The sequence below is a fragment of the Flavobacterium agrisoli genome (genome assembly GCF_016522065.1).
Taxonomy (GTDB): Bacteria; Bacteroidota; Bacteroidia; order Flavobacteriales; family Flavobacteriaceae; genus Flavobacterium; species Flavobacterium agrisoli.
This window is the reverse complement of sequence record NZ_JAEHFV010000007.1, coordinates 56963-114633: the sequence shown is the minus strand read 5'-3', so window position 1 is coordinate 114633 and position 57671 is coordinate 56963. Positions and strand designations below refer to the sequence as shown.

The following is a 57671-nucleotide window of genomic DNA, read 5'->3' as shown; positions in this document are numbered from 1 at the left end:
TTCTGCCGACCGCGATGTCAATTCCTCCAAAATAGGATGTAATATTTCCTTCGTTAGTATCCATTAAACCAAAAAAGTCATCCGAAGCAAAAGAAGATTCTCCTGTTGTGGTACTATTTAAGGCATGATAAATAGGAACAATATTACTGTTGTTGCTGATTCTATTTTTATAATCAAAAGAAGCATCGCCAAATAAATTAACATATCGAATTCTTTTTTCGGACGAAGAGGCGTTTTCGTAAATGTATTTAATGCAGTTTCTAATGGCAGCAATGTCTTGTTTTCCTGAAGAAAATTCGGTGTAGATGTTTTCGGTAGTTAAAACTTTTACATTTAAATTAGAATGATTTCGATGAAAAGTAGCTAATTTTTCGGCTTGAGTCTTCAAAAAAGTAGGTGTGATGATGACATAATCAACGTCTTGAAAATTTCCGCTGGCATTTTTAAAAATAGTTCCTTTTATATCCTGATTTTGTATTCTTGAATTGCTTTCTTTTAAAGGAGTGTAATAATCGGCTGCATCAATTGCGATGTATTTTTTAGATTGACCCAAAGCCGCTTTAAAACTGAAATTATTTTGCTGGTTATTTTCTAATTGTGAAACATTATAAATATCGGTTATATCCCAAATCTGACTAATATTTTGGGCGTTGCTTAGGTTGTAATTGATGATTCCGGTACTGCTTTCGGCTAAATCGTATTGAAAAATAAATTGTTTTCCGTATCCGATTAGTTTTCGTTTGGCAACCAAATTTATTTGATCCAAGTATCCTTTAGATCCTGGTACGCCATTATTGTTATAGGTTAATTTAATAATAGTATTTTCTGCTCCAGTAAACGTACTGTTTAAAGGAAGTGTGCGGTTGTAAAATTTCGTTTCAGAATTGGCAGTAATTGCAGAAAAAGATAGCGGGGTAAATGTTTGGTTGTTAGCGGTTATGGTAAACGAAGAGCTGCTATAAGCTGCCGAAGCTACAATTACATTTATTTTGACTGGAAAATTCGTGTCTATATTCGGGAAACTAAACTTGAATTCTTGTTCAGGATTAATTTCAAATGCTTCTCCAAACCATTGTCGACCTACATGAGCAATGTTGGTAAGGTCTATTTCGTGAAATTGATGGTCATCAAAATTATCTACATTTAGCGTGGCACTTGCTGTTGGTTGTTGTAAAGGTTGAATTCTTTTTCCGTTTGTATTCGAAATGTTGATGTAATAATACGATTTAGTGTCGTATAAGTTTAGATTGGTTTGACTCTCAGTATTGTATTGATCAACTCCTTCTGCATAAAATAAAATATAATCTGACTCATCAAATCTGCCATCAGCCTCTCCTATAATCTGTATGGCGTTTTCGGTTAAATCATTTTGATAATTTACAGCATTTGATAAAGGAAGCATTTTTCCGCCGTTTCCAAATAAATGAATTCTCCTCGGATCGGTTTTGTTAATATCAACACCTAACTGTTGCAAAAATGATTTTGAGATTTTGTATACACCCGACTTTTCTACATAAAAACGATACCAACTTCCAGATGCTAATATAGAGTTCGATATGATATTGGTTTGTTGAATTTTTTGAGTAAGTAAAAGATTTTGTGGCTTGTTAATTATTTGGTAAGAAAAGGAAACTATTTTTTGATAGCTATTTCCTTGTTTTATAATGGGATTTAGGTGTAAAAAAGCATTTAGTGCAGTTCTATTTTTGCTAATTATGAGGGTGTCTTGAATGCTATTTGGAATATTTTCTGTGTTTAAATCGCCTAATTCGGAATCTGTAATAGGTGCAAACTGAATGTTTTGAAGTTGAATGAATGTGTTTTCGGTAAGACTAGTATTTGAAATTGGTAAAACAAAATGAATTTGCTTTGTTGCACTATTAAAATCAAACGCAGTACCTGTGAAATAAGGAAAAAGTAAGGTTGAGTTTCCAAAATCAATTTCTTTTTTTGCTTTCCAGTCGAATATATATGTATTACTATTCTGGCTAAAAATTATCAAAGGAATTATGATAAAAAATGTTAATATGGTTTTTTTCATTGCAATAGGAAACGCGTTTTTTTAAAATGAATTTTATCGAGTAAAAATATAGTATTTCATGTTATTGTAATAATAAAAACTATATTTTTGCGTTCGTTAATAAGTGATGTTGTTTTGGTAAAAAATCCAAATAATTAAAAAAATTATGATTGATGTTGCTAATTAATTGTTAATTATTATATTGCAGCACCTAAATTATTACCTACTAAAGAGTATGAAAGTAAACAAAATTATGGCCGTAAAATTAATGTTTTCTATGACATTGATTTTAGGATTGACTAGTTGTAGTAAAAAATCTAGTTCAAGTAATTCTTCGAGAGCTACCGGTTGGGATGTTAATGACATCAACGGTTCTGCACAAAATGTAGCCAATAAAAAACAACAGGCTGGACCAGGACTTATTTTTATTGAGGGAGGAACTTTTACAATGGGTAAAGTTCAAGATGATGTAATGCACGATTGGAATAATACCCCAACGCAGCAACACGTTCAGTCCTTTTATATGGATGAAACCGAAGTTACCAATATGATGTATTTAGAATACTTAGAATGGTTGAAAAAAGTATTCCCTCCAACAGAAGAAAATTACAAACATATTTATGCGGGTGCTTCTCCTGATACATTAGTGTGGAGAAATCGTTTGGGTTATAACGAAACCATGACAAACAATTACTTAAGACATCCAGCTTATGCAAATTACCCAGTAGTAGGTGTTAACTGGATTCAAGCGGTAGAGTTTAGTAAATGGAGAACAGATCGTGTTAACGAAGCGGTTTTAGAGAAAAATGGATTCTTGAAAAAAGATTCAAAAACTAGCGATGTTACTGCTGAAAATTCATTTAGTACCGAAAGTTATTTGATGTCTCCTTCAACTGCTCGAGGTGGTAATGAAGAAATTGTACTTAAAGGTGGTAAAGGAGCCAAAAAGCAACCAAAAGCGGATAAAGGCGGTGTGACTCCCGAAGCTAAAAATGTATACGCACAACGTTCTTCTGGAATTATTTTGCCAGAATACCGATTGCCAACCGAAGCTGAATGGGAATATGCTGCTGCTGCAGATGTAGGTCAAAGAGAATACAATATTTATAAAGGTCAAAAGAAATATCCTTGGTCTGGTGATTATACTCGTTCTTCAAAACGTAAAAACAGAGGAGATCAATTGGCTAACTTTAAGCAAGGAAACGGAGATTACGGTGGAATTGCAGGTTGGTCTGATGATGGAGCAGATATTACTAATGAAGTAAAAAAATACCCAGCAAACGATTTTGGTTTGTATGATATGGCTGGAAACGTAGCCGAATGGGTTGCCGATGTTTACCGCCCAATTATTGATAACGAAGCAAATGACTTTAACTACTTTAGAGGAAACCTTTATGCTAAAAATAAAATTGGTAAAGATGGTAAGTTAGAATTTGTAACGCCTTCAACTATTAAATACGATACGTTGAGCAACGGTAAAATTATGGCCCGTAATTTACCAGGTCAAATTGTAGAGGTGCCAGTTGATGAACAAGAAACGTATTTAAGACAAAACTTTACTAAAAGCAATAATATCAATTATAGAGATGGTGATAAACAATCTTCAAGATATTATGATTTTGGAAATTCGGAGGCGGTAGATGCAAAAAATAGCCAAGAAATGTACAACTCTCCAGAGCACAATGTGACTACGGATAGTTTAGGAAACATGGTTAGAAAATACGACAAATCAAGCAAAAGAACAACTTTGATTAATGATAATGTTAGAGTTTACAAAGGTGGTTCTTGGAGAGATAGAGCGTATTGGTTAGATCCAGCTCAAAGAAGATATTTCCCTCAAGATATGGCTACCGATTACATCGGATTTAGATGTGCCATGTCGAGAGTAGGTCCGAAAACCGAAAAAAGAAAATCACCAAGAAATTAATACTTTTTAAATTATAATAGAAAGCCCTTTTTAGGGCTTTTCTTTGTTTAGTATGGAAATAGAAGCATTACATAAATTGTTTTTAGAGTGTTCAGCACTATCTACCGACACCCGTAAAATAGAAAAGGGCTCTATGTTCGTGGCTATTAAAGGTGAAAAATTTAACGCCAATACTTTTGCCGCCGAAGCTTTGCAAAAAGGAGCTTCCTATGTCGTAATTGATGATGAAGCATATTATATTGACCAGCGTACTATTTTGGTAAAAGATGGTTTAAATGCGCTTCAAGAATTGGCTAAATACCACCGTCAGTTTTTAAATATTCCAATCATTTCTTTAACAGGTAGTAATGGTAAAACAACAACTAAGGAGCTCATTCATGTCGTGCTTTCTAAAAAGTTTAAAACCAAAGCAACGGTTGGTAATTTAAACAATCACATTGGAGTTCCTTTAACATTGTTATCTTTTACCCAAGAAACAGAAATTGGAATTGTAGAAATGGGTGCCAATCACCAAAAAGAGATTGCATTTTTATGCGAAATAGCGCAACCTGATTATGGTTATATCACCAATTTTGGGAAAGCACATTTAGAAGGTTTTGGTGGAGTAGAAGGGGTGATAAAAGGCAAAAGCGAAATGTACTCTTATTTAAAATCTACTGATAAAATCGCTTTTGTGAATCTCGATGATGTTATACAGGCCGAAAAAACGGCTGAGTTTAAACGCTTCACTTTTGCTAAAGAGACCACCGCAGTAGATGTTAAAATTGATGCAATAGAAGCCAATCCGTTTGTGACGGTTACGTATGAAGCTACTAGCATAAAATCTAATTTGATTGGCATTTATAATGCAAATAATTTAAATGCGGCATTGGCAATGGGCATTTATTTTAAAATTCCAATAGTCGAAATTCAAGAAGCGTTAGAAGGATATGTACCCGAAAACAATCGTTCGCAATTACTGACCAAAGGTTCAAATCAAATTATTTTGGATGCCTATAATGCAAATCCTAGTAGTATGGCCGCCGCAATTGATAATTTTTTACAATTGGATTTAACGAATAAATATTTGATTTTAGGGGATATGTTCGAATTAGGAGACGAAAGTGCGTTAGAACATAAAAAATTAGTTCAGAAGCTAGCATCGCAGTCTGAAGCTACTTGCTTTTTTGTTGGAAAAGCATTTTACGAAAATCAATTCTCTCAAGACAACATAAAGTTTTTTGAAACTTTCGATACGTTTGCTGCTTATTTTAAATCGCATTTGCCTTCTAATGCGTCGCTTTTAATTAAAGGATCTAGGGGAATGGCTTTAGAGCGGACTTTAGAATTATTATAAAAAAAAGGAGCGTTTTAAAAATGCTCCTTTTTTTTGGTATTAAAAATCATTTCTTCTTTCACCTCTTTCTCGTGGGCCTTGCGGAGGTCCATCGCCTCTTTCAAAATCACGGTTGCCTTTGGTTCCTGCAAAGTTCTTGATTTTATAAGTCAACGAAAACATGGCATAACGACGTAAAATAGTGTTTTCTTCATCTCGGATAGAAGTTTCGGTAATGGTTCGGGTTGTATTTTGATTTTGATTCAAAACATCGTACACTTTTACTTTTGCAACCAATTGGTCTTTAAAAAAAGCATATGACAAACTCGCATTCCACAAAAAGAAATCTTTTTTAAAGTCGGATGATAAATTGGAGTTGTAAGTGTATCCAAAATCATTTCCAAAAACCCAATTTTTAGGCCAGTAAGTAGTGGCTTGTAAGTTGGCTCTGTGAATAAAATTAGAGGTTTTGTCAATGGTATAGTTGTTATAATGCGTTACATTATATGTTAACCCATAAGAAGGAGCTATGGTGAAAAAATCGGTAAGTTCATAATTGGCATAAGCTCTTGGCGTAAAACCTAACGAATTAGCATCATACAAAACCGTATTAGTAAACCCTTTTGATTTTCGCAAACTGGCGTTCAAAGCCATTCCGTAGCGAAAAGATTGGTTTTCTTTTTTAATTTGTTTGCTCCAGTTTCCTCCTGCTGAAGTGTTGTAAGTTCCCGATACGTTTCGGTAAGTGGTAGTTCTTTTTCGGTCGGCATCATAAATAGTAGCCGAAATTACATCGTCATCAATAAATTCACCTCGCAAATAAATGCTGAATCCAGAGCGAGTTTTGAAATCAAAATTGCGATAATCCACGTTAACCGATTGTGATTTGGTCGGATTCAAATTGGCGTTTCCAATAACAGTATTTAAAGGATTTGACAGGTCAACAACAGGCAATAACTGATCTGCTGTTGGTAACACATTATTGAAACGATAGCGGGCTACGATAAATTTTGAACGTTCAAAACGATAGCGCATTTGAGCCGATACGTTGGGTAATAAGTATTTTTTATTTAAATCAGTTAAAATATTCAAATAATCCGAATGGTTATTGTATTGTGTAATAGATGTTTCTGAATTTAGGTTCATGCGCAATTTTTCACTGTTGTACGTAATTCCAGCTTTTGGGCGAATGGTATTTTGCGTAGAAGAGGTGTAGTTACTTTGGGCTTTGTTTAAAATGCTATACGAATTTGTTGCATCGTCAAAATCAAAGGTTTTTACGCCATCTACACTGCTTTTCCACTCGTATTCAGATCCAATTCGGAAACGAATTTTGTCTGTAATGGGTTCGGTATATTCAATTTCGGCATTATACGAATCGCTATTTTTGTCACTAATGAGTTGTTGGTTTCGGATATCATCAGGGTCGTTCGATTGGTAAAAATAGGTTTCCGATTGATTCCATTTGTTTCCGTTTGTGTTACTATTGTTGTTGTTTAAAACCAAACTCAAATTTCGTGACGGTCTTTTAAAGGTTTTATTGAAATTCAGACTATTTGAAAAACTTGTCGTTTCATTTTCTGTGTAAGAATTGGTATTCGATTCGTTTAACAAAGCTCCAGTTTCATCTTTTGAATTACTATCCGAATCAGATTTACTATTCGTGCGCGTATTGTTGAATTTTGGCGCTACAAAAACCCGAATATCCGATTTTGGTAAATATTCCAATTCTAAATTGGCCTTGTTGCTTGTCGATTCGTTTCGTGTTTTCGAATTAGACTCGCTCAAAAATCCGCCATCTGGGAGTAGGTTTTCTTGTTTGGTTCGGTTGTCGTTTTCGGTTACGGCATTGTTGAAATTATAATTTCCAGTTCCGTCTAATTTTTCAGCGAATTTATCCGTATAATTCAAACCAACCAAATTGGTTGTGGTAATCCCTCTGCCGCTGGAGCCAGTTTGGTTGTTGGACGTATTTCGGCCTCCTCCCATGTTGTCAAAAACTTCATCATTCGAAAGTCCGTTAGAGTTAATGTTATTTGAAGCACCTAATGCACTTATTTTTCGATCTCCTTCAAAATAATTCATTACAAAACTGGTTTCGTATCGGTCATCGGTTCCGTAACCACCCAAGAATTTCCCAAAAAAACCTTTGTTTTTCTTTTCGTCTATGGTAAGGTTGATGCTCGAATAATCAGAAGAAGATTCTTGTTTGGCATATTCTTCTTTTTTGGTTTTGTAATCAGAAACTTGTACTTTATTAATGATTTCTGCAGGTAAATTTTTAAGTAAAATAGCACCATCTCTATCAAAAAATGGCTTTCCATTTACTAAAAACTGGTTGACTTCTTTTCCGTTTACCAACATTTTTCCATCGGCATTGACTTCAAAACCAGGTAATTCTTTTAGCAAAGTTTCTACATTCGAATCGGGTCTTACTTTAAACGAAGCCGCATTAAATTCGACCGTGTCATTTTTAATTTTTACGCCGGCCACTTCATTTTGAATAACAACTTCTTTTAGTTTATTAGTGTTTTCTATTAATAAAACAGTGTCAAAATCTTTGTTATTAGAAATGTTTTTAAACTCTTCGATAGTAGCTTGAAATCCCAAATAGGATATTTTAACGAATACCGGAGTGTCATTTTTCTTAGCGGTTAATCTAAAAAAACCGTTTTTATCGGTAATGGTGTAATTGATTTTAGTCGAATCTTTGGAATAACCCAGAAAAACGCCTGCGCCTTCAAGTGGTTGCTGTGTGGTAAAGTTTAAAACTCGACCTTTAAATGAAAATTCTTCTTGCGCTTGTGCGGTTAGCACACAAACAAAAAGCAAAAAACATACGTATATTTTTGACATGGTTAGGTAGTTAAGTGTGTGTTAGACACACAAAAAAAACAAAGGTTTAATGCCAACGTGTTTTTTATTTAAAAAAAGAATTCAGAGGGGAAGGTTATCTAAAAAATACTGTAGTTCTGTTTCTTTTTGTGTTCCGATTAAATACCGTTTCCCGTTTTTGAGTTGAATAGACAAGCCCTTATTACCTTTTACGTTGTATACCATACCGTAACTACTCGAAATCCGGATGCCATATCCCACAAAACCGTATTTTACAATCGAGGCAGAAGCTACCTCATTCCAATGTAATGATTTTGAGATAAAAGGCATGAATCCAAAATGTATTGTTTTGCTATTTATTTGAGTGGTAAGAGCCGAAAAAATAAAAATGCTTATAACAGCAAATGTCCCCAAGCTATATAAAACAAGTCCAGAATTAGACATAGGTTTGTCCCCAAATGGTACACCCAAATAAATTTGTTTGTATAAACCATATAGAGGAATCAAGCCAACCGCTATTAAAATTAACCACAACCACCATTGTGTAAATTTTTGTTTTTCTGAGAAGACTGATTTCATAAGTGTTTGAAGATTAAACTTAATTAATAAAATTCAAATGGAAGGAAGATTTGTGAAGTTATTTATCATTATAATGACCTAGAGCAGAAATAATAATGACTACAACTTCATTATCGATAATTTCATATACTAATCGGTCTTTTTTATTGATTTGTCTAGACCAGACATCGGTATCTTTGTATTTAAGTTTTTCGGGTTTGCCAATTCCTGTGGTGGGATGTATTTCTAGTTCTAAAAATATTTTTTTGATTTTTGAAATATCAGTTTTCTTGCCAGACTTTTTTATTTTTGATAAATCTGCTAGTGCTTCTTTACTTAATTCTATTCTATATCTGCCCATATATTTTTTGCGTCTACTTTGGTGTAGTTTTGTTTTCTATAAGCAGGATTTTGAAAGTTTTTGTGGTGTTTGTCCAATCTTTTGATTAGTTCGGGATTTGTAATTTCATTTGTATTCTCAATTACTTCCACATCAAAAGCTTTCAATATCTTTTTGATAATTGAAATTTGAGAAATGTCTTTTATTTTTACGGTAAGTGTTGTCATTTTATAATTATTTGACTGAAATACAAAGATATGAAATATTTCAAGTTGTTTTGAAATGGACATAATAATCAAATTTCTAAACAAAAAACCCTCACATCTCTGCGAGGGTTCTATCTTAATACTTAGTACTAAAATCTTAATACTAATATCTGTAATATTCTGGTTTGAATGGACCTTGAACTTCAACACCGATATAAGCAGCTTGATCTTCACGTAAAACTTCTAATTCAACTCCTAATTTGGCCAAGTGTAAAGCAGCCACTTTTTCATCTAAATGTTTTGGTAACATGTACACGTCGTTTTTGTAAGCAGCGCTGTTGTTCCACAATTCAATTTGTGCCAAAGTTTGGTTGGTAAAAGAGTTACTCATTACAAAACTTGGGTGACCTGTAGCACAACCAAGATTTACCAAACGACCTTCAGCCAAGATGATGATGACATTTCCAGCGATAGTATATTTGTCAACTTGTGGTTTGATTTCGATTTTAGAAGCACCGTGGTTTTTATTCAACCAAGCCATGTCGATTTCGTTATCAAAGTGTCCGATGTTACAAACAACCGTTTTGTCTTTCATTTTTTCGAAATGTCTTCCAACCACGATATCTTTATTTCCTGTAGTCGTAATGATGATATCAGCATTTCCAACAACAGTATCTAATTTTTTCACTTCGTAACCGTCCATAGCCGCTTGTAAAGCACAAATTGGATCGATTTCAGTAACCGTTACAATAGAACCAGCACCTCTAAAAGAAGCTGCAGTTCCTTTTCCAACGTCACCGTATCCACAAACAATTACTCTTTTTCCAGCCAACATCAAGTCAGTTGCACGACGAATAGCATCAACAGCCGATTCTTTACATCCGTATTTATTATCAAATTTAGATTTAGTAACCGAGTCATTAATGTTGATGGCAGGCATTGGTAAAGTTCCAGCTTTTACTCTTTCGTACAATCTGTGAACACCAGTTGTAGTTTCTTCAGACAATCCTTTGATTCCAGGAACCAATTCTGGGAAACGATCGATAACCATATTCGTTAAATCTCCACCATCATCCAAAATCATGTTCAATGGTTTTCTGTCTTCACCAAAGAATAAAGTTTGCTCAATACACCAGTCAAATTCTTCTTCATTTAAACCTTTCCAAGCGTAAACCGAAATTCCGGCAGCAGCAATGGCAGCAGCAGCCTGATCTTGAGTTGAGAAAATGTTACAAGAAGACCAAGTCACTTCAGCACCAAGAGCAATTAAAGTTTCGATCAAAACAGCAGTTTGAATCGTCATGTGCAAACATCCTGCAATACGAGCGCCTTTCAAAGGTTGTTCGTCTTTGTATTCAGCACGAAGCGCCATCAAACCTGGCATTTCGGCTTCAGCCAATTCAATTTCTTTTCTTCCCCAAGCCGCTAGAGAAATGTCTTTTACTTTATAAGCCACATAAGGCGTAGTTGTAGTACTCATTTATAGTATATTTGTTGTTGTAAAATTTTTGCAAATTTACGTAATAACTTATGATTTAAAAAGCTTTCAAAGATATTTGTGATTTGTTTCACTTTGTAATCTTTTGAATTTTAACGAAATAATTTTAATTTGAAACGCGGTCTTGTTGAAGATTGTATATCCAATACTCCAAAATTAATTTTCAAACGAATGATTTAAAGTTGTAAATTTTATTTTTGAATGAAAACCTAAATTACAATTAGTCGTTTATCATAATAAAAACAAAGAGTTCAGGAACTTTTAACGCATAATTTTTAATTCCGATAATGCCATTATATCAAACCATACAGTGCAACGATCATACGCAACTTTTGATTTGGAAGATTACCGAATCATTAACCGATTTGGAGTCGCAAGTCGAAATGAAACCCAAAACCCAATTGCGGTTTGATAATATGAAATCGGAACTGCACAAACGGGCTTTTTTGAGTGTCCGTATGTTGCTCAAAGAAATCAATTTAACCGATTTTGATTTGCATTACGATAGTTCTGGAAAACCCTATTTAGATGGTGATAAGCATATTTCGATTACGCATTCGCATCAATTTGCGGCACTCATTATAAGTGATGATTTTATCGGAATTGACATTGAATTGCAACGCGACAAAATCCAACGAATTGCCGATAAGTTTGTAGATAAAGAATTTGCGTATTTAATTCCGAAAAAAACCGAAGAATACATCAAAAAGCTTACGGTGATTTGGGGGGCAAAAGAGGCCATTTTTAAAATTAGAAATGAAAAAGGAATTAGCTTCAAAGATCACATCGAAGTCAATTCCTTTCAATTGTCTGAAAATGTTACCACAGCTATTTTGCATTTTGATAACTTTTCTACACCTTATAAAGTACATTTTTCCGAAATTGAAAATTGCACATTGGTGTATGCTTTTGTGTTATAAATCTTAAGCTTTGTTCGAATTTCTATTCTGAAAAATATTCAAATACAACATGGTATTCATTTTTCGGGCTCTTCTTTTTAAGGTGTCGGCATTTTCACCTTCAAAAAGACGGTCGATAGTAGCAAACCAAATGTTAAGCCAAATTCCGAAAGTTTCGGGTGTAATCGAATGATCAAATTTTTCATCAACTTGATTGTGGGCTTCAATTGGATTTCCGGTATATTTTCGTCCTCCAAAAAGATTCATTTCCCAAAAATCAATTAGTTTTTCTAAATGCTCGGGCCAATTGGTAATGGTTTCGTTAAAATAAAAACCGATTTCCTCGTTTTGCCTAATAGCATCGTAAAACGTATGAACCAAAAGGGCAATGTCGTCTCGGTTTTCAATTTTTTTCTTCATTATATTTAAATAAAAAAATGGTTGGCTACTAAAAGCAAAATACTAATGATGATGCTAGAACCTATAAATTTAAAAATTAATTTGTGATTGAGCTGAGCTAAAATAGAAGTATTTGCTAAAATACAAGCCAAAACAACTACAGCCAATTGTATCATTTGTAATTTGGAAGTTCCATTAGCTAAAATAGTCATGGCAGCAGCGCCACCTAAACAACTTTGAACTAAAATGGATAAGGTGGCAGAACTAATAAAACTATGATTGAATTTTTCGAAAGCAGCGTTATAAAGTGTCATAATACTAAGGTTAAAAATTATTATAATACAAAATTAAAGGTTGTTTGCAGCTAAATCCATGATATTTATCAGGTTATAAATGGAATTTTTTTCCTAGATAAAAGAGAAGGTTTGTAAAAACTTGAAAACTTGAAAACCAAATAAAAAAGGGTTACTTTTACTTATTATGCACAAACAGATTACTAGTATTTATAAACAAATTACCCAGGCCAAGCAGCAAAACAAAAAACTTTTGGCTATTTTGATTGATCCCGACAAAATTAAATGGGAAAATGTAACGGAATTAATTGGCAAAATTCAACAATCGCCTGCCACTCATTTATTGGTCGGAGGAAGTTTGGTCGAAAATAAAATTTTAGATGATTTGATTTTAAAATTGAAGGCAACACTCACCATTCCAATTGTGTTGTTTCCAGGTGATCCGAGTCAAATTTCCGCTCATGCCGATGCTATTTTATTCTTATCGTTACTCTCGGGTCGAAATCCAGATTATTTGATAGAATACCAAGTACAGGCGGCTCCCATTTTGAAAAGAACGAAACTCGAAGTCATTTCTACCGGTTATATTTTGATAGAAAGTGGCAACGAAACCGCTGTGGCACGAGTAAGCAAAACCCAGCCAATTGATCGCAAAAAACTCGATTTGGTTTTGGCAACGGCACAAGCAGGCGAAATGTTAGGAAATAAACTCCTGTATCTTGAAGCCGGAAGTGGTGCCAAAAACGCCATTCCGTTGCCGATGATTCAATTAATAGCAAACAATATTGAAATTCCTATAATTGTTGGCGGCGGAATAGTAACTTTGCAACAAATTCAAGAAGCCTATCAAGCAGGAGCTGATGTAGTCGTTATAGGAACCGCATTTGAAAATAATCCTCATTTTTTTGATGAGATATCCCAATTATAATACCCCCATTCATGATTGATTTTTTTATCGAGGCGTATCAAAAAGTTCCGTATTGGCATATAATTTTAGAATTTATTGCCTTTGTATTTGGTGTTTTAAGTGTTTGGTTTGCCAAAAAACAAAATATTTTAGTTTATCCTGTTGGATTAATTTCAACGATTATTTCAACCTATTTGTTTTTTGTAGCGGGTTATTTGGGTGATATGCTGATTAATTTTTACTACTCGATTATGAGTATTTACGGTTGGTATTATTGGTCAAAAGGAACGGAATTAGAACTGAATTTGCCTATTTCTAGAACCAATAGTAACGAAAAATTAATCGGAATTGGTTTTTTCCTGCTGACAATTTTTGTAGTTTTCGGCATTTATAAGTATTTTGATTATCCTATTCATTTTGATAATTACATCGATATTTTCGCTTCTGGCTTATTTTTTACCGCCATGTGGTTTATGGCCAAAAAGAAAATCGAAAACTGGACATTATGGATCATAGGCGATATTATCGTCGTACCACTTTACGCATATAGAGGATTAGGAATGATTTCCGCACAATATATAATTTTGACAATTTTAGCCATTTCAGCTTATTTAGAATGGAAGAAAAACTTAAACAACAGCAAACTTCGATAATCAAAATAGCACTTTTTGGTCCCGAAAGTACCGGTAAAACTACGTTGTCGCAACAATTGGCAGCACATTATAAAACCGAGTGGGTGCCCGAATTTGCCCGCGATTATTTGCAACAAAAATGGGAAGAAAACGGACATATTTGTGTGGCCGATGATTTGTTGCCCATTGCTTACGGACAAATAGAGCTGGAAAATGAAAAGCTAAAATTGGCCCATGATTATTTGTTTTGCGATACAAATTTGATGGTTACCAAAGTATTTTCGGAATTGTATTATGGTTTTTGCGATCCGGTTTTAAACGAAGCGGCTCTCGAAAATGAATACGATTTGACGTTTTTAACCGATATCGATGTGCCTTGGGAAAAAGATGATATTCGAGATACTGCCGAGGGTCGCGAAACGGTTTTTTCTGTTTTTAAAGAAAGTTTAATTCAAAACAACAAACCCTTTATTACCATTTCGGGTGATAAGGAAACGCGATTAAAATTGGCTACGCAAATTATTGCCGATTTAACACGAGCAAAAGCTTTGGGGCTTTCGTCGAACGAATTTGTTCAGATTTACGAACACGGAATTCCGTTTGAAAATATCATTTTTCAATTGGAAACCTGTAAAAAAGGCATTGCTAAAATTAATTTGATAAAACCCGCTACTTTAGGCAACGGAATTATCGCCTTATCCGAAGCGAATCTTATAAAAAAAGCACAATATTTTGATGCAAAAAAAGAAAAACTGCAACTCATGAAGTTTGTACCCGCTTCGGGTGCAGCAACGAGAATGTTTAAGTTTTTGATTTCTTTTTTAAACGATTTCGATCCAAATCACGAAAGCATCAATGCTTATATTAATCGAACTCAAGATACACAATTGCCTGTTTTTATCATCGGCATGGATAAATTTCCGTTTTTCAAAGCCATCGACAAAAAACTTCGCAAGAAAATGCCTCAATTTGACACCTTTTCGAGCGATTTTAAAAATTACTATTTCATCAAAATGATGCTTACATCCAAAGATTTTGATTATGCCAACAAGCCCAAAGCGGTGTTGCCTTTTCATAAATATCCGGAGCATGTAGCCACTCCAATCGAAGAGCACTTATATGAATGTTTGGCCTATGCCAGTGCGCACCAACAATCCGATTTGCATTTTACGGTTTCTGAAAATCACCAATCGCTTTTTGAAGAAATTGTAAAAACGGTAAAGCCTGAAATTGAAAAGAAAGCCAATACGCAAATTAGGGTTTCCTATTCGTATCAAAATAAAAAAACGGATTCAATTGCGTTTAATTTGCAAAACGAACCCTTTAGAGATGAGGAAGGAAAATTGTGGTTTAGACCGGGTGGTCATGGCGCTTTAATAGAAAACATGAATGCCTTGGATGCGGATGTTGTATTTATAAAAAATATCGACAACGTCATTCAAAACCATATCGAAACCACGGCACTTTACAAAAAAGCGTTAGCTGGAATTTTAGTTAAATTACAAGAAACAGTGTTTGACTATTTGCGATTGCTCGAAACCGAAATTTCCCTTGAAAAAATCAATGAAATTGCGCTTTTTTTGAAAAACAACCTGAATGAATCTTTTGAAGTTGATTTTGAAGAAAAAGCAGAAGAGGATAAGAAAGCCATTTTGCATAAAAAATTAAATTGTCCTATTCGAGTTTGCGGAATGGTTAAAAACGAAGGCGAACCTGGAGGTGGTCCTTTTTGGGTTCAAGATGAAAATGGGAAAATTTCTTTGCAAATTGTCGAGAGTTCACAAATGGATTTGGAAGATGTCAATCAGTCTAAAATTGCACAACAAGCCAGCCATTTTAATCCAGTTGATTTGGTATGCGGAATCAAAAATTACAAAGGAGAAAAGTTTGATTTGACTCAATTTGTAGATAAAAATACTGGATTCATAGTAGAAAAAAGTGTAAAGGGAAAACCAAACAGAAGTTACGAATTACCCGGATTATGGAATGGCGCCATGGCTAAATGGTTAACCGTTTTTGTATCGGTGCCCTTGCTAACTTTTAATCCAGTAAAAACGGTAAATGATTTACTCAAACAACCGCATCAATTGTTGTAATGAATAAGGAGCAAATTTTAAACGAGTTGCAATTTAAAGCTGTAAGAAGCAGTGGTGCAGGAGGTCAGAATGTAAATAAAGTGGCTTCTAAAGTGGTGTTGTCTTTTGATGTAGAGGCTTCGGAGGCACTTACTTTAGAAGAAAAAGTGCTTTTAAAAGAAAAAATTTCCAATCGTTTAACCGCCGAAAATGTACTGATTTTAAACTGCGATGAAGCTCGAAGTCAGTTTAAAAACAAAGAATTGGTAATCAAACGATTTTTAGATCTAATTCAAAATGGACTGAAAGTGGCCAAAATCCGAAAAGCCACCAAAGTACCTAAATCGGTTATCAAAAAAAGAATCAAAGACAAAAGAATTCATTCGGATTTAAAAAGCAATCGAAAAAAGCCGAATTTAGATTAGAGAAAAGAAGTTAGAAAAATAGAATTCAATTAATTGATTATAAGTGTTTTTGTTTCTCAATTCCTGCTTCTTGTTTCTTTATAAATAAGGTTTTAGTCTTTCTGATTTTTTTTATTGTTTTTTGATTTTTTAGAAGTACTTTTGCAGCGTCTCAAAGGGGTGCTTAAATCTGAATTTATTTCAGATTCTGAAACAAGTTCAGAATGAAGCTGAGATTATACCCAACGAACCTGGGCAGGTAATGCTGCCAAGGGAAATAAATTTTAGGAAAAGTATTTTTCTCTAAAATAAAACCATCATTTTTAATTTAACCAAAGAATAATTCCCCCTTTTATTCGTAATCCTTTTTACGGATGAATACTATTTTTAAACTTGTAAAGTTGCACAATTGCACAATTGCAAAAACGCCAAAAAGAGCAAAAAATCAATTAATTTTATTTTCTCTTCTTTCCTTATTCTGTTCTCTTATTGCTATTGCTCAAGAAAAAAAGCAAGATACTTTAACCGTAAATCATTTAGATGATGTTTTGGTTTCGGCTGTTCGCGTTACTTCAAAAACGCCGGTTACGTTTAGTAATATGAGCAAAACCGAGATTGCGCATCGAAATTTAGGACAGGATATTCCCGTTTTAATGAACTATTTACCATCGGTAGTAACCACTTCGGATGCCGGAAATGGATTTGGTTATACCGGAATTCGCGTACGAGGTAGTGATGCCACTCGAGTGAATGTCACCATTAACGGAATTCCGTATAACGATGCCGAAAGTCAGGGAACATTTTGGGTAAATATGCCAGATTTTGCTTCGTCGGTACAAAGTTTGCAATTGCAACGCGGAGTAGGAACGTCGACCAATGGATCAGGAGCTTTTGGAGCAAGTTTGAATATGTTGACCGATAGTTATGCCTACAAGGCTTCGGGTGAAATCTCGAGTTCGTACGGCAGTTTTAATTCGAACAAAAATACCATGAAATTTAGTACTGGACTGCTGAATGACCATTTTGAATTAGCCGGTCGTTTGTCTACCTTAAAATCGGATGGTTATGTAGATAGAGCGAGTTCTGATTTGAAATCGTATTTTTTACAAGGAACCTACGTTGGAAAATCAACGTTAATCAAAGCTTTGGTTTTTGGAGGAACACAACAAACCTACCAATCCTGGAATGGAATAGATGCCGAAACTTTACAAGAAAATCGTCAATTTAATTCGGCCGGAATTTTTACAGATGAATTTGGAAATACGCGTTTCTACGACAATGAAACCGACAATTACAACCAAGATCACTATCAATTGCATTGGAACGAAAGTTGGTCGGATAAATGGAGTTCTAATTTTGCTTTGCATTATACCAAAGGGAAAGGTTATTTCGAAAATTACAAAGAAGATGCCGATATGGCCGATTATGGTTTGAATGCGGTGGATGCCATTACCACAACCGATTTAATTCGCCAAAAATGGTTAGATAATGATTTTTATGGTACTACTTTTTCGGCAAATTATAATGCAGAAAATATAAGTGTAATTTTAGGAGGAGGCTGGAACCGTTACGAAGGCGATCATTACGGAAAAGTAATTTGGGCGCGATACGCTTCTCAATCGGAATTAGGCGATCATTATTACGATGATTTTTCGACTAAAAATGACGGAAATTTATTTGCGAAAGTTAATTATCAATTGTCCAACCAAATTGGGTTTTATGGCGATTTGCAATATCGAAATGTAAGCTATCAGGCCAATAGTTGGGAAACGGGTTTGGTAAATGATACGTTTCATTTCTTCAATCCAAAAGCGGGTGTAACCTGGACAATAAACGCTTACAATAATTTGTATTTTTCGTATGCTCGTGCCAATCGTGAACCGAACAGAACGGATTACGAAGGCGGAAATCCAAAACCCGAAAAATTAAATGATTTTGAAATGGGTTGGCGATTAAATTCGGAGAAAGTACAAATTAATACCAACATTTATTATATGGGTTACCGTGATCAATTGATTTTAACGGGTACTCTAGACGATGTTGGAAATCCGTATCGCTCTAATAGCGAAAAAAGTTACCGTTTAGGTTTAGAAGTAGATGCTACTTGGGCTATTTTAGATAAATTTACCTTGCGTCCGAATTTTACTTTAAGTAGTAATAAAAATGTAGATTTAGCAGTTGACGGACAAAATTACGGTACAACCGATATTGCCTATTCACCCGAAGTAATTGTAGGCAATGTATTGGTTTTTAAACCGATTGAAAATTTATACCTATCGCTTTTGCAAAAATACGTAGGCGAACAGTACATGAATAACATCGAATTGCCAGCTGCTAAATTAGCCGATTATTTTGTAAACGATTTGAATGTTTCCTACGAAATTAAGCCAAAATCGGTTTTCAAATCGATTGTAATTACCGGAATGGTGAATAATTTTTTAGACAAACAATATATTTCTAACGGTTATATGTGGGATGTGTACCCGTACTATTATCCGCAAGCTGGAATTAATTTTTTAGTTGGTTTAACCCTGAAATTTTAATTTTTCTCCAACAAAAAAATCCCGAAAATATGTCTTTCGGGATTTTTTGTATAGCGGCTGTTTTCTAAATTTTCAAGATAGTTCTCTAATTATAAACGCGCAGTACAGTTCCATTTTGTTCTACGCGGTATTGTTTCAAAGGATACTGTTTGTTGCCTAAACCGGTAAAAAGGCTGTATTGCGTTTCATCACACGAACAAACGGCATTAATGCCCTCTATTTTCATGGCGGTACAGCTCGTAGGGGCTTGGTTAGGACAGGCGGCATCATAGGCAACATAACCGCTTCCGGTATTAAATACAATCACACCTTTTACGCCTTGACCATTATAAATAATACCGTTGCTTGGGTATAGTAAGGATGAATACAAAGGTAGGCTCATGTTAACATCAAAGGCAAAACTATAATTTGGTAAATAAGGGTTGTTATTGTTGATGTCGTTATCGCTACAAGACAACAGAAAAAAAACAGTAAAAAGAAATAATCCAATCTTTTTCATAGGTTTCAAAAGTATTTGTCGAGCAAAAATAAATTATTTGTTACGTATGGCTATATGATTAACATATAATTATGTACTCTAAAAAAATATAGTATATTTGTACTAAGAAATCCCGTCCCGATGGGATTTTTTGTATTTATATAAACGATGAAATTATGAGTAAAGTATCTTATTATACCGCTGAGGGATTAAAAAAATTGAAGGAAGAGTTGGAATACTTAAAAAGTGTCATGCGTCCAAAAGCATCTCAAGATATTGCCGATGCCAGAGATAAAGGAGATTTGTCTGAAAATGCCGAATACGATGCTGCCAAAGAAGCTCAAGGTTTGTTAGAAATGCGAATTTCGAAATTAGAAGAAGTTTACGCCAATGCCCGATTAATAGATGAATCACAATTAGATGTGTCAAAAGTTTTGGTGCTTTCAAAAGTGAAAATAAAAAACCAAACCAACGGAATGGAAATGGTGTATACACTTGTTGCCGAAAGTGAAGCCGATTTGAAAACCGGTAAAATTTCGGTAACATCTCCAATTGGTAAAGGATTGTTAGGAAAATCAGTGGGCGAGGTAGCTGAAATTACAGTTCCAAACGGGACTTTAAAATTTGAAATTTTAGAGATTACGAGAGAGTAATTTCATTCTAAAAACGCAAGAAAAAAATTAATTAATTTAAAAATCGCAATATGAGTTCCATCTTCACCAAAATCGTAAACGGCGAAATTCCGTGTTATAAAATTGCCGAAGACGACCAATTTTTAGCATTTTTAGATATCAATCCCAACACAAAAGGACACACACTTTGTATTCCTAAAAAAGAGTTAGATAAGATTTTTGATCTTGATGAAGAATTATATATCGGATTGATGTGTTTTTCTAGAAAAGTGGCCATTGCTCTTGAAAAAACAGTTCCGTGTAACCGAGTGGCTATTTCGGTTATCGGTATCGAAGTACCACATGCACACGTACATTTAATTCCGTTAAATAAAATGGAAGATATTCGTTTTGTTGCCAAAGAAAAAATAACAGCCGAAGAAATGCAACAAATAGCTCAAGATATTGCTTCGAATTTGTAGAGAATTCATACAGGTAAAACAGAAAAAAAACGTTTAGGGAATTTTAAGCTCTAAACGTTTTTTTGTTTTGCTAAGGTTCAATTAATAGAAATCGGTTGTTACACACTTGAATGATACCGCACTTGTATCGTCGTGCCTTTTCCTAATTCCGATTGTAAAACTTTAATATTGCCTTTGTGGTATTCTTCCACAATTCTTTTGGTAAGCGATAGCCCCAAACCCCAACCCCGTTTTTTGGTGGTAAAGCCGGGTTCAAAAATACGTTTAAATTGTTTTTTCGGAATTCCAGAACCGGTATCGCTAATGTTGATTTTGACCCATTCTGAATCTGATTCAATTGAAATCGACAATTTTCCTTTTCCTTTCATGGCATCAATGGCATTTTTAACCAAATTTTCAATGGTCCAACTGTGTAAAGTGGGATTGATTTTTACCTGGATTGGCTCGGCAGGCCCCTCAAACGAAAAATGGACTTGCGAAGAAAAACGCGATTTTAGATAATCATATGAAGCGGCTGTTTCGGCAACAATATCTTTCATTTCCAAAACCGGAACCGAACCAATTTTAGAAAAACGATCGGTAATGGTTTGTAAACGGTCAACATCTTTTTGTATTTCGGAAGTGATACTTTGATCAATGTTTTCTGTTTTTAGCAATTCGATCCAACCAATTAAAGACGATAAAGGCGTCCCAATTTGGTGTGCTGTTTCTTTTGCCATTCCGGCCCAAAGTTTGTTTTGAGTGGCCATTTTAGTACTTTGATAAAAATTGTAAATCAAGGCGGCACACAAAAAAATAATCAAAACCAAAGCTATTGGGTAGTATTTGAGTTTATTGAGCAACTCCGAATTGCCGTAATACAATTTTTGGAATTTTCCCGGAGCATATTCAATGATAATAGGCTCGTTTTCACTTTTTAAGTTTTTTAAATATGATTCGTATTTGGCTTTGTCTTGCGTAACGGCTTCGGGAACATTCACCGAGCTAATGATTTTGTCATACATGGTGAGAATAACCGGAACCGAGGTGTTGTTGCTAAAAATTTGTAGCGGCAGTTCAACATCGGTGTTTTCGTTTGCATTAATCAGTGTTTTTTGTGCACTTGCCCAAAGGTTCATTTTTAGGCGTTCTTCATTTTTGAATATTTGAAAAAAGGTGTACGTATTCCACAAAATCAGACTAATAATGATAAAAGATATGGAGATAAGTACCCATCTTGAAATATTGCGTTTTTCCGAAAGAAGCATAACTACTAATTGAGGTATAAATATAACGAAATAAACCTATTTTAAATTTTATGCAGGTTTTTTTGAAAGTGAAACTCTTTAAAATTGCGACACAACTCAAAGCATTTGGTTACATTTGCTTGGAACTTTTTCAAAATAAATCGGTATTTATGCTTACAATTGATCCAAAAGAAACAACCGTTCAACTCCTGCAAACGTATTTACAAAGTGCTGTAGGACCAAGGCCTATTGCTTTGGCGAGTACCGTAAACGCAAGTGGAACACCAAATTTGGCTCCGTTTAGTTTTTTTAATGTATTTAGTGCCAATCCTCCGGTTTTAATTTTTTCGCCAGCCAGACGCGTTCGCGATTCCACGCTAAAACATACCTTATTGAATTGCGAGGCCACTAAAGAAGTTGTGATTAATGTAGTAAATTACGAAATGGTTCAGCAAAGTTCGTTGGCTAGTTCCGAGTATGCCGAAGGAGTAAACGAATTTATAAAAGCGGGTTTTACAGCCATTCCTTCGCGAGTAGTTAAGCCTTTTCGGGTAAAAGAATCTCCGGTTCAATTTGAATGTAAGGTTACGCAAATCATTTCGTTAGGAAACGAAGGAGGTGCGGGTAATTTAATTTTGTGCGAGGTGCTAAAAATGTATATTGATGAAGCAATTTTAGATGCTAATCAAGCCATAGACCAGTATAAAATTGATTTGGTGGCGCGTTTAGGAAGCAATTGGTATACGCGATCAAATGCCGGACTTTTTGAAGTCGAAAAACCCATTACCAATTTAGGAATTGGGGTAGCTGTTATACCAGATTCAATTAAAAAAAGTCCCATTTTTGATGGAAATGATTTAGGGAAATTAGGAAATATTGAAGCCTTGCCTACCAAAGAAGAAGTTACTATATTTGTGAAAGAGAACTTTGCTATAAAAGCAGTTCTAAGTGCTGATGATTCAGTGAAAAAGCATTTAGAAGCAAAAAAATATCTGAATAAAGGAGATGTTTTTTCAGCGTGGAAAGTACTTTTGGCCGAAAAATAAAATAATAAATAAATATATCGAAGATGGAAGTTACAGGAAAAATTAAAGTGGTGAATCCAGAGCAACAAGTGAGTGCGTCATTTAAAAAAAGAGAACTTGTTGTTACTACTGAAGAACAATATCCCCAACATATTTTAATCGAATTTACTCAAGATAAATGCGATTTGTTGAGCAATTATAGCGTGGGTGAACCCGTAAAAGTTTCCATCAATTTGAGAGGACGTGAGTGGGTAAACCCTCAAGGCGAAACCAGATATTTTAACAGTATTCAAGGTTGGAGAATTGAAAAAGTTGGTGCACCAACACAACCAGGAGTTCCAACTCCTCCAGTTCCAGCGGCACAAGCTTTTCCACCCGCAACTAATTTAAACGAAGAAGAACCAGACGATTTACCGTTCTAAATTACAATTTCAATAATGAAAAGTTAGAAGTTTGAGTGTACTTGAATTTCTAACTTTTTTGTTTTAAAAAAACCTTGGTATGCAGTATTTAACCAAAGAATTGTTTTTTCCAAATGTGAACGAAGCCGATGAAGAAGGTATTGTAGCCATAGGTGGCGATTTGTCTCCTGAGCGTTTGTTGTTGGCTTATCAAAGCGGAATTTTTCCTTGGTTTAACGAAGGCGAACCTATACTTTGGTGGTCACCCGAATGGCGAATGGTACTTTTCTTAGATGATATAATCATTTCGAAAAGTATGCGAAACATTCTTAATCGAAATATTTTTAAGGTTACTTTTAATCAAAATTTCGAAGCCGTTATTGCTAATTGTCAAAAAATTAAGCGTGAGGGTCAAAACGGAACTTGGATTACCAACGAAATGATTGAAGCGTATTGTAAATTACATGAATTAGGAAAAGCAAAATCGGTTGAGGTTTGGCAAGACGAGGAATTAGTAGGCGGATTATATGGAGTTGATTTAGGTCATGTTTTTTGTGGAGAAAGTATGTTCTCTAAGGTTTCAAATGCCTCAAAAGTGGCTTTTATCGCCTTGGTCAATAAACTAAAAAACGAACATTACAGGTTGTTAGATTGTCAAGTTTATAATTCACATTTAGAGAGTTTGGGGTGTGTAGAAATTAATCGCGATGATTTTATTTATATTTTAAAAAGTGAATAAAATGAGTACAAAGTTTGAAGTCAAACAATTGTTTATTTATCCAATTAAAAGTTTAGCCGGAATAGAATGTAAGGAGTTAAATGCTCAGGAAATGGGGTTTGAAAATGACAGACGCTGGATGCTTATTGACGAAAATAATGAATTTGTTACCCAAAGAGTTCACCCCAAAATGAGTCAGTTTTATCCCAAAATTGTAGATGATAGAATTGAAATTCGATACCAAAATGCCTTACATGAATTTCAAATTGAGGAATATATTGGAGAACAAATCCATTCAAAAGTCTGGGATGATTCGTGTCAGGTTTTTGAAGTAAATCCCAATACTTCAAAATGGTTTACCGACCAATTGGGATTTGTGTGTAAATTGGTAAAAATAATCAATGCAGGCGACAGAAAACATAATAGCAGTAAACTCAATCAAAATCTAAACGTAAGTTTGGCCGATGGCTATCCGTATTTGTTGTTGGGGACAAAAAGTTTGGAATTTTTAAACGATAAATTGGAAGAAAAAATCACGATACATCGCTTTCGCCCGAATATTGTTATTGAAACTAATTTTCCTCATGAAGAAGACGATTTAACAGATTTTGCAATTGATCAAGTTGAATTTAAAAACGTTAAACCTTGTGGGCGTTGCGTAATGGTTAATACCAATCCGATAAATGCTGAGGTTAAAAAAGAACCTTTAAAAACGCTAAGCACTTATAGAAAAGTGGATAATTCTATTTTATTTGCTACCAATGTCATGTGTTTGAATTCAGGTAAAATTCAAGTGGGCGATTTTTTAATTAAAAATTGAGCTTTGTAAAAGTCATTTGCAAAGTAGAAAACAAAACCAATTCATTTTTCAAACTTGGTAAACCAATAATTATTTTTAAGGTTTCGTGTGCCATCATCGTACCAATCATTCCGGGTAAAGTTCCTAAAACGCCATTTAAACTGCAACTCGGAACATCTTTTGGATTGGGTGGTTCTGGAAATAAATCGCGCAGGTTTTTACTTCCATTATTATTGAAAACAGCCAGTTGTCCTTCAAAGCCTAAAATACTTCCGTAAACCAATGGTTTTTCAAGAGCTACACAAGTGTCATTCACCAAATAACGAGTGGTGAAATTATCGCAACCATCCACAATTACATCAAATTCCTGAATGATTTTAGAGGCGTTTTCAGTAGTGAGCTTTTCTTCAAAAGCTTGAATTTTAATCAATGGATTTAGTTTTTCAAGTGTACTTTTTGCAGTAATGGCTTTTGACAAACCGATTTGTTCTTCGGTATATAAAATCTGACGATGCAGATTATGAATTTCAATTGTATCAAAATCAACAATGCCAATAGTGCCCACTCCAGCCGTGGCAATGTATTGCAAAATCGGGCAGCCCAAGCCACCAGCACCTATAACCAGTACTTTGGCATTTTTGAGTTTTTCTTGACCTTCATCGCCAATTTCAGGTAAAATCGTTTGACGGTTGTAACGTAAATATTCTTGAATAACACTCATTTTATTAGTCTTAAAGTTGGAAAGTGAAAAGTCATAAAGTCTAACATTAAATGTCTATAGCGACTCTTTCAGACTTTCGACTTTTGACTTTCGACTAAATGTCCTGTCCCAATCTTTCCAAACGGGTTCATAACCTTTTTTGGTAATTATCGATGCAATTTCGGCAACAGAACGTTCGTCACTAATTTCAAATTGTTCTAATGATTGCGGATCAACGACATAACCACCGGGATTGGTTTTGGAACCTGCGCTCATACTGGTTGTACCAATTGGGATAATATTGTCGCGAAATTTCTCGTTTTCCCGTGTTGAAATCGAGATTTCTAAATCTTCATTCCACAAACGATACGCGCAAATTAGTTGGGTCAAATCTTTATCGTCCATAATGAAATTGGGTTCGATAATACCTTCGGCTGGACGTAATCTTGGAAAAGAAACTGAGTATTTGGTTTGCCAGTAGGTTTTTTGTAAATAATCCAAATGCAAAGCATTGAAAAAACTGTCGGTGCGCCAATCTTCCAAACCCAATAAAACGCCCAACCCAATTTTATGAATTCCTGCTTTTCCAATTCTATCAGGCGTATCTAAACGAAAATCAAAATTGGATTTTTTTCCTTTGGTATGGTATTTTTTATACACTTCCTGATGATAGGTTTCCTGATACACCAAAACCGAGTACACACCAGCATCGTGCAAACGTTCGTACTCTTCTTGAGAAAGCGGTTGCACTTCTACCGAAATAATTGAAAAATCATTTTTGATTAATTCGATGGCATTCAGAAAATAATTGATATTTACGCTGTAATTGGCTTCGCCTGTAACCAATAAAACATGGTCAAAACCAAGGTTTTTCAAGGCTTCAACTTCTTGTTTTATTTCAGAATCCAAAAGAGTTTTGCGTTTGGTTTTATTGTCTAAACTGAATCCGCAATAGGTACAAATGTTTTGGCATTCGTTACTCAAATACAAAGGCGCATACATCTGAATCGTTTTACCAAAACGGTTTTTAGTTAATGCGTGACTCATTTGCGCCATTTGTTCTAAATAAGGTTGGGCAGCAGGAGAAATCAAAGCTAGAAAATCATCTAGATTGCGTTTGTTTTTGGCTAAGGCCTGTTCTACCTCTCTGTGGGAAGTTTGATAAATTCGGGATTGGATAGCATCCCAATTGTATTGTTCAAAGATAGATTTGAAGGTATTCATTGTTTATTCGTATAAAAAAGCCGTCAACGGACTTGAAGCAACTGCTTGATTGAATTGCTGACCCAGTTTGGCTTCATAAGCTTTTCGACCTGAAATGACTGCTTCCTTAAAAGCCTCGGCCATCAATTTTGGATTTCCAGCAACCGCTATAGCCGTATTTACCAAAACAGCATCAGCACCCATTTCCATTGCTTTGGCAGCATCAGATGGAGCGCCAATTCCGGCATCAATGATAACTGGAACTTTGCTTTGCTCGATAATAATTTCTAAAAAATCAATAGTTTTTAACCCTTTATTACTTCCGATTGGCGAACCTAAAGGCATTACTGCCGATGTTCCTACATCTTCCAAACGTTTGCATAAAACTGGATCAGCGTGGATGTAAGGCAAAACGATGAATCCTAATTTTGCCAATTCTTCGGTAGCTTTTAAGGTTTCAATTGGATCCGGCATCAAATATTTTGGATCAGGATGAATTTCGAGTTTTAGCCAATTCGTTTCTAGTGCTTCACGTGCTAATTGTGCTGCAAAAATGGCTTCTTGGGCATTTCTGGCACCTGAAGTATTAGGCAGTAAATTGATTTTTGGATGTTGTAAATGTGATAGGATAGCATCAGTTTCGGTTTCTAAATCGATACGTTTTAATGCTACTGTAACCAATTCACTTTCCGAAGCCAAAATTGCCTCTTCCATTTGTTGATTCGAACCAAATTTCCCAGTCCCTAAAAACAGTCTGGATTCTAATGTTTTATCTCCTATTTTAAACAATGACGTTGCCATATAATTTTTCGTTTAATTGTGTAATTAATTTTGTTTTAGAAGGATTTTCGGTAATCAAGCCTGAAACCGCTATTCCGTGAATTCCGGTTTGCATTAAAGCTTCAACATCACTTAAATCAATGCCTCCAATAGCATAAATTGGGACTTCAAGATTTTGCTTTTTCATTTCAGCAATAATAGATTCGTAACTTTCTAAACCCAAAATCGGGCTTAATTTTTCCTTAGTTGTTGTGAATCGAAAAGGGCCTAATCCGATATAATCACAACCATTTTGTATGTGATTTTTAATATTTTCAAAAGTATTGGCAGTTCCTCCAATGATTTTGGTTTTACCCAAAATGTCGCGAGCATCTTTAATTTTCATATCCATCAATCCGAGATGTACACCATCTGCAGCAATTTTTTGAGCTAGAGCAACATTGTCATTGATGATAAAGTTTGCCAAATATTCTTCGCATAAAAATTTTGCCGCTTCGGCTAATTTGTAACAATCGGAATCGGTTTGGTTTTTAAACCGCATTTGAATCCAATCACAACCATTATCCAAAGCTTCATGAATATTATGCAGTTGTTCTTCGATCGTATTTCCCTGAGAAATATATTGTAATTTGTTATACATGATGAAATCCTAGTTTAGTTGAGTTAGATGATAAATAGTTTTCTGTGTATTTTTTTGCTTTTGCGCAAGCGGTTTCAAAATTATATCCTAATGCTACATTTGCGGTAATTGCAGATGATAGTACACAGCCAGAACCGTGTTTTTCATGACAAGTATTGGTTCTTGGTAATAATTTCTCGACACTATTTTTTGTATAGAGATAATCAATGCCAATCTCGTGCGGATTGTGTCCGCCTTTTAGAAAAACAACACAATGTTTCGAGAGTAAAGTTGCTGCTGTTGGGACATCAACGTCATTTGATAATTGCAAAATTTCGTTGTAATTAGGTGTGATTAAATCTATTTTTTTTAAAATTTCAATTAAAATTTCTTGATTTTGAATGTTTAAAAAATCAAACGCTGTACTCGATTTTAAAACCGTATCCCAAATAATTTTAGTAGTTGATGACAGTTTTTTAATAGTGAAAACAATTTCTTTTACATATTCTAATGATGGAACAATTCCAATTTTGACTGCTTTAATTTTATACTGACCAAAAAATATCCGTATCGATTTTAGAACAAAATCTAAGCTTGTCCATTGCATTTCAACAAATTCATTTTCAGTTTGAATAGTGTTCCCCGTATTAATGGCAAATCCATACACTTGATGTTGCTCAAATGTTTTAATATCAGCCAAAACACCCGCTCCAGCAGAGGGATCAAATCCTGCTATTGTTAAAACGATTTGACGATTTTTTGACATGATTTAAAGTTTTGAATTGGGTTGTTTGAACACCAAATAGTTCCTAGTAAGGCTACATTATCAAAGCCATTTTCTAATGCTTGGGCTGTGTTTTTAGGCTCTATTCCACCTAAAGCAATGAGTTTTGTATTGAAATTAGTTCTGTTTTTGATGGATTTCAATAAATCTGTTTTAGAGAAATAATTTTCTTTAGAAATTGATGGAAAAACTGGACTCAAAAAAGCATAATCATAATCAGTTGACAAACTATTAAATTCTTCTATCGAATGGGTAGAAGTGGACTTCGTTAACGGAATCGTAGAAGATTTTAAATACTTATTAGGAATTTCATTTTTTCTATCATTTTTTGTAAAATAAAAATGATTAATTCCGAACAATTCTGCTATTTGATGCTGGCTATGTAAAACCAATTTTTTTCGAAATTCTTTTTCTATTTGCTGAATGAACAGTGCCATTCTAACCTCTGAATATTCTGGTTTACGAATATGAAGCAATTCCAAACCCTCTTCAAAAAGAGCATGAATAATTTCAATTTCATTGAGAATTGAAGTTGGGTTTGTGATTACTATCATTTTTTTAGTATTAAGATTTGAGAATTAAGTATTAAGAAAAGTAGAAATCTGATTTTTAGGTCTTAATACTTAATACTTTTATCTTGATTCTCTGTTATACATAAATCTCTTTTCCTTGCTCGATAAACTCTTCCGATTTCTCTTGCATTCCTTTTTTTGCTTCTTCTACGTCACGAATTTCTTGTGATATTTTCATAGAGCAGAATTTTGGTCCACACATCGAGCAAAAATGAGCCACTTTGGCACCATCAGCAGGCAATGTCTCATCGTGGAATTCTCTTGCGGTATCTGGATCCAAAGCCAAATTGAATTGGTCTTCCCAACGGAATTCAAAACGAGCTTTACTCAAAGCGTTATCGCGATATTGTGCGCCTGGATGACCTTTGGCTAAATCGGCAGCGTGAGCGGAGATTTTATAAGTAATAACTCCGTCTTTTACGTCTTTTTTGTTGGGTAATCCAAGATGCTCTTTTGGAGTTACATAACACAACATCGCACAGCCGTACCAACCAATCATCGCTGCTCCAATGGCAGAAGTGATGTGATCATAACCCGGAGCGATATCAGTCGTTAATGGACCAAGAGTATAAAAAGGCGCTTCGGAACAATGTTCCAATTGTTTATCCATGTTTTCTTTAATCATGTGCATTGGTACGTGACCTGGACCTTCGATGAATACTTGAACGTCATGTTTCCAAGCAATTTTTGTCAATTCGCCTAAGGTTTCTAATTCGGCAAATTGTGCGGCATCATTGGCGTCTGCAATAGAACCCGGACGTAAACCATCACCAAGAGAAAAAGCGACATCGTATTGTTTCATGATTTCGCAGATTTCCTCAAAATGAGTGTAAAGGAAGTTTTCCTTGTGATGAAATAAACACCATTTTGCCATAATCGAACCCCCACGAGAAACAATTCCTGTAACACGATTAGCGGTCAAATGAATGTAACGCAATAAAACTCCAGCGTGAATAGTAAAATACGAAACGCCTTGTTCTGCTTGCTCGATTAGGGTATCTCGGAATATTTCCCAAGTTAAATTTTCGGCAATTCCGCCTACTTTTTCTAAAGCTTGGTAAATGGGTACGGTTCCGATTGGTACTGGTGAGTTACGAATAATCCATTCTCTTGTTTCGTGAATGTTTTTTCCTGTTGACAAATCCATAATTGTGTCTGCTCCCCAACGGCATGCCCAAACGGCTTTTTCTACTTCTTCTTCAATACTGGAAGTCACCGCGCTATTTCCAATATTGGCATTAATTTTTACCAAGAAATTACGTCCCACAATCATTGGTTCACTTTCTGGGTGGTTGATGTTGTTTGGAATAATAGCTCTTCCTGCTGCGATTTCGCTTCGAACAAATTCAGGAGTAATTTTTGATTTTGGTGTATTAGCACCGAAACTATGACCAGCGTGTTGACATTGCATCGCTTTTTGAGCTGTTTCTAACTGCTCGATTCGCTGGTTTTCACGAATGGCAATATATTCCATTTCGGGAGTTATAATTCCTTTTTTGGCATAATGCAATTGCGAAACATTCGCGCCTTTCTTGGCACGCATTGGTTTGTGTAAATATTCGAAACGAAGGTGATTTAATTTCTCGTCAGCCAAACGTTCTTTTCCATAATCAGAAGTGATTTCGGTTAATTCTTCTACGTCATTTCGGTCTAAAATCCATTGTTCACGAAGGCGAGGCAATCCTTTGCGAACATCGATTTCGATATTAGGATCGGTGTAAGGTCCCGATGTATCGTAAACAGTTACGGGTGGATTTTTCTCGACTCCGCCTTTAGATAGTTTTGTATCAGATAACTTGATTTCGCGCATGGCGACTTTTATCGGGTGAATTTCTCCGTCGATATAAACCTTAGTCGAATTTGGGAAAGGTTCTCTTGATATTTTGTGTTCGTTGCTCATATTTTTTTAATTGAAAGATTTTTAATTGAAAGATTGAAGAATTAAAAAATGGAATGATTACGGTACTTGTTGTTGAACAAAATCTTTAAATCTTTAAATTTTTCAATCATTTAATTTTTTAAATAAAATTATCCCCCCTGAGTAGCAGAAATAATTAAAATGTCGTCGGTTTCGAGTAGGAGATGGCTGTTCCAGTTGGATCTTGGAATAACAGAATTGTTGACAGCAACGGCAATACCGTTCTGTTTGTTTGGAATTTCAATATCCAATAAAGCCTGAATGCTTAATTCCTGAATATCAAATTCTTTTTTTTGTTGGTTGATTTTTAGTTCCATTCCTTTGAGATTTGTATATAATTATACTTTAGGAATGGCTACAATGTGGCATACGAATATGCACAAGAAGTCATCTTACTTTTTCCTACGCTAGTATGAACTAGATCAGGTTCGAGGGTAAAGTCTCAGCCTACAATTTTGTAGACACCCCTAAAGTGTAAAGCAAATGTAGGCAAAAAGTTAGAGGTTAGAAGTTAGAAGTTGGAAGTTTAACAAAATTTATACTGAATACTAAAATTCTGAACACTGTTTACTGCTGTCTTGTCCAGCATTCTTGTACATGGTCGTTAACCATTCCAGTGGCCTGCATGTGGGCGTAAACTACTGTAGAACCTACGAATTTGAAGCCTCGCTTTTTTAAATCTTTACTAATTGCGTCAGAAAGTGGAGTGGTGGCAGGAACGTCTTTTGCAGATTTTGGATTGTTTATGATTGGTTTTCCATTGGTAAATTTCCAAATATATTCAGAGAAACTGCCAAATTCTTCCTGAACATTCATAAAAGCCTGTGCATTGCTTACTGCTGCTCGTACCTTAAGTTGGTTGCGAATGATTCCCGAGTTTTGCAATAAGGATTGAATCTTTTCTTCGGAATAATGAGCTATTTTTTTATAATCGAAATTATCAAAAGCTTCGCGAAAGTTTTCTCTTTTGTTGAGAATGGTAATCCAACTCAAACCTGCTTGAAAAGTTTCTAAAATAAAAAATTCGAATAATTTTTGGTCTTCATAAACGGGAATTCCCCATTCTTCATCATGGTATTTTTTGTATAAATCGCTTGAAGAACACCAATGACAACGAATTTTTTCCATTTAGCAATGTGTAATTTTTTAATATCCTTTTAAATACGCTTCTCTTACTTTTTTGAAAAGGTTAGAAGAATAAACAAAATCAACGACCGCTTGATTGTCGGTTTTAAAAATTTCCTCTTTGGTTCCTTGCCACGCTTTTAAACCATTTTTTAAAAACACAATATTATCGCCAATTTCCATTACCGAGTTCATATCATGGGTATTAATTACCGTGGTTATGTCGTATTCTTCGGTGATTTCTTTGATCAAATTATCTATCAAAATAGATGTGTTTGGGTCTAAACCCGAGTTAGGTTCATCGCAAAATAAATATTTAGGACGGTTTACGATAGCGCGGGCTATGGCCACACGTTTTTGCATTCCACCCGAAATTTCGGAGGGTAATTTTTTATGCGCATCAATTAAGTTGACTCTTTTTAGAACAAAATCAACGCGTTCTTTAATGGCCGCTCGGTTTTCTTTAGTAAACATTCGCAAAGGGAAAGCCACATTTTCTTCGACGGTCATTGAATCAAATAAGGCGCTTCCTTGAAAAACCATGCCGATTTCGGTTCGAAGATCTCTTTTTTCATCTTTATCTAAATTAGAATAAACACGACCATCAAATTCGATTGTGCCAACTTCGGGATGGTGAATACCCAGCAAACTTTTTAATAAAACTGTTTTTCCAGAACCACTTTGTCCAATAATTAAGTTGGTTTTTCCGGTTTCAAAAACAGTCGAAATCCCTTTAAGAACTTTCGTGTCACCAAACGATTTTTCTACATTTTTTACCTCTATCATTATCCTAACAGTACTTGAGTTAATATATAATTGAAAAGAATGATGGTAACCGAGGTCCATACAAACGAAACCGTACTCGCTTTTCCAACTTCGAGCGCGCCACCTTTCATATAATAACCATGAAAAGATGGAATAGTGGCTAAAAGTATGGCAAATATGAAAGTTTTAATAAAAGCATAGGTGATATGAAACGGAATAAAATCCATTTGCGCACCTTGAATAAAATCTTGACTTGTTGAAAATCCGCCATAAGCACTCGCCATCCAACCTCCGAAAATCCCTAAAAACATACTAATTCCGATAACAAACGGATACAAAAGCAAGGCAATGATTTTAGGAAAAACCAAGTAATTTAGTGAGTTTACTCCCATTACTTCAAGTGCGTCAATTTGTTCGGTTACACGCATGGTACCAATACTCGAAGTGATGTAAGAGCCCATTTTTCCGGCCATAATAACCGAAATAAAAGTAGGAGCAAACTCTAAAATAACCGATTGACGTGTAGCAAATCCGATTAAATATTTTGGAATTAAAGGGTTGGTAAGGTTTAATGCGGTTTGAATGGCAACAACACCTCCAATGAAAAAAGAGATGAAGCACACAATTCCTAAAGAGTCGATAATTAAATCATCGATTTCTTTAAAAATCAAACGTTTCATGACCGACCATTTGGTTTGTTTATTGAAAATTTCTTTCAGCATTAAAAAATACCTTCCGATTTGAGATAGATATCGAACGAGCATCATAATTTTACAAATATGGGCTAAGTTAAAAAGAAGTTATGAGTTTTGGGGTATTGAGAAATTGTTTTTCGATAGTTTTAACGATTTAAAACAATTTCTCTTTCATTTTTTTTAAGCGGTATTTTTTAACAAATTGGGCTTGTTCGGGTGTAACTAACATTTTTTTATTTTCGCGTTTGGCTTTCCAAAATCCGTTGAGGTAATCTATAAAAAGAAAGGGTTTTCCTTTTCTAAAGGCCAATTTCATCGATGCAATGGCCGTAATAGTAAAGCCGTAACCCAAAGTATAAAAAGCTTCTCCTTGTTTGTAACGAGCGGTTTTGTTATAACTTGCGCCAGTTGGTTTGAGATGTTTAACGTGTAAAGTTTCATCGGTTACCACTTTCCAGTTGTAAAATTTGCATAACAATTCATCAACCGTATCCCAACCCATTTGAGGCCGTAATCCACCAATTTGTTCAAAAGCCACTTTACGATACGCTTTTAATGCACCGCGAATATGATCTTTATCGGTTAAATTTTCTAAGACCCAGTCGCCATTTTTTTCAATATAGCAAAATCCTCCTGCCATTCCAATTTGTTCATCTGATTGAAAATGGTGAATAATAGTTTCAAAATAATTTTTAGGAAAAATTAAATCGGCATCCACTTTTACAATAATATCATAGTGGTCGTCAAGGTGTTTTAAACCTTCTTGAAATGCTTGAATGACTTTACTTCCCGGTAAATGTATGGCGCTAGAAACTTTGTTTACTAACTGTATAAAAGGGTATTTCTGACTGTATTCTGCAATAATTTCGGGCGTTTTATCGGTTGAATTATCATTAACTACAATTACTTTTGTAGGCAAAACGGTTTGTTCTACTAAGGATTGCAGGGTTACAGCCATGTAAGCTTCTTCGTTATACGCCGGAATAATAATGTAATATTTCATTTTTTAATGGTGCATTTTGAATTGTAAATTTTGAATAAGAAATTTTCAATTCTTCAATCTTTCAATTATTTAATTTTCTCAGCATACACAATGTAATATCTGTTTGTAAAACGGCGTAAAAAAGGACGTAAACCCAATTGTTTGACCGGATTGGTCCATTTTTTAGAGTCGATAATTTTCCAGCCTGTTTTTTCCAGTAGCCAATCCAATTGCCAATCTTCAAATTCATGATAATGCCGATCCCACATGTCGGTTTTACTTCTGTAGGCGGCCGAAAACCACAAACGCATGGGGATTGAAATAATTAGTTTTTCGGCTTTTATTTCTTTTAAAACCGTGAAAGGATTTAGCAAATGTTCAAAAATTTCTAAGGCAGTAACCACTTGTGCATTCGAGTTTTGTAAAGCCGATTGGTTGAGGTCTAAATCTTCGCCAGAAGTATTTGAAACTGAATAACCCGCATCTTTCATTATTTTTGAAAAGGGATTTTCAACTCCTAAATCCAAAATGGTTTCCGATGTTGGAATGTGTTTTTGTAAAAATTCTAAGGTAAGTTTGAATCTTTTATTGGGAAATGTTTTTTCGTACATGTTTTGAATTAATTATCAAAGGCGCAAAGATACAAGTTATCTATATACAATTTGCTTTGAAAAGTAGGGAACAAAAAAAATCCACATCGGATGATATGGATTTGGTATTTTTAGTTTTCAATTTTAATTGCGATATACAAAAGCATTAATGTTCATTCCGGCTCCAACCGAAGCAAAAATGACAACGTCACCTTTGTTGATTTCATGATTTTCAATTTTACCTTGTAGCAATAAATCGTACAAAGTAGGAACAGTGGCCACGCTACTATTTCCTAAATCATGAATGCTCATTGGCATGATGTCTTTTGGAACAGCTTGGTCGTATAATTTATAAAAACGTTCGATTATGGCTTCGTCCATTTTTTCATTAGCTTGGTGAATCAAGATTTTTTTAACGTCTTCGATTGCGATGCCGCTTTTATCCAAACAGGCTTTCATAGCACAAGGAACGTTACTTAGAGCAAATTCGTAAATTTTGCGTCCGTACATTTTGATGTATTTTACATCTTGATCTAAATCATTGTTATAAGATTTGCCAAAGAAAAGAAAATTGGCTTCGTCGGTGGCAAAAGTAGCGCTTTCGTACGATAAAAGCCCTGATTCGTCATTAGAGGCTTCTAAAACGGAAGCTCCCGCTCCATCCGAATAAATCATCGAATCACGGTCATGGTCGTCAACTACTCTCGAAAGGGTTTCGGCTCCAATTACCAAAACTCTTTTTGCCATTCCCGATTTGATGAAGGCATTGGCTTGTAAAACACCCTCAATCCAACCTGGGCAACCAAAAAGAATGTCGTAGGCTACACATTTTGGATTTTTGATATTTAATTTGTTTTTTACTCGCGTTGCCAAACTCGGAATCATATCCGATTGAATGGTGCCCGATTTTACATCTCCAAAATTGTGTGCAAAAATAATATAATCCAGTGTTTCTTTATCGATGTTGGCATTAGCTATGGCTTTTTCGGCAGCCAAAAAAGCTAAGTCGGAAGTCATTTGATTGCTTTCAGCGTAACGACGGTTTTCAATACCGGTAATTCCCTTAAATTTTTTGATAACAACTTCGTTAGGATATCCAAAAGGACTGCCATCCTCATTTAAAAAAGCATGATTTATAAAGTCAAAATTGCTTATGTTTTGTTCCGGAATATAACTTCCGGTACCGATTATCTTAATATTCATTACTTCCTTATTTTTCAAAAAATTTCGACTAATGTACTGATTAATATTTCAATTCAATCAGAAAATTTAGTATGCATGCATATAATTATTGAATAAGCTGAAAAATAAGATTTTTTTGATTTTTTATTAAAGAAATTTGATTTTCATTAAAAATTTAACATTGCTATTGAAAAGGTATTCAGTAGGATTTATTGAGGAGATAAAACAAAAAGAGCCGCGAAATTCGCAGCTCTTAAAGGATGATTGATTTGTTTTTTAGTTTTCCATATAGGCTTCAATAGGAGCGCAAGAACAAACTAAATTTCTATCTCCATAAGCATCATCTACACGACGAACTGATGGCCAGAATTTATTATCTGCAATATACGCTAATGGGTAAGCCGCTTTTTCTCTGGTGTAAGGGAAGTCCCAAGAATCAGAAGTTAACATTGCTAAAGTATGCGGCGCATTTTTCAAAAGGTTATTTTTATCTTCAGCAGTAGCTGTTTCAATTTCTTTTCTAATGGCAATCATGGCATCACAAAAACGATCTAATTCGGCCAAATCTTCCGATTCGGTTGGTTCAATCATTAAAGTTCCAGCTACTGGGAAAGAAACGGTTGGAGCATGAAATCCATAATCCATTAAACGTTTTGCGATATCTCCAACTTCAATTCCGTTTTCTTTAAAGGCACGACAATCTAAAATCATTTCGTGAGCTGCTCTTCCGCATTCTCCTGTGTAAAGAATAGGGTAGTGCCCTTCAAAACGAGCTTTCATATAATTGGCATTCAAAATCGCGTGTTCGGTAGCGCTTTTCAATCCATCGGCTCCCATCATGGTAATGTAACCGTACGAAATCAAACAAACTAAAGCCGATCCGTAAGGTGCAGATGAAATAGCAGTAATAGCTTGCTCGCCACCTACATTCAGAATTGGATTCGTTGGTAAAAACGGAACTAATTTTTCGTTCACGCAAATTGGCCCCACACCTGGACCACCACCACCGTGAGGGATAGCAAAGGTTTTGTGTAAGTTTAAGTGACAAACATCGGCTCCAATAGTTGCTGGATTTGTTAAACCAACTTGGGCGTTCATGTTGGCACCATCCATATATACTAATCCACCATTTTCGTGAATTAATTTTGTGATTTCGATAATAGAAGATTCGTAAACCCCGTGAGTTGATGGATACGTTACCATTAAACAAGATAAATCATCTTTGTGTTCAATAGCTTTTTGTCTTAAATCTTCCACGTCAATATTTCCTTCTGGAGTTGTTTTGGTAACAATGATTTTCATTCCCGCCATCGCAGCAGAAGCCGGATTAGTTCCGTGAGCCGAGGATGGAATTAAACATACGTTTCGATGTCCTTCGTTGCGAGAAATGTGATACGCACGAATAGCCATTAAACCTGCATATTCACCTTGAGCACCAGAGTTTGGTTGTAATGTTGTTCCAGCAAAACCAGTAATTACATTTAGTTGTTGCTCTAATTTTTTAAGCATTGTGATATAACCTTCGGCTTGTTCAACAGGAGCAAACGGATGAATGCTATTCCAGTTTGGCATTGATAAAGGCAACATTTCTGATGCAGCGTTCAATTTCATTGTACAAGAACCTAATGAAATCATAGAATGGTTCAATGATAAATCTTTACGCTCTAATTTTTTGATGTAACGCATCAACTGACTTTCCGAATGATGGTTATTGAAAACATCATGTGTTAAGAAAGACGACGTTCTTTCTAATGAAGCTGGTAATTGAGAAGCTGTTGCTAATTCAGAAACCGTGAAAGATTCTTTTGCTAATGCTTCAGCAAAAATGGCAATAATTTGGTTGATGTCGGCAATAGATGTCGTTTCGTTAAATGAAATCGAAATCGTATCGGCATCAACATAGAAGAAATTGACTTCATTTTTCTCTGCAACTGTTTTTACTTTTTGAGCATTGGCTTTTACTAAAATAGTATCAAAGTAAGCTGTGTTGGTTTGATAAACACCTAATTTATTTAAAGCTTCAGCAGTAGTTACTGCAGAGGCATGTACTTTGTTTGCAATATATTGTAAGCCTTTTGGTCCGTGATAAACCGCATACATTCCGGCCATAACTGCCAATAAAACTTGAGCGGTACAAATGTTTGAAGTCGCTTTTTCACGTTTAATGTGTTGCTCACGCGTTCCTAAAGCCATACGTAAAGCGCGGTTTCCGTTAACATCGATAGAAACTCCGATGATACGCCCCGGCATAGAGCGTTTGTATTCTTCTTTAGTTGCGAAAAAAGCTGCATGCGGACCGCCATAGCCCATTGGTACACCAAAACGTTGGGTGGTTCCAACCACTACTGCAGCGCCCATTTCTCCAGGAGAAGTCAACGTTGCTAAAGACAAAATATCAGCTGCCACAGCCACTTTAATTTCGTTTGCTGCCGCTTTGGCAATAAAATCCGAATAATCATTAACTTGTCCAAATTTACCTGGATATTGAAGAATTGCTCCGAAAAATTCGTTTGAAAAATCAAAAGTTTCGTGCTTTCCAACTACCAATTCTATTCCAACCGGAGTGGAACGTGTTTGTAAAATGGATAATGTTTGGGGTAAAATCTCTTCCGAAACAAAGAATTTGTGTATATTGTTTTTCTTTTGATCGCGTGTACGTACATCAAATAGTAACGACATTGCCTCAGCAGCGGCTGTTCCTTCGTCTAACAAAGATGCATTGGCAATTTCCATTCCCGAAAGTTCAGTAACTACGGTTTGAAAATTCAAAATCGCTTCTAAACGACCTTGGGCAATTTCTGCTTGATACGGTGTATAAGCGGTGTACCATCCTGGATTTTCAAAAATATTTCGTTGAATAGGAGCCGGAAGGATAGTAGGGTGATAACCCAAGCCAATATATGATTTGAAAACTTTATTTTTGTTTCCTAATTCTTGAATATGAGTAGCAAATTCGTATTCGGTCATTGCTGGTTCAAGTGTAAGAGGTGCTTTTAAACGAATATCGTCGGGAAGTGTTTCGTAGATAAGTTGGTCTATCGAGTCAACTCCAATGGTTTTCAACATGTGTTGAAGGTCTGTTTCTCTAGGACCTATGTGTCTTAAAGCAAAAGCATCTGTTTTCATATAAAGCTAAAAGTGTTGTTTTTTGTGCCGCAAAATTAAGTATTAATCGCAATTTATTTTGAAGTTTTGCCCTAAATTTTTGTGAATTTTACATTGAAAGGATTGATTTGTATCTAAATATTAGATTTATCTTATGAAATTTTTTCTTAGACTGATAGATTTTTATATAAACAGTAGTTTGCATGTCGCTTTGTCGGCAGCAACATTGGTGGCGTTAACCTACGAAATGTTTGCTTTGTCTACCGACTTAAATGTGGTGCTTTTTGTGTTTTTCGGAACCATTGTGGGTTACAATTTTGTCAAATACGATGCCTTGGTTCGTATTCAGCGAATTAACATGAAAATAGCTTTGCGAGCCATAACCGTATTGAGCTTTTTGGCATTACTACTTTCGGGTTATTTTTTTTTACATCTTCAAAGCATAACACAAATTTCTTCAGTTATCATTGTTTTGATTACGTTGTTATATGCACTGCCATTTTTTCCAAATAAAAAAAACGCGCGCAATTGGGCAGGAGTAAAAATTTATATTGTTTCCATTTGTTGGGTTGGAGCTACCGTAGTGCTGCCGATTCTGAATGCCGAAATTGGTTTTTCGGGTTATTTTTTTATTAAATGTTTGCAGCGTTTTATACTCATTTTTGTTTTAATTCTGATTTTCGAAATTGTTGATGTAGAAAACGATGATCCACATTTGCAAACTGTACCGCAACAAATAGGAGTGAACAAAACCAAATTATTGGGTTTAGGTTTGCTAGTACCTTTTTATTTTTTGGAATTTGCGAATGTAAATTTTAATCAAAAGGAAGCTGTTGTTAATTTAATAATGGTAGTGGTTTTATCTGCTTTGTTAGCTTGGGCTAATTCAGATAGAAATAAATATTACAGCAGTTTTTTTACGGAAGCCATACCGATTTTTTGGTGGATTTTGATGGTGATTTTCTAAAAAAAAAACCGAAGCAGTACTACTTCGGTTTCTAAAAATTAAAAAGCTATAATGCTATAACAATCCCGCTCTCTTCAACAAAGCTTCGGGTTTTGGTTCCTGACCTCTGAAACGTTTGTACAAAGTCATAGGATGTTCTGTTCCTCCTTTTGAAAGTACGTTGTCTTTGAATTTCTTTGCTACTTCTTCGTTGAAGATGCCGTTTTCCTGGAAATATTCAAAAGCATCTGCATCCAAGACTTCTGCCCATTTATAACTGTAATATCCAGAAGAATAGCCTCCCTGAAAAATATGAGAAAACGCCGTACTCATCGCATTTTCTTTTACATCGGGGTACAATTGGGTGTTGGCAAATTGCTCTGTTTCGAAAGCTTTTAAATCGGTTATGTTAGTTGGATCTTGTCCGTGCCACGCCATATCTAATAATCCAAAACTTAATTGACGCAACGTTGCCAAACCTTCTTGGAAACTAGCACTTTCTTTAATTTTCTGAACATATTCCATCGGAATGATTTCTCCCGTTTCGTAATGATTCGCAAACAAAGCCAAAGCTTCCGGCTCGTAACACCAGTTTTCCATAATCTGGCTTGGCAATTCTACGAAATCCCAGTAAACAGAAGTTCCGGATAAACTTGGGTAAACCGTATCGGCCAGCATTCCGTGTAAACCGTGTCCGAATTCGTGGAATAAAGTCGTAACTTCATTAAATGTCAATAATGAAGGTTTTGTTTCGGTTGGTTTTGTAAAATTGCAAACATTCGAAATATGCGGTCTTTCGTTTACGCCATCTTTTACATATTGCGATTTGAACGATGTCATCCAGGCACCGTTTCTCTTTCCTTTTCTTGGGAAAAAATCAGCGTAGAAAATCGAAACTAAATTTCCGTTAGCATCTTTTACTTCATAAGTTGTAACTTCTTCGTGATATTTATCAATATCAAAAACTTCGGTAAAAGTTAAACCGTATAATTTTTTGGCAACTGTGAATGCACCGTCTAAAACTTTTTCTAACTGAAAATACGGTTTCAGTTTTTCATCGTCTAAATTAAAAAGCTGTTGTTTTAATTTTTCAGAATAATAAGCGCCGTCCCATTTTTCCAATTGTTCGATTCCGTCTAGTTCTTTTGCGAAAGCAGTTAATTCAGCAAATTCTTTTTGAGCTGCAGGTTTAGCTTTTGCTAATAAATCATTTAGGAAAGAGAAAACTTTCTCAGGGCTTTCGGCCATTCGTTCTTCCAGAACAAAATGAGCATGCGTTTTATAACCTAATAAATTAGCTCTTTCGTGACGAAGTTTGGCAATTTTCAGAACATTTTCTTCATTGTTGAATTCGTTCTTTTGAAAACCTTTTGCACCAAAAGCAATGGCCATTTTTTTGCGCAGTTCGCGATTATCGGCATAAGTCAAAAACGGAACATAACTTGGATAATCTAAAGTGAAAATCCAGCCTTCTTTTTCCTGATTTTTGGCTAATAATCTTGCTGCTTCGATTGTGCCTTCAGGTAAACCGGCTAAATCTTTTTCGTCAGTTAAATGTAGTTCGAAGTTGTTGGTTTCAGCTAAAACATTTTCGCCAAATTGTAAACTTAATTTCGATAATTCTTTGTCGATTTCTCTTAATTGATTCTTTTTGTCTTCTGGTAAATTCGCTCCGTTTCTCGAAAAACTTTTGTATTTTTTATCCAATAAAGTCGTTTGTTCTGGATTTAAACCTAAACTTTCTTTTTGATCATAAACGGCTTTTACTCTCGCAAATAAATCAGCATTCAAACGAATGTCATTTCCAAATTCTGATAGTAAAGGCGAAACTTCCTGAGCAATTTTCTGCATTTCGTCATTCGTTTCAGCCGAATTTAAATTGAAGAAAATGCTCGAAAGACGATCTAAAATATCACCCGAATAATCCATCGCTACGATGGTATTTTCAAAAGTCGGTGCTTCCGGATTATTTACAATGGCATCAATTTCTGCTTTCGCCAAAGCAATTCCTTCATTGAAAGCAGGAACGTAATCTTCGATTTTAATTTGCGAAAAAGGCGCAGTGTTATGTTTGGTGTTAAAGTATTGTGTTAAAACGCTCATGTGTTTATGCTTTTTTAAAATATAAAATTAGAAAATCATAATTTGAATTTCTCCGTGTCCTGAAAAGTATTCCAAAATCGAAGTAATTTTAAATTTGTATTTTCGATACGGTAGTAAAGTGAAATGTGCTTGGTAATGACAACTTTATAAACGTTTTTGTAGTTGGTTTTTATAAATAAAACATTGTCATTTTTTAAAAGTGCAATTGTGGTATTTACTTTTTCGATGAAATTAAGGGCCACTTTTTCAGACCATTCTGCTTCCAAATAATCGATGTTGTTCCAAAAGTCTTGTTTGGCTTGTGGAGCCCAAATTACATTCATTATTTAAAATATTTTGAATAACGATTTTTGGTTTCTTCCATGACAACATCGTGTGTAATTCCTTCGTTATTTTCTAAAGAATTAATGGCTTCGTTTATGTTGTTTTTTAATTTTTCAGAAAGATTTTCCTTCGATTGAATAAACTCCATAATTTCCTGAATTAAATCAGGATTATCAAGGTCTAAAACAATTTTAGCGAGTTCTATTTTAGAAGTTTGAATGTTCATTTTGCTTTTTTCTCAAAGTTAAGTTTTTCTTTTAGAAATTTTTAAAATAAGTTTCATAAAGATTCGCTAAAACAAACGCAAAGAATGTAAAAGAAAAAAACACAGAGATTCACAAAATTTTGTGTTTCTCTGTGTCTTCTTTGTGTTTCTCTGTGAAACTACTTTTTCAACCCTTCCGCTGCTTTATTTACGGCCGCTTTTAATTCTTCTTTGTAAGCAATAATAGTATCTAAAACTTTTTTATCGTGGCTTCCGATGATTTGTGCTGCTAAGATTCCGGCGTTTTTTGCCCCGTTTAAGGCTACTGTTGCTACAGGAACTCCGCCAGGCATTTGCAGAATCGATAAAACGGAATCCCACCCATCAATAGAATTGCTTGATTTTACAGGTACTCCAATTACAGGAAGCGGCGACATCGAAGCCACCATACCAGGTAAATGTGCTGCTCCGCCCGCACCAGCAATAATTACTGAAATACCACGATTATGTGCATTTTTACTAAAATCGAATAATTTTTCCGGTGTTCTGTGTGCCGAAACGATATCGACTTCCACTTCTACATTAAATTGTTTTAATATGTCGATGGCATCCTTCATGACGGGCATGTCGGAGATGCTTCCCATTATAATAGCTACTTTGCTCATTTTGTTTGTTGTGTTTTGTTTCGGTTTTAAAGTTTCAAGTTATTGGAAACTGAAAACTGTTTGTTTTACTCTATTTCTGGAATCATGTTCCAAATGTCAATGCCGAATTCAATTTCTAAACTTCTAATAAACTTGAGTTCGGTTAGACTTTTTTCAATTACTTTTTGAAAATATATTGTTGGGCTTTCGTAATAAGTAATTAATTCTTTACACAGAGAGATATACTTTTTTCTTTCTACAGATAAATCGTAGTCATCCAGTTTTAATAGTTTTACCAAGTTAAATACCTCTTTGTCATTCTCATTATAAGCTTCAAAAAGATTTAGTTCATTGTTGTAAATAATTTTAGTTTCAAAGTCATTATTGTATGGCGATAAAACTGGTTGGAACTCATTCCATTTGTCAGATTTCTCTTTGTTCCATTGAGATTTGCAAAGAAAAAGATTTAGATATTTATTTCTGTCTATAAAATCTTTTGAGGGATTAAAGTGATCAATATCTTTTTGGTCTGTTCTTCCTAAGTATGTTTCTGTGTAGGCGCAGAATCCTTTTTGTTCGTTAAATAAGATTTTACGAAGATTTGAATTGTCTCCACCTTTTATATATTCGATATCCTTTGCTAAAGAATTATCAGGTTTTGTTTGTTTTCTCATTAAAACTTATATGCATTAGCTAATAAAAGAATTTCTTCTAACAATTTATCTTTTTTAACTTCATTTTTTTCAGAAGCTAAGCGCTTTTTCAAATCTCTATATCTTTCAAATGCTTCAACCCCTCTTTCATTCATTAAAGATTCTAATTTGAAATCATTTTTCAAAATGTCGTTTGGATCATCTCCAATTGGGGAAATACCTCTACGAACAGCCACTTTTCCATCTTCATCAAAGTATAAAATAAATCGTTCGTCTGGTTCAAAAGAAGCCGCAACAAATGGAGAATGGGTTGCTACAATAAATTGTGCTTCTGGAGCAAGACTTTTATAGTGACCCATCAGATCCATTTGTATGTCTGGATATAAAGATCTTTCAGGTTCATCGATTAAAATTATTGAATCTTTTGTATCAAATTTGAATAGTGGCAAAAATGATAACAACAATCCTTTGGTACCGGTACTTGTGTTCTGAATTGGAATTATTTCGTCGTTTCTTTTATTTTTTATAGGAATTGAAAACTCTGTGTTAATTAAATCAACTTCTAAATTCAATTTTTCTATAATAGGATTGAATTTTTGAGCGAACGCTTCCAATTTGTTGGGATTTTCTTTTTGCCATTTATTAAACTCTGCCATTAATTTATTATTATTTGCTAATAAACCTTGATGAATTAGTTCAGACATTTTTTGTGTGAAATTTTTACGATATTTTAAAATTTCATTTAGTAGAAATAACCAAATTGTGATTTCTACTTCTTCGTCAAATAACATTCCATAACGATCTCTGTATTTAAAAGCATCTTCTATGTGTGAAAGTTCAGAGTTGTATTTTTCAATTAAATCAACGGGATTTTTTTCAAAAACATCAATATTTTTGGAAGAAATTATATTTGCTTTGAAATAAAAAATGTCTTTTTTGTAAATTAGAGGAATCAAATCCGTTACAGTGCCTCCTTTTTTTTCGTCTATGTAAATTCGTTGTTTGTATAAAAGTTCTTTTTTTCTTAGTGTAAGAACTTCATCTTTAATGATGAATTTGACTTCTCCATCTATGTTTTTTACTGAAGTCCGTAATCCGCTTAATGAGGTGCCTTCTATTACTTCCAAATTAAGAACATTTGAAGAGTAATCATAAATCAATTCCAACAATCCAGTTTTTCCAGTCGCACTCTGTCCAATAAAACAAATTTTATCTAATGGTTTTCCTCTTTTTTCTTCAATATGGAAATCTTCAGGATAAGTAAAATCAAACTCTATATTTTCTAAATGCCTAAATTGATCGATATGTAATTTTGAAATTTTCATTTATTTAATTTTTACAAAGCTAATTAAAAAATGAGTGCTATTATAAACTGAAAACTGCCACAGAATATTAAAAATTACTGACCACTGATCACTCTAATCGTATTCTTCACTTCCTGCGCAATTCTTCTCGCCTCAGCCATATTTTCATTTACGATTGTCACGTGACCCATTTTCCTGAAAGGGCGTGTTTGTTTTTTACCGTAAATATGAGGCGTAACACCATTCCATCCTAAAATGGTTTCGATGTTTTCATACACTACATTTCCAGAATGACCTTCGGCACCCACTAAATTGACCATAATTCCGGCCACTTTGCTGTCGGTGTTTCCTAACGGAAGATCCAAAATAGCGCGTATATGATTTTCGAATTGCGAAGTATAACTGGCTTCGATAGAATAATGACCAGAATTGTGCGGGCGTGGTGCTACTTCGTTTACCAAAATTTCGTCGTCCTGAGTTTGGAACATTTCAACGGCTAAAAGACCAACATGATGGAAATTCTCTGAAACTTGCAAGGCAATGGCTCTGGCTTTTTCAGCTACTTTATCATCTATTCTTGCGGGGCAGATAACGTACTCTACTTGATTCGCTTCCGGATGAAATTCCATTTCTACAACTGGATAGGTTTTCATTTCTCCTGATGGATTTCGTACCACAATTACGGCCAATTCGTTTTTGAACGGAACCATCGTTTCGGCTATACATTCTACATTTGGAAGCGTATCTAAATCAGAAATCTGACGAACTATTTTTACTCCGTTTCCGTCGTAACCAAATTCGGTGCATTTCCATACGAAAGGTATCTCGACTCCGCTCGATGTGACAGCAGATTTTAGTTTCTCTAAATTTTCAAATCGTTCAAATGGCGCTGTTGGAATATTATTATCTGCGTAAAACTGTTTTTGAATTCCTTTATTCTGAATTCCTTTTAAGGTTTTTGGAGAGGGATACACTTTTAAACCTTCGTTTTCTAATTGCGTTAAAGCTTCCAAATTAACCAATTCAATTTCGAAAGTCAAAACATCGACTTGTTTTCCGAAGTTATAAACCGTTTCATAATCCATTAAATCGCCTTGAAAAAATTTATTGCAAGCAAATTTACTTGGTGCTTCATCACTTGGGTCTAAAACATAGGTTTGTATATCAAATTTTCGCGTGTCGAACAACAGCATTTTGCCTAATTGTCCGCCGCCTAATATTCCTAATTTAAAATCAGAAGAAAAATAATTCATTGTTTTTATAGTGTATTTAAGAATTCATCTGGTGTGAAAACGTTTATTTCTGAAAATTTAAAATCCTTTAAATCCCTGGTTACGATGCAGTCCATATTGTTAATGGATTGTGCTGAAGTTATCTGAATGGCATCTTCAAAATCTTTATGGTTTGATTTTAGACTTTTTTTCAGAATAGATTCGGTTACCGGAATTATGGAAATCGTGTCTAATAAATCTTCGATGATGGAACGTAATTCTTTTTCATCGACCACTTTTTTTGCAATATAATGCATCGTTGCAATAGAATGGGAGGATGAATACATGATAATTTTATGGCGTTGGCAATAATCGAAAATGGATATGGCATTTTTAGAAAATGGAAACCTATTGGCCACAATATCAACTAAAATATTGGTATCAAGAAAAATATGTTTAAAATCCATATTTCTCTTTATAGTGTTCTTCTTTCACTTTTTCTTCATCAAAATCAGGAGGTAGCGTTATTCTTCCAATCAGTTTTTTAACTTTTGGGTGAATGTCATCGTAAGTTTCTGTCTTTTCAGTCAGATTTTTAAAATAACTTTCTACCAGTTCAGATAAACTTCTGCCCGTTTTTTTTGCATACGATTTCGCTTGCTCGATGACTTCTTTTTCTAACGATAAAGTGAGTTTAGTATTCATATACGTAAAGTTTTTACAAATGTACGTAAAATAAATTATTTTGAAATGCGGCTACTTTTCAATTTTCTTCAAAACTTCCTTCGCCACCGCTTTGTAGGCTGCCGAATGATTGCCAAAATCTTTATTGAGAATCAGTTGTAACTCGGGATGAATCCAATCGTAATGATTTCCTAAAAGATATAAAGTCCGAATAGAGTACGCTTTTGTGGCTACTTTTACATCGTTAATCAGCCAGTCAAAACTGACTTCAATACAATTTTGAAGATTTTCTTCAGAAAGGCTGATGCCGTTTTCATCCTTTCTATAATGTGATTTTACTAAAAGTTGAATCACTTTTGCGATGGGCCGAATGGCACTTTCGTCTTTTAGAATTTTCAAATTCGAACAAAAAAAATCCAAATGAGGTTGGAGCCAAATCAATTCTTCGTAAGCTACAAATTCTAAAATCCAGCAGGCTTTATGATGGTTTGCATCGTCAGGCGAAAAACAAATAGAAATTAATTCAGCAAACAGATAAGGATTATCCAGAATTTCCTGTGCGCATTTCAATCGGTTTTCCCGATAAGCATTTACATAATCCAGTTTGGTTTGTAGTGCCGATGCCATTTTCTCAGTTTGATTAATTTCTGAAAACTAAAATAAATAATTAAACGAAACAGTTCCGTAATAATTTACAGGAAGTCCCGGATAATAATACCTGGGAGATGAAGTTCCAACCGGGAGTGCATTTGGTAAAATCATCGAAGCATATTTTTCATCGGTCAAATTATTGATACCAAAAGCCAAGTTGGTGTGGAGGTTTTTCAGTATTTCAAATTGATAACCTGTTTTTAAATTAACAAGGGAATACGAATCCGAATGAACAGAATTGGCATCGTTCATCGGAATTTCATCAACAAATTGATAATCGGCATTTATATAAAATCCTATACGGGTATTTAAAATTAATCCGGCATTGACTTTATTTGCGGGAACTCCGGTTAATTGATTGCCGGAATAATCGTTTCCGCTATCAACAAATTCCTTAAATTCATATTTCCCAATCGAAGTTCCAAGGTAAGAATTGAGGTTAAAAAAACGATTGATTTGCCAATTGTGCTTTAAGGTGATTTCGATTCCCTCATGCAGTGTTTTTCCGGCATTCACACCTTCGTATTGGTCATCTCCAATTCTTTTAGCGACTAATAAATCCTTAATTTCCATTCGATAAACGGCTATTTCGGTATAAAGATTTTTGTTGAAAAAATAAAATTTGCCTCCCAATTCAAAATTATAACCGTTTTCGGGTTTGATGTTTGGATTTATGGTGCCGTTGCTTGTTAATGTTTCTTCGGTAGCAGGCAATGAAAATCCGCGACTGACGGAAAAATAAATCGTTTTTTGTTGATCCGGTTTGAATAATAAAGAGAATTGTGGCGAAAAAATACCATCATAACTGTATTTTTCAGTTGCCGTTTTTTGCGGAAGAAAGTTCGTCAGTTCAAAATGGGATTTGTTATAATTTAAACCAAATTGCATTTCCCAATTTTCTGAAAGCAACGACCTGATTTGCGAAAAAATATTGTAAAAATGCCTTTCCTGATCAGTTGCTGTTATTTGTTTTCCTTGCAAGCTACCTTGTCCGTTATTTTGTTTGTATAAATTTTCGAATGTATTTCCGTTGTAATCATCCGTAAAATATTCCATTCCGAAAATAAATTGATTTTGTAGTTTTCCAATTTTGAAATCGCCAGAAAATTGCGTTCTCGCACCCGTTGCAAAAGTATATTGACGCAAAACATCAAAAGGTCTTGGTTCGTTGCTGTCTTTGTAATTGATGAAAACGGAAGTGGCATTTTTTAAATTTTCAGTAATATTGAAATCATAAGCCAATCCGGCCAAAGTCGATTTGTACTCTTTAAATCCTTGTGAGGCGACCCAAGTTGAAGCGCCAATCTGCGGATTGTTTTCGTAATCTTCTTTGTTGATGGAACTCGGGATAAAAGCTTTAACATAAGTGTAATTGGAAAAATAGGTTAGTTTGCTTTTTTGTTTTCGAAATAATTCTCCAGCAAGCGTAATTCCTTCTCGTTTATAAGCACTGTTTTCGCGCCACCCATCTGATTTTAAATTATGAAAACTTAAATTTAGGCTTGCATTTTTTTCATCTATACTATAATTTAAGCTGTTTTTTAATAATCCAAAAGAGCCAAAAACCGAAGTAATTCCAGCATTTTGACCATTCATTTTTGAAAGTTGTGGCGAAATCAAAATAGCGCCACCTAAACCTGCTCCATACAAACTTGAAAGCGGTCCTTTAATTACTTCTATTTGATTCAGATTTTGTAAATCAATATCATCAATAACTGTTTCGCTATTCCCTGAAGTTAGTGGAATGCTACCATAAAAAGCACGAATTTTATTGGTTCCGTAAGGTGTTCTGGCTCCAATTCCGCGTATCGAAATTCGGGTGGTGGTAAAATTGGAAGATTGCATCAGCACACCTGGAATAGTATTGATAACATACGAAATATCGGTTGTGTTATTTTGTACCAAATCTTTTTTTGATAAAATACCAATTGAGGCTGGGGCGTTTTGCAAACTATCGTTTATATGCGAAGAACTAATAATTACTTCGTCCAGTTTTTGCGTCTTTCCAGAAGTAACAAATTTGCTTTTTTCTTCTTGAGCCAATAGGTTTGAGAAAACCATTGCAAAAAGAAGAAAAAAGCGGTATTTTTTTAAAAACATTTTAGTTTCGGGATTTCAGAATGGAAATTTTATTTAGTTGCTGTCACTTTCCAAATGGTATTGCCGCTGTCATCATTTACCAAAAGTGAACCGTCGTTCATAACTGTAACGGCAACCGGACGTCCGTAGACTTCAGCTTTGTTGGCATCCGAAATAAATCCGGTTAAAAAATCTTCGGGTTGCCCCGAAGGTTTTCCGTTTGCAAAAGGTACAAAAAGCACTTTATAACCCGATATTTTCGAGCGATTCCAAGAACCATGTTGTCCGACAAATGCACCATTTTTATATTTTGCTGGAAATTTATCTTGGGTGTAAAATGCTAAACCTAACGATGCCGTGTGTGAACCAACCGGAACATCCGGAATAATGGCTTTTGCTGCCAAATCTTTTCGTTCGCCTTTCATTCTTGGGTCGAGTAAATTTCCGTAATACGAATAAGGCCAACCATAAAAACCGTCTTTTTTTACACTCGTTATATAATCGGGTACCAAATCATCGCCCAATTCATCACGCTCGTTAACGGCCGTCCAAAGCTCTTTTGTAACCGGATTCCAATCCATTCCCACCGGATTTCTTAGTCCACTTGCGTATATTTTTTCACCCGTTCCATCTGGATTAATTTCAAGAATATCGGCACGTCGTATTTCTTTATCCATTCCGTGTTCGGCCACATTGCTTGCAGAGCCTACAGAAACGTAAATTTTGCTTCCATCAGCATTCGAAATGATATTTCTTGTCCAGTGATTGTTGTAACCTCCAGCCGGAAGTTCCAGTATTTTTTCGCCTTTTGTTTCTAATTTTAGAGGACTGTTTGTGTAAGGGTATCGGTATAGTCCATCAGTGTTGGCAATGTAGAAATAGCCATTTAACACCAACATTCCAAAAGGTTTGTTCAAATCTGTAATGAAAATTTTTCGGGTTTCAAAAGTTCCATCTTTATTGGCATCACGCAAAACTGTAATTTGATTTTTACTGTTTTTTGTTCCGCTTTCTACCACAAAAATGTCATTATTGGGTGCGATATAGGTCCAACGCGGGTTTTCGAATCCATCGGCAAATTTTGTCACAGTAAAACCTTCGGGAGCTTTTGGTGTTTTGCCTTCCGGCCAGCCAATCACTTTACTATTATTGGTTTTTGATTCGGTCGCAAAAGGTGGCGGTAAGGTAAGATAGCCAATGGCGGTTTTTACAACTGTATTGGGTTGTTTAGCCAATGTTTCCTTTTCTTCTTTTTTAACTTGACCGTTGAAGGAAGTAAGTAAGGCTAAGAAGGATAAACCGTATAGTGTAGATAATGTTTTCATAATTTAAAGTATTGTAAGGAGTTATTTCATATCAATTTACTACTTTTTATCTCAGTTTTCAGGATTTTCTTGTAATTATTAACTGATATTTAACAGCCTTTACAACTTATTTGGATCCTTTTTTTTGGTATGGGCAAATTGTTTGTAATTCTGTATCTTTGTCCATTATTTTAAATTTCGAAATAATGATTCAACTTCACGATAAACAATTTGTTCCGTTTATTTCTGCACAAGAAATTGATTTTGCCTTAGCGCAAATTGCTCGACTCGTAGAAGATGATTTTGCCGAAGAAACGCCTCTATTTATTGGTGTTTTAAATGGAGCCTTTATGGTAGTTGCCGATTTCATGAAACATTACAAAGGGCAATGCGAAGTAAGTTTTGTAAAAATGGCTTCGTATGAAGGAACAGAATCAACTAATAAAGTGAGCGAACTGATTGGTTTAAACCAAGATTTATCTGGGCGTTCGGTGGTGTTGATTGAAGATATTGTGGATACCGGAAACACATTAGTAGCGTTGAAAAAAAGTATTAAAAGTCAAAATGTAAAACGCTTTAAAATTGCCACGTTGTTTTTTAAACCAGAGGCTTACAAACAAGATATTAAAATTGATTATGTTGGCATTCGAATTCCAAACAAATTTATAGTAGGTTTCGGCTTGGATTACGACGGCTTGGGACGAAATTTACCAGCAGTTTATCAATTAAAAGAGTAAAAAATAGATTAATAACATAATAAATAACCAAGATTACCCACTAAAAATATATTGAAATTAGCGTGTTTGCTTTTCTTTCGATACATTTTTAAATTTTAAATTAAACTTTATGATCAACATTGTTTTATTCGGAAAACCAGGTGCCGGAAAAGGAACTCAAGCAGAATTTTTAAAAGAAAAATACAATTTAACCCATTTATCAACAGGCGATATTTTTAGATACAATATCAAAAATGAAACTGAATTGGGAAAATTAGCTAAAACCTATATGGATAATGGCGATTTGGTTCCGGATGAAGTAACCATCAAAATGTTGCAAAGCGAAGTAGAAAAAAATCCTGAGTCAGCAGGTTTTTTATTCGACGGTTTTCCAAGAACAATTGCACAGGCACAAGCTCTAGATGCATTTTTAGTTTCAAAAGGAGAAAAAATTACCGCAACGGTTGCATTAGAAGCTGATGACGAAATTTTAGTGGCTCGTTTGTTAGAAAGAGGAAAAACAAGCGGAAGAACAGACGACCAAGATGAAGAAAAAATTCGCAATCGTTACCAAGAATACAACGAAAAAACAGCGCCTTTAATGGGCTTTTACAAAGAGCAAGATAAATTTCATGCTGTAAACGGAATTGGTTCTATTGCAGAAATTACCGAGCGTTTGAGTACTGTGATTGATAATTTGTAATTTAATATAAAATAATTGTGCTGTTTCTTAAATACAATAAGAAAATAGCGCGATAAAAGGTAGAAAACCATTAAGAAGAACAGTATTTTTAAATAAATAAGGCAAAATTTCTTAATGGTTTTTAAATTTTAAAAGGATTTGTGAGTGGCAAATCTTTTGTTGTTTAAAACAAGGTTAATATAGAAACCGTTATGGCAATACTGATTATTTTTTTATTAATTCTGTTAAACGGCTTTTTTTCGATGTCGGAAATTGCCTTGATTTCGGCTCGTAAAACCCGATTAGAAACTTCGGCAAAAAAAGGAAATAAAAGCGCCAAAATTGCCTTAGAGTTAGCCAATTCGCCTAATAAATTTTTATCGACTGTTCAAATAGGGATTACCCTAATTGGAATTTTAACGGGTATTTACAGTGGTGACAAAATTACGGCCGATGTACAGCTTTTTGTAGCACAATTTGATGCATTAAAGCCTTATGCTGATTCGATTGCAGTGGGAATTGTAGTGGTTTTATTAACCTATTTTTCCTTGGTTTTAGGCGAATTATTGCCCAAAAGAATCGGTTTAAATTATCCCGAAGCTATTGCCAAAATGGCGGCCATGCCCATGAAAGTTGTTTCGGTAATTACCGCTCCGTTTATTTGGTTGTTGACTACTTCTACCGATTTTTTATTGAATGTTTTGCAAATAAAACCTTCTACCGATGGTAAAGTTACCGAAGAAGAAATTAAAGCGATTATAAAAGAAGGTACCGAAGGAGGCGAAGTGCAAGAAATTGAACAAGATATTGTAGAGCGGGTTTTTCATATCGGAGATAGAAAGGTCAACTCATTAATGACACACCGAAAGTCGGTCGAAATGCTACAGTTAAATTGGGATGCGACTGCTGTAAAAAAAGCAGTTCTAGAGGATTTGTTTACCAATTACCCCGTATATAATGAAAATTTTGATGATATAGTGGGAGTGGTAACATTAAAAAGTATTTTTGCAGCCCTCGAAACGTCCGATTTTAGTTTGGCAAAAATTATGAAGGAACCTTCTTATGTAATGGAGCAAACCACTGCTTACAAAGCACTAGAAAATTTTAAAATTACCGGAATACATTATGCTTTGGTAACCGATGAATACGGCGTTTTTCAAGGAATTATCACTCTAAACGATATACTAGAAGCCTTAGTCGGGAATGTATCCGATTTTTATAAGGAAGAATTTCAATTAATTGAACGCGAAGATGGAACTTGGTTAGTCGATGGGCATTATTCTTTACACGATTTTTTAACGTATTTTGAACTTGATGAATTAATAACCGATTATGAAGTAACAACTGTAAGTGGTATGATTATGACCGAATTGTCGCGTATTCCCAAACAGGGAGATAAACTCAATTGGCATGATTTTCAGTTTGAAATTATCGACATGGACGGAGCAAAAATTGATAAAGTATTAATCAAAAAAAGAAAATCAAAAGAATAATAAATTCTAATTTGATTTCAGAAAAAGGCATTACAAACAAAATGTTGATAGAATGTAAATAAACCCAATAAATATGGGATTATGTTAGGTTTTAATCAGTGATAAAATAAAGAACATGACAGAAGGAAATTTCGTAGATTACGTTAAAATTTATGTTTCATCAGGTAAAGGTGGACGCGGATCTACGCATTTACACAGAGAAAAATTTATTGAAAAAGGTGGGCCAGATGGAGGAGATGGTGGCCGTGGAGGACATGTGGTGTTAGTAGGTAATAAAGGATTGTGGACATTATTTCATTTAAAGTTTGCTCGACATATAAAAGCGGGACATGGTGGTGATGGCGGATCTGATCGAAGTACGGGAGCCGATGGCGAGGATAAATTTATCGAAGTACCTTTAGGAACAGTGGTAAAAGATAAAGAAACTGGCGAGGTACTTTTTGAAATTACCGAAGATGGGGAACGACAAATTTTGGCCAAAGGAGGAAAAGGTGGTTTAGGAAACTGGCATTTTAGAAGTTCAACCAATCAAACACCGCGTTATGCTCAACCGGGTTTGTTAGGTACCGAAATGGATGTGATTTTAGAATTAAAAGTCTTAGCCGATGTGGGACTAGTTGGGTTTCCTAATGCGGGGAAATCTACTTTATTATCCGTTTTAACTTCTGCAAAACCTAAAATTGCCGATTATCCTTTTACGACTTTAAAACCCAATTTAGGAATTGTCGCGTATCGTGATTATCAATCTTTTGTTATTGCGGATATTCCCGGAATTATTGAAGGAGCGGCCGAGGGAAAAGGGTTAGGACATTATTTTCTGCGTCATATCGAGCGTAACTCAACGTTGTTGTTTTTGGTTCCAGCCGATGCAAACGACATCAAAGCAGAATATGATATTTTGGTAAATGAATTAACCAAATACAATCCAGAAATGTTGGACAAAGAACGTTTGGTAGTAATCTCTAAATGTGATATGCTCGACGACGAGTTGAAAGCTGAGTTGAAAGCGGAACTGGATGTCTCGTTTAAAGGGATTCCGTATTTGTTTATCTCTTCTGTTGCTCAACAAGGTTTGACGGAGTTAAAAGACAAACTTTGGAAAATGTTAAATGATTAAAATTTTATCAAATAATTTAAAAAAGGTGTTCTGTTACAAGAGCACCTTTTTTGTTTAAATCGGTTTATTCGTAATAAATAGAGGTTTTTTGTGTTAGTTTTTAAAGAATTCTTTGTGTAAAATAGCTGTCTTTGCAAAATAAATTATCTTCGCAGCACTAATTCAATTTATTATATGAAAAAAATAATCTTATTATTTACGATTTGCCTAATGGCTTTTCCTGTAAGAGCCGATGAAGGCATGTGGTTCTTAATGTTTATCGAGCGATTGAACCATAGGGATATGGAAAAAATGGGCTTGCAACTAACTGCCGAAGAAATTTACAGCATCAACCACCACAGTTTAAAAGATGCTATTGTACAATTTAACGGAGGTTGTACTGCCGAAATTGTATCAAATAACGGATTGGTTTTAACGAATCACCACTGCGGATATAGCGCTATTGCAGAGCTTTCTACCGAAGAACAAAATTATTTACGTGATGGTTTTTGGGCAAAAGAACGCAGTCAAGAAATGAAACCAAAATCGTTATATGTTCGCTTTTTTGTTCGTATGGACGATTGTACCAAACGAATTTTGGCGAAAGTAAATGATACCATGACCGAAGAAGAGCGCAACAAAGCGATTCAGCAAGAAATGGCTTTAATTGAAAAAGAAAATAACGAAAACGGTAAATATGTAGTTTCGGTACGACCTTTTTTTCAAGGAAATGAATTTTACTATTTTGTTTGTCAAGATTATAAAGATGTGCGTTTAGTAGGAACTCCGCCAGAAAGTATCGGGAAATTTGGAGGTGATACGGATAACTGGGAATGGCCACGTCAAACAGGAGATTTCTCAATGTTCCGTGTTTATGCCGATAAAAATGGTAATCCGGCAGAATATTCAAAAGATAACGTGCCATTAACACCAAAACACCATTTGCCAATTAGCTTGAAGGGCGTTCAAGAAAATGATTTTGCTATGATTTTAGGATATCCAGGTCGTACAAACAGATGGATGCCAGCGGGTGGAATTGAGCAAAATATTAAATATGCGTATCCTGCTTGGGTTGAAGGTGCTAAAACCGGAATGGACCAGATGAAAAAGTATATGGATAAAGATGCTAAAGTGCGTTTGCAATACGCTTCTAAATATGCACAAACGGCTAATTACTGGAAAAACCGTCAAGGAATGATTGATGCCTTAACCAAAGCAGGAACAGTTGATGCCAAAACGGCTCAGGAAGATAAATTTTATGAGTGGGCTACAAAACCAGCGAATAAAGAGCAATACGAAAATGTAGTTCCGGTTATTAATGAGTATTACCGTACAACTAACGATAAAGCCCGCCATGATAATTACTTAATGCAAGTTTTGCGTACTTCGGCCTATGCTATGGCTCCTGCTAATTTAGGAAATGCTTTAATTGCTTATTTCAATGAAAACGATGCCAAAAAAGCCGAAATGTTGCCCAAAATTAATGCCATGATTGAAATCCTATATGGTAACTTGTATGCTCCTTTAGAAAAAGATTTGCTTACAGCACAATTAAACTTGTATGCTTCAAAAGCCGCCGATTATGGTCTAGCTCCTCAAATTGCAAAAATGAAATCAGAGAACAAAGGCGATTTCAGTAAAGATGTGGAAAAAGCTGCTGAGGTAAGTTATTTTTCTTCAAAAGATAAAATGCTTGCTTTTATGGCTAATCCGAAACCCTTGGCTATTGTGCACGATCCTTTATACATTATTTCTAATGATTTGATGACAAAATATCGTTCTAAATCTCCTCAACAATTACAAAACAAAGATACTTTCGAAAAAGCGTACCGCAAATTGGTAGAAGGATTACGTGTTTCGGGTTTAAACGAGGTTAAATATCCAGATGCTAATTCAACTTTACGTTTGACTTACGGAAAAGTTCGTGCTTTACCAGCAGATTCTCGTAATGAGGCTAAAATCAAC

Annotated in this window: 57 protein-coding genes and 1 riboswitch (2 of these 58 running past the window's edge); of the genes, 20 read left to right on the top strand and 37 right to left on the bottom strand. The window is 34.8% G+C overall.

The window, feature by feature from the left end; translation table 11 throughout:
- Window positions 1–2041: the 5' portion of a type IX secretion system sortase PorU gene (porU, locus tag I5M07_RS14405; RefSeq protein WP_200107149.1), read on the bottom strand. The gene continues 1796 nt to the left of window position 1, outside the view; the window shows 2041 of its 3837 coding nt (coding positions 1–2041); its start codon is at window positions 2039–2041; its stop codon lies off the left edge, out of view.
- Window positions 2042–2255: 214 nt separating this feature from the next.
- On the opposite strand from porU, the gene gldJ reads away from it, so the two are divergent.
- On the top strand, window positions 2256–3947 hold the full coding sequence (gene gldJ, locus I5M07_RS14400; protein ID WP_200107148.1) for a gliding motility lipoprotein GldJ: 1692 nt from the start codon (window positions 2256–2258) through the stop codon (window positions 3945–3947).
- A gap of 52 nt (window positions 3948–3999) precedes the next feature.
- The gene (locus tag I5M07_RS14395; protein WP_200107147.1) at window positions 4000–5283 is read left to right on the top strand and encodes a UDP-N-acetylmuramoyl-tripeptide--D-alanyl-D-alanine ligase; all 1284 of its coding nucleotides are present in this window, start codon (window positions 4000–4002) and stop codon (window positions 5281–5283) included.
- Between the two features lie 39 nt (window positions 5284–5322).
- Here the strand turns inward: I5M07_RS14395 and I5M07_RS14390 are convergent, their stop codons facing one another.
- The 5 genes from I5M07_RS14390 to ahcY form a co-directional block, all read right to left on the bottom strand.
- Window positions 5323–8118 carry an outer membrane beta-barrel protein gene (locus I5M07_RS14390; protein ID WP_200107146.1) on the bottom strand — a complete coding sequence of 932 codons (2796 nt, stop codon included), beginning with the start codon at window positions 8116–8118 and terminating at the stop codon, window positions 5323–5325.
- An 81-nt stretch (window positions 8119–8199) separates the two neighbouring features.
- Entirely contained in the window at window positions 8200–8676 is a 477-nt protein-coding gene (locus I5M07_RS14385) for a hypothetical protein (RefSeq protein ID WP_200107145.1), read from the bottom strand.
- Between the two features lie 58 nt (window positions 8677–8734).
- On the bottom strand, window positions 8735–9016 hold the full coding sequence (locus tag I5M07_RS14380) for a Txe/YoeB family addiction module toxin (protein ID WP_200107144.1): 282 nt from the start codon (window positions 9014–9016) through the stop codon (window positions 8735–8737).
- Window positions 8998–9222: a DUF2683 family protein gene (locus I5M07_RS14375; RefSeq protein WP_200107143.1), complete on the bottom strand. Its 225-nt coding sequence runs from the start codon at window positions 9220–9222 to the stop codon at window positions 8998–9000. Before I5M07_RS14375 ends, I5M07_RS14380 begins: the two co-directional genes overlap by 19 nt.
- A gap of 142 nt (window positions 9223–9364) precedes the next feature.
- Window positions 9365–10681 carry an adenosylhomocysteinase gene (ahcY, locus tag I5M07_RS14370; protein ID WP_200107142.1) on the bottom strand — a complete coding sequence of 439 codons (1317 nt, stop codon included), beginning with the start codon at window positions 10679–10681 and terminating at the stop codon, window positions 9365–9367.
- A gap of 305 nt (window positions 10682–10986) precedes the next feature.
- Here ahcY and I5M07_RS14365 point away from each other — a divergent pair, with 305 nt between their 5' ends.
- Entirely contained in the window at window positions 10987–11619 is a 633-nt protein-coding gene (locus tag I5M07_RS14365; RefSeq protein WP_200107141.1) for a 4'-phosphopantetheinyl transferase family protein, read from the top strand.
- Between the two features lie 3 nt (window positions 11620–11622).
- Here the strand turns inward: I5M07_RS14365 and I5M07_RS14360 are convergent, their stop codons facing one another.
- Both I5M07_RS14360 and I5M07_RS14355 read right to left on the bottom strand, forming a co-directional pair.
- Window positions 11623–12018 carry a group III truncated hemoglobin gene (locus tag I5M07_RS14360; protein WP_200107140.1) on the bottom strand — a complete coding sequence of 132 codons (396 nt, stop codon included), beginning with the start codon at window positions 12016–12018 and terminating at the stop codon, window positions 11623–11625.
- A 5-nt stretch (window positions 12019–12023) separates the two neighbouring features.
- The gene (locus I5M07_RS14355) at window positions 12024–12311 is read right to left on the bottom strand and encodes a hypothetical protein (RefSeq protein WP_200107139.1); all 288 of its coding nucleotides are present in this window, start codon (window positions 12309–12311) and stop codon (window positions 12024–12026) included.
- Window positions 12312–12477: 166 nt separating this feature from the next.
- Here I5M07_RS14355 and I5M07_RS14350 point away from each other — a divergent pair, with 166 nt between their 5' ends.
- The 5 genes from I5M07_RS14350 (at window position 12478) to I5M07_RS14330 (ending at window position 18851) form a co-directional block, all read left to right on the top strand.
- Window positions 12478–13218 (top strand): geranylgeranylglyceryl/heptaprenylglyceryl phosphate synthase, encoded by a 741-nt coding sequence (locus tag I5M07_RS14350; RefSeq protein ID WP_200107138.1) that lies wholly within the window; start codon window positions 12478–12480, stop codon window positions 13216–13218.
- A gap of 11 nt (window positions 13219–13229) precedes the next feature.
- Window positions 13230–13850 (top strand): nicotinamide riboside transporter PnuC, encoded by a 621-nt coding sequence (gene pnuC, locus I5M07_RS14345; RefSeq protein WP_200107137.1) that lies wholly within the window; start codon window positions 13230–13232, stop codon window positions 13848–13850.
- Window positions 13814–15925: a DUF4301 family protein gene (locus I5M07_RS14340; protein WP_200107136.1), complete on the top strand. Its 2112-nt coding sequence runs from the start codon at window positions 13814–13816 to the stop codon at window positions 15923–15925. Before pnuC ends, I5M07_RS14340 begins: the two co-directional genes overlap by 37 nt.
- A complete protein-coding gene (arfB, locus tag I5M07_RS14335) occupies window positions 15925–16329 on the top strand; it encodes an alternative ribosome rescue aminoacyl-tRNA hydrolase ArfB (protein WP_200107135.1) in 405 nt (134 codons plus the stop codon). Before I5M07_RS14340 ends, arfB begins: the two co-directional genes overlap by 1 nt.
- A gap of 353 nt (window positions 16330–16682) precedes the next feature.
- Window positions 16683–18851 (top strand): TonB-dependent receptor, encoded by a 2169-nt coding sequence (locus I5M07_RS14330; RefSeq protein ID WP_200107134.1) that lies wholly within the window; start codon window positions 16683–16685, stop codon window positions 18849–18851.
- 85 nt (window positions 18852–18936) lie between these two features.
- Here the strand turns inward: I5M07_RS14330 and I5M07_RS14325 are convergent, their stop codons facing one another.
- Window positions 18937–19350, bottom strand: a complete 414-nt coding sequence (locus I5M07_RS14325) for a Rieske (2Fe-2S) protein (RefSeq protein WP_200107133.1) — start codon at window positions 19348–19350, stop codon at window positions 18937–18939.
- 155 nt (window positions 19351–19505) lie between these two features.
- Here I5M07_RS14325 and greA point away from each other — a divergent pair, with 155 nt between their 5' ends.
- Entirely contained in the window at window positions 19506–19982 is a 477-nt protein-coding gene (greA, locus tag I5M07_RS14320) for a transcription elongation factor GreA (protein WP_200107132.1), read from the top strand.
- A gap of 50 nt (window positions 19983–20032) precedes the next feature.
- Window positions 20033–20422, top strand: a complete 390-nt coding sequence (locus I5M07_RS14315; protein WP_200107131.1) for an HIT family protein — start codon at window positions 20033–20035, stop codon at window positions 20420–20422.
- Between the two features lie 98 nt (window positions 20423–20520).
- On the opposite strand, the gene I5M07_RS14310 is transcribed toward I5M07_RS14315, so the two are convergent.
- Window positions 20521–21669: a sensor histidine kinase gene (locus I5M07_RS14310; RefSeq protein ID WP_200107130.1), complete on the bottom strand. Its 1149-nt coding sequence runs from the start codon at window positions 21667–21669 to the stop codon at window positions 20521–20523.
- Between the two features lie 149 nt (window positions 21670–21818).
- Here I5M07_RS14310 and I5M07_RS14305 point away from each other — a divergent pair, with 149 nt between their 5' ends.
- The 4 genes from I5M07_RS14305 to I5M07_RS14290 all read left to right on the top strand — a co-directional run bounded on the left by I5M07_RS14305 (window position 21819) and on the right by I5M07_RS14290 (window position 24612).
- Window positions 21819–22694, top strand: coding sequence for a flavin reductase family protein (locus tag I5M07_RS14305; RefSeq protein WP_200107129.1), 876 nt, complete (start codon window positions 21819–21821; stop codon window positions 22692–22694).
- Between the two features lie 23 nt (window positions 22695–22717).
- Window positions 22718–23095, top strand: coding sequence for a DUF3127 domain-containing protein (locus tag I5M07_RS14300; protein ID WP_200107128.1), 378 nt, complete (start codon window positions 22718–22720; stop codon window positions 23093–23095).
- A gap of 79 nt (window positions 23096–23174) precedes the next feature.
- Window positions 23175–23813, top strand: coding sequence for a leucyl/phenylalanyl-tRNA--protein transferase (gene aat / locus I5M07_RS14295; RefSeq protein WP_200107127.1), 639 nt, complete (start codon window positions 23175–23177; stop codon window positions 23811–23813).
- Between the two features lies 1 nt (window position 23814).
- Window positions 23815–24612 (top strand): MOSC domain-containing protein, encoded by a 798-nt coding sequence (locus tag I5M07_RS14290; RefSeq protein ID WP_200107126.1) that lies wholly within the window; start codon window positions 23815–23817, stop codon window positions 24610–24612.
- Here I5M07_RS14290 and I5M07_RS14285 read toward each other — a convergent pair.
- The 15 genes from I5M07_RS14285 to gcvP form a co-directional block, all read right to left on the bottom strand.
- Window positions 24602–25312 carry a HesA/MoeB/ThiF family protein gene (locus I5M07_RS14285; protein ID WP_200107125.1) on the bottom strand — a complete coding sequence of 237 codons (711 nt, stop codon included), beginning with the start codon at window positions 25310–25312 and terminating at the stop codon, window positions 24602–24604. The genes I5M07_RS14290 and I5M07_RS14285 overlap by 11 nt on opposite strands.
- Before the next feature lie 54 nt (window positions 25313–25366).
- Window positions 25367–26515, bottom strand: coding sequence for a 2-iminoacetate synthase ThiH (gene thiH, locus I5M07_RS14280; protein WP_200107124.1), 1149 nt, complete (start codon window positions 26513–26515; stop codon window positions 25367–25369).
- Window positions 26516–26518: 3 nt separating this feature from the next.
- Window positions 26519–27295: a thiazole synthase gene (locus I5M07_RS14275; RefSeq protein ID WP_317191330.1), complete on the bottom strand. Its 777-nt coding sequence runs from the start codon at window positions 27293–27295 to the stop codon at window positions 26519–26521.
- A complete protein-coding gene (locus I5M07_RS14270) occupies window positions 27276–27914 on the bottom strand; it encodes a thiamine phosphate synthase (RefSeq protein WP_200107123.1) in 639 nt (212 codons plus the stop codon). The genes I5M07_RS14275 and I5M07_RS14270 overlap by 20 nt, the downstream gene beginning before the upstream one ends.
- Window positions 27907–28659 carry a hydroxymethylpyrimidine/phosphomethylpyrimidine kinase gene (locus I5M07_RS14265; protein ID WP_200107122.1) on the bottom strand — a complete coding sequence of 251 codons (753 nt, stop codon included), beginning with the start codon at window positions 28657–28659 and terminating at the stop codon, window positions 27907–27909. Before I5M07_RS14265 ends, I5M07_RS14270 begins: the two co-directional genes overlap by 8 nt.
- Window positions 28632–29231, bottom strand: a complete 600-nt coding sequence (locus I5M07_RS14260) for a thiamine phosphate synthase (RefSeq protein WP_200107121.1) — start codon at window positions 29229–29231, stop codon at window positions 28632–28634. Before I5M07_RS14260 ends, I5M07_RS14265 begins: the two co-directional genes overlap by 28 nt.
- A gap of 94 nt (window positions 29232–29325) precedes the next feature.
- Window positions 29326–31149: a phosphomethylpyrimidine synthase ThiC gene (gene thiC, locus I5M07_RS14255; RefSeq protein WP_200107120.1), complete on the bottom strand. Its 1824-nt coding sequence runs from the start codon at window positions 31147–31149 to the stop codon at window positions 29326–29328.
- A 128-nt stretch (window positions 31150–31277) separates the two neighbouring features.
- The gene (gene thiS, locus I5M07_RS14250) at window positions 31278–31484 is read right to left on the bottom strand and encodes a sulfur carrier protein ThiS (RefSeq protein ID WP_200107119.1); all 207 of its coding nucleotides are present in this window, start codon (window positions 31482–31484) and stop codon (window positions 31278–31280) included.
- 65 nt (window positions 31485–31549) lie between these two features.
- Window positions 31550–31646: riboswitch (TPP riboswitch) on the bottom strand.
- Between the two features lie 88 nt (window positions 31647–31734).
- Window positions 31735–32295, bottom strand: coding sequence for a DNA-3-methyladenine glycosylase I (locus tag I5M07_RS14245; RefSeq protein ID WP_200107118.1), 561 nt, complete (start codon window positions 32293–32295; stop codon window positions 31735–31737).
- Window positions 32296–32313: 18 nt separating this feature from the next.
- Window positions 32314–33078, bottom strand: coding sequence for an ABC transporter ATP-binding protein (locus I5M07_RS14240; RefSeq protein WP_200107117.1), 765 nt, complete (start codon window positions 33076–33078; stop codon window positions 32314–32316).
- Window positions 33078–33824 carry an MlaE family ABC transporter permease gene (locus I5M07_RS14235; protein ID WP_200107116.1) on the bottom strand — a complete coding sequence of 249 codons (747 nt, stop codon included), beginning with the start codon at window positions 33822–33824 and terminating at the stop codon, window positions 33078–33080. The genes I5M07_RS14240 and I5M07_RS14235 overlap by 1 nt, the downstream gene beginning before the upstream one ends.
- Window positions 33825–33906: 82 nt before the next feature.
- Entirely contained in the window at window positions 33907–34755 is an 849-nt protein-coding gene (locus I5M07_RS14230; protein ID WP_200107115.1) for a glycosyltransferase, read from the bottom strand.
- A 65-nt stretch (window positions 34756–34820) separates the two neighbouring features.
- The gene (locus I5M07_RS14225; protein WP_200107114.1) at window positions 34821–35345 is read right to left on the bottom strand and encodes a methyltransferase domain-containing protein; all 525 of its coding nucleotides are present in this window, start codon (window positions 35343–35345) and stop codon (window positions 34821–34823) included.
- Between the two features lie 123 nt (window positions 35346–35468).
- A complete protein-coding gene (locus I5M07_RS14220) occupies window positions 35469–36527 on the bottom strand; it encodes a 3-oxoacyl-ACP synthase III family protein (protein WP_200107113.1) in 1059 nt (352 codons plus the stop codon).
- A 255-nt stretch (window positions 36528–36782) separates the two neighbouring features.
- Window positions 36783–39632: an aminomethyl-transferring glycine dehydrogenase gene (gene gcvP, locus I5M07_RS14215; RefSeq protein WP_200107112.1), complete on the bottom strand. Its 2850-nt coding sequence runs from the start codon at window positions 39630–39632 to the stop codon at window positions 36783–36785.
- 133 nt (window positions 39633–39765) lie between these two features.
- On the opposite strand from gcvP, the gene I5M07_RS14210 reads away from it, so the two are divergent.
- Complete coding sequence (locus tag I5M07_RS14210) at window positions 39766–40578, top strand: UbiA prenyltransferase family protein (protein ID WP_200107111.1); 813 nt, start codon at window positions 39766–39768, stop codon at window positions 40576–40578.
- Between the two features lie 54 nt (window positions 40579–40632).
- On the opposite strand, the gene I5M07_RS14205 is transcribed toward I5M07_RS14210, so the two are convergent.
- The 12 genes from I5M07_RS14205 to I5M07_RS14150 all read right to left on the bottom strand — a co-directional run bounded on the left by I5M07_RS14205 (window position 40633) and on the right by I5M07_RS14150 (window position 51740).
- The gene (locus tag I5M07_RS14205; protein WP_200107110.1) at window positions 40633–42660 is read right to left on the bottom strand and encodes a M3 family metallopeptidase; all 2028 of its coding nucleotides are present in this window, start codon (window positions 42658–42660) and stop codon (window positions 40633–40635) included.
- A gap of 35 nt (window positions 42661–42695) precedes the next feature.
- Window positions 42696–42983, bottom strand: a complete 288-nt coding sequence (locus I5M07_RS14200; RefSeq protein WP_200107109.1) for a type II toxin-antitoxin system RelE/ParE family toxin — start codon at window positions 42981–42983, stop codon at window positions 42696–42698.
- Window positions 42983–43210 (bottom strand): ribosomal eL8 family protein, encoded by a 228-nt coding sequence (locus I5M07_RS14195; protein WP_200107108.1) that lies wholly within the window; start codon window positions 43208–43210, stop codon window positions 42983–42985. The genes I5M07_RS14200 and I5M07_RS14195 overlap by 1 nt, the downstream gene beginning before the upstream one ends.
- Window positions 43211–43368: 158 nt before the next feature.
- A complete protein-coding gene (purE, locus tag I5M07_RS14190; protein ID WP_200107107.1) occupies window positions 43369–43854 on the bottom strand; it encodes a 5-(carboxyamino)imidazole ribonucleotide mutase in 486 nt (161 codons plus the stop codon).
- 65 nt (window positions 43855–43919) lie between these two features.
- On the bottom strand, window positions 43920–44507 hold the full coding sequence (locus I5M07_RS14185; RefSeq protein WP_200107106.1) for an HNH endonuclease domain-containing protein: 588 nt from the start codon (window positions 44505–44507) through the stop codon (window positions 43920–43922).
- Entirely contained in the window at window positions 44507–45811 is a 1305-nt protein-coding gene (locus I5M07_RS14180; protein WP_200107105.1) for an AAA family ATPase, read from the bottom strand. Before I5M07_RS14180 ends, I5M07_RS14185 begins: the two co-directional genes overlap by 1 nt.
- A 74-nt stretch (window positions 45812–45885) precedes the next feature.
- Window positions 45886–47043, bottom strand: a complete 1158-nt coding sequence (locus I5M07_RS14175; RefSeq protein ID WP_200107104.1) for a 5-(carboxyamino)imidazole ribonucleotide synthase — start codon at window positions 47041–47043, stop codon at window positions 45886–45888.
- Between the two features lie 5 nt (window positions 47044–47048).
- The gene (locus I5M07_RS14170; RefSeq protein WP_200107103.1) at window positions 47049–47468 is read right to left on the bottom strand and encodes a type II toxin-antitoxin system VapC family toxin; all 420 of its coding nucleotides are present in this window, start codon (window positions 47466–47468) and stop codon (window positions 47049–47051) included.
- Complete coding sequence (locus tag I5M07_RS14165; RefSeq protein ID WP_200107102.1) at window positions 47458–47706, bottom strand: DUF6364 family protein; 249 nt, start codon at window positions 47704–47706, stop codon at window positions 47458–47460. Before I5M07_RS14165 ends, I5M07_RS14170 begins: the two co-directional genes overlap by 11 nt.
- Before the next feature lie 51 nt (window positions 47707–47757).
- Entirely contained in the window at window positions 47758–48312 is a 555-nt protein-coding gene (locus tag I5M07_RS14160; RefSeq protein WP_200107101.1) for a hypothetical protein, read from the bottom strand.
- A gap of 27 nt (window positions 48313–48339) precedes the next feature.
- Window positions 48340–50436, bottom strand: a complete 2097-nt coding sequence (locus tag I5M07_RS14155; protein WP_200107100.1) for a TonB-dependent receptor — start codon at window positions 50434–50436, stop codon at window positions 48340–48342.
- Between the two features lie 29 nt (window positions 50437–50465).
- Complete coding sequence (locus tag I5M07_RS14150) at window positions 50466–51740, bottom strand: PQQ-dependent sugar dehydrogenase (RefSeq protein WP_200107099.1); 1275 nt, start codon at window positions 51738–51740, stop codon at window positions 50466–50468.
- 185 nt (window positions 51741–51925) lie between these two features.
- Between I5M07_RS14150 and I5M07_RS14145 the strand changes: the two genes are divergently transcribed.
- From I5M07_RS14145 to I5M07_RS14125, 5 genes are all read left to right on the top strand, one after another.
- Window positions 51926–52456: a phosphoribosyltransferase gene (locus tag I5M07_RS14145; RefSeq protein ID WP_200107098.1), complete on the top strand. Its 531-nt coding sequence runs from the start codon at window positions 51926–51928 to the stop codon at window positions 52454–52456.
- Window positions 52457–52565: 109 nt separating this feature from the next.
- On the top strand, window positions 52566–53138 hold the full coding sequence (locus tag I5M07_RS14140) for an adenylate kinase (protein WP_200107097.1): 573 nt from the start codon (window positions 52566–52568) through the stop codon (window positions 53136–53138).
- A gap of 242 nt (window positions 53139–53380) precedes the next feature.
- A complete protein-coding gene (locus tag I5M07_RS14135) occupies window positions 53381–54610 on the top strand; it encodes a hemolysin family protein (RefSeq protein WP_233622073.1) in 1230 nt (409 codons plus the stop codon).
- Window positions 54611–54725: 115 nt separating this feature from the next.
- Window positions 54726–55727, top strand: coding sequence for a GTPase ObgE (gene obgE, locus I5M07_RS14130; protein WP_200107095.1), 1002 nt, complete (start codon window positions 54726–54728; stop codon window positions 55725–55727).
- A 174-nt stretch (window positions 55728–55901) separates the two neighbouring features.
- Window positions 55902–57671, top strand: the 5' portion of a protein-coding gene (locus I5M07_RS14125) for a S46 family peptidase (protein ID WP_200107094.1). Its footprint extends 375 nt past the window's final position; 1770 of the gene's 2145 nt are visible here — the first part of the coding sequence; its start codon is at window positions 55902–55904; the stop codon falls past the right edge of the window.

Coding starts and splice junctions, on each gene's coding strand:
- gldJ (WP_200107148.1), top strand. CDS start 2,256: ATGAAAGTAAACAAAATTATGGCCGTAAAATTAATGTTTTCTATGACA.
- I5M07_RS14395 (WP_200107147.1), top strand. CDS start 4,000: ATGGAAATAGAAGCATTACATAAATTGTTTTTAGAGTGTTCAGCACTA.
- I5M07_RS14390 (WP_200107146.1), bottom strand. CDS start 8,118: ATGTCAAAAATATACGTATGTTTTTTGCTTTTTGTTTGTGTGCTAACC.
- I5M07_RS14385 (WP_200107145.1), bottom strand. CDS start 8,676: ATGAAATCAGTCTTCTCAGAAAAACAAAAATTTACACAATGGTGGTTG.
- I5M07_RS14380 (WP_200107144.1), bottom strand. CDS start 9,016: ATGGGCAGATATAGAATAGAATTAAGTAAAGAAGCACTAGCAGATTTA.
- I5M07_RS14375 (WP_200107143.1), bottom strand. CDS start 9,222: ATGACAACACTTACCGTAAAAATAAAAGACATTTCTCAAATTTCAATT.
- ahcY (WP_200107142.1), bottom strand. CDS start 10,681: ATGAGTACTACAACTACGCCTTATGTGGCTTATAAAGTAAAAGACATT.
- I5M07_RS14365 (WP_200107141.1), top strand. CDS start 10,987: ATGCCATTATATCAAACCATACAGTGCAACGATCATACGCAACTTTTG.
- I5M07_RS14360 (WP_200107140.1), bottom strand. CDS start 12,018: ATGAAGAAAAAAATTGAAAACCGAGACGACATTGCCCTTTTGGTTCAT.
- I5M07_RS14355 (WP_200107139.1), bottom strand. CDS start 12,311: ATGACACTTTATAACGCTGCTTTCGAAAAATTCAATCATAGTTTTATT.
- I5M07_RS14350 (WP_200107138.1), top strand. CDS start 12,478: ATGCACAAACAGATTACTAGTATTTATAAACAAATTACCCAGGCCAAG.
- pnuC (WP_200107137.1), top strand. CDS start 13,230: ATGATTGATTTTTTTATCGAGGCGTATCAAAAAGTTCCGTATTGGCAT.
- I5M07_RS14340 (WP_200107136.1), top strand. CDS start 13,814: ATGGAAGAAAAACTTAAACAACAGCAAACTTCGATAATCAAAATAGCA.
- arfB (WP_200107135.1), top strand. CDS start 15,925: ATGAATAAGGAGCAAATTTTAAACGAGTTGCAATTTAAAGCTGTAAGA.
- I5M07_RS14330 (WP_200107134.1), top strand. CDS start 16,683: ATGAATACTATTTTTAAACTTGTAAAGTTGCACAATTGCACAATTGCA.
- I5M07_RS14325 (WP_200107133.1), bottom strand. CDS start 19,350: ATGAAAAAGATTGGATTATTTCTTTTTACTGTTTTTTTTCTGTTGTCT.
- greA (WP_200107132.1), top strand. CDS start 19,506: ATGAGTAAAGTATCTTATTATACCGCTGAGGGATTAAAAAAATTGAAG.
- I5M07_RS14315 (WP_200107131.1), top strand. CDS start 20,033: ATGAGTTCCATCTTCACCAAAATCGTAAACGGCGAAATTCCGTGTTAT.
- I5M07_RS14310 (WP_200107130.1), bottom strand. CDS start 21,669: ATGCTTCTTTCGGAAAAACGCAATATTTCAAGATGGGTACTTATCTCC.
- I5M07_RS14305 (WP_200107129.1), top strand. CDS start 21,819: ATGCTTACAATTGATCCAAAAGAAACAACCGTTCAACTCCTGCAAACG.
- I5M07_RS14300 (WP_200107128.1), top strand. CDS start 22,718: ATGGAAGTTACAGGAAAAATTAAAGTGGTGAATCCAGAGCAACAAGTG.
- aat (WP_200107127.1), top strand. CDS start 23,175: ATGCAGTATTTAACCAAAGAATTGTTTTTTCCAAATGTGAACGAAGCC.
- I5M07_RS14290 (WP_200107126.1), top strand. CDS start 23,815: ATGAGTACAAAGTTTGAAGTCAAACAATTGTTTATTTATCCAATTAAA.
- I5M07_RS14285 (WP_200107125.1), bottom strand. CDS start 25,312: ATGAGTGTTATTCAAGAATATTTACGTTACAACCGTCAAACGATTTTA.
- thiH (WP_200107124.1), bottom strand. CDS start 26,515: ATGAATACCTTCAAATCTATCTTTGAACAATACAATTGGGATGCTATC.
- I5M07_RS14275 (WP_317191330.1), bottom strand. CDS start 27,295: ATGGCAACGTCATTGTTTAAAATAGGAGATAAAACATTAGAATCCAGA.
- I5M07_RS14270 (WP_200107123.1), bottom strand. CDS start 27,914: ATGTATAACAAATTACAATATATTTCTCAGGGAAATACGATCGAAGAA.
- I5M07_RS14265 (WP_200107122.1), bottom strand. CDS start 28,659: ATGTCAAAAAATCGTCAAATCGTTTTAACAATAGCAGGATTTGATCCC.
- I5M07_RS14260 (WP_200107121.1), bottom strand. CDS start 29,231: ATGATAGTAATCACAAACCCAACTTCAATTCTCAATGAAATTGAAATT.
- thiC (WP_200107120.1), bottom strand. CDS start 31,149: ATGAGCAACGAACACAAAATATCAAGAGAACCTTTCCCAAATTCGACT.
- thiS (WP_200107119.1), bottom strand. CDS start 31,484: ATGGAACTAAAAATCAACCAACAAAAAAAAGAATTTGATATTCAGGAA.
- I5M07_RS14245 (WP_200107118.1), bottom strand. CDS start 32,295: ATGGAAAAAATTCGTTGTCATTGGTGTTCTTCAAGCGATTTATACAAA.
- I5M07_RS14240 (WP_200107117.1), bottom strand. CDS start 33,078: ATGATAGAGGTAAAAAATGTAGAAAAATCGTTTGGTGACACGAAAGTT.
- I5M07_RS14235 (WP_200107116.1), bottom strand. CDS start 33,824: ATGATGCTCGTTCGATATCTATCTCAAATCGGAAGGTATTTTTTAATG.
- I5M07_RS14230 (WP_200107115.1), bottom strand. CDS start 34,755: ATGAAATATTACATTATTATTCCGGCGTATAACGAAGAAGCTTACATG.
- I5M07_RS14225 (WP_200107114.1), bottom strand. CDS start 35,345: ATGTACGAAAAAACATTTCCCAATAAAAGATTCAAACTTACCTTAGAA.
- I5M07_RS14220 (WP_200107113.1), bottom strand. CDS start 36,527: ATGAATATTAAGATAATCGGTACCGGAAGTTATATTCCGGAACAAAAC.
- gcvP (WP_200107112.1), bottom strand. CDS start 39,632: ATGAAAACAGATGCTTTTGCTTTAAGACACATAGGTCCTAGAGAAACA.
- I5M07_RS14210 (WP_200107111.1), top strand. CDS start 39,766: ATGAAATTTTTTCTTAGACTGATAGATTTTTATATAAACAGTAGTTTG.
- I5M07_RS14205 (WP_200107110.1), bottom strand. CDS start 42,660: ATGAGCGTTTTAACACAATACTTTAACACCAAACATAACACTGCGCCT.
- I5M07_RS14200 (WP_200107109.1), bottom strand. CDS start 42,983: ATGAATGTAATTTGGGCTCCACAAGCCAAACAAGACTTTTGGAACAAC.
- I5M07_RS14195 (WP_200107108.1), bottom strand. CDS start 43,210: ATGAACATTCAAACTTCTAAAATAGAACTCGCTAAAATTGTTTTAGAC.
- purE (WP_200107107.1), bottom strand. CDS start 43,854: ATGAGCAAAGTAGCTATTATAATGGGAAGCATCTCCGACATGCCCGTC.
- I5M07_RS14185 (WP_200107106.1), bottom strand. CDS start 44,507: ATGAGAAAACAAACAAAACCTGATAATTCTTTAGCAAAGGATATCGAA.
- I5M07_RS14180 (WP_200107105.1), bottom strand. CDS start 45,811: ATGAAAATTTCAAAATTACATATCGATCAATTTAGGCATTTAGAAAAT.
- I5M07_RS14175 (WP_200107104.1), bottom strand. CDS start 47,043: ATGAATTATTTTTCTTCTGATTTTAAATTAGGAATATTAGGCGGCGGA.
- I5M07_RS14170 (WP_200107103.1), bottom strand. CDS start 47,468: ATGGATTTTAAACATATTTTTCTTGATACCAATATTTTAGTTGATATT.
- I5M07_RS14165 (WP_200107102.1), bottom strand. CDS start 47,706: ATGAATACTAAACTCACTTTATCGTTAGAAAAAGAAGTCATCGAGCAA.
- I5M07_RS14160 (WP_200107101.1), bottom strand. CDS start 48,312: ATGGCATCGGCACTACAAACCAAACTGGATTATGTAAATGCTTATCGG.
- I5M07_RS14155 (WP_200107100.1), bottom strand. CDS start 50,436: ATGTTTTTAAAAAAATACCGCTTTTTTCTTCTTTTTGCAATGGTTTTC.
- I5M07_RS14150 (WP_200107099.1), bottom strand. CDS start 51,740: ATGAAAACATTATCTACACTATACGGTTTATCCTTCTTAGCCTTACTT.
- I5M07_RS14145 (WP_200107098.1), top strand. CDS start 51,926: ATGATTCAACTTCACGATAAACAATTTGTTCCGTTTATTTCTGCACAA.
- I5M07_RS14140 (WP_200107097.1), top strand. CDS start 52,566: ATGATCAACATTGTTTTATTCGGAAAACCAGGTGCCGGAAAAGGAACT.
- I5M07_RS14135 (WP_233622073.1), top strand. CDS start 53,381: ATGTCGGAAATTGCCTTGATTTCGGCTCGTAAAACCCGATTAGAAACT.
- obgE (WP_200107095.1), top strand. CDS start 54,726: ATGACAGAAGGAAATTTCGTAGATTACGTTAAAATTTATGTTTCATCA.